The sequence below is a fragment of the Amycolatopsis sp. NPDC051371 genome, from assembly GCF_040682155.1.
Classification (GTDB): domain Bacteria; phylum Actinomycetota; class Actinomycetes; order Mycobacteriales; family Pseudonocardiaceae; genus Amycolatopsis.
The window spans coordinates 1-45,921 of the sequence record NZ_JBFBAG010000073.1; the positions used below are offsets into that span (position 1 = coordinate 1).

General features: G+C 69.6%; 53 protein-coding genes and 1 pseudogene. 30 read left to right on the forward strand and 24 right to left on the reverse strand.

Features of this window, described 5'->3' with window-relative positions:
- Positions 1-248: 248 nt before the first annotated feature.
- The 6 genes from AB0M59_RS49540 to AB0M59_RS49565 all read right to left on the reverse strand — a co-directional run bounded on the left by AB0M59_RS49540 (position 249) and on the right by AB0M59_RS49565 (position 5,623).
- Complete coding sequence (locus AB0M59_RS49540) at positions 249-626, reverse strand: carboxymuconolactone decarboxylase family protein (RefSeq protein WP_364630041.1); 378 nt, start codon at positions 624-626, stop codon at positions 249-251.
- A gap of 351 nt (positions 627-977) precedes the next feature.
- Positions 978-1,373, reverse strand: coding sequence for a nuclear transport factor 2 family protein (locus AB0M59_RS49545; RefSeq protein WP_364630044.1), 396 nt, complete (start codon positions 1,371-1,373; stop codon positions 978-980).
- A 176-nt stretch (positions 1,374-1,549) separates the two neighbouring features.
- The gene (locus tag AB0M59_RS49550; protein ID WP_364630183.1) at positions 1,550-2,266 is read right to left on the reverse strand and encodes a GntR family transcriptional regulator; all 717 of its coding nucleotides are present in this window, start codon (positions 2,264-2,266) and stop codon (positions 1,550-1,552) included.
- Positions 2,267-2,361: 95 nt separating this feature from the next.
- Entirely contained in the window at positions 2,362-2,976 is a 615-nt protein-coding gene (locus AB0M59_RS49555) for a hypothetical protein (protein ID WP_364630047.1), read from the reverse strand.
- Positions 2,977-3,035: 59 nt separating this feature from the next.
- Positions 3,036-4,493, reverse strand: a complete 1,458-nt coding sequence (locus AB0M59_RS49560; RefSeq protein ID WP_364630050.1) for an aldehyde dehydrogenase family protein — start codon at positions 4,491-4,493, stop codon at positions 3,036-3,038.
- Positions 4,493-5,623, reverse strand: coding sequence for an NAD(P)-dependent alcohol dehydrogenase (locus AB0M59_RS49565; protein ID WP_364630053.1), 1,131 nt, complete (start codon positions 5,621-5,623; stop codon positions 4,493-4,495). The genes AB0M59_RS49560 and AB0M59_RS49565 overlap by 1 nt, the downstream gene beginning before the upstream one ends.
- A gap of 333 nt (positions 5,624-5,956) precedes the next feature.
- On the opposite strand from AB0M59_RS49565, the gene AB0M59_RS49570 reads away from it, so the two are divergent.
- The 11 genes from AB0M59_RS49570 (at position 5,957) to AB0M59_RS49620 (ending at position 16,237) form a co-directional block, all read left to right on the forward strand.
- Positions 5,957-7,864 carry an FAD-dependent monooxygenase gene (locus AB0M59_RS49570; RefSeq protein WP_364630056.1) on the forward strand — a complete coding sequence of 636 codons (1,908 nt, stop codon included), beginning with the start codon at positions 5,957-5,959 and terminating at the stop codon, positions 7,862-7,864.
- A gap of 45 nt (positions 7,865-7,909) precedes the next feature.
- The gene (locus AB0M59_RS49575; RefSeq protein WP_364630059.1) at positions 7,910-9,091 is read left to right on the forward strand and encodes a cytochrome P450; all 1,182 of its coding nucleotides are present in this window, start codon (positions 7,910-7,912) and stop codon (positions 9,089-9,091) included.
- A gap of 65 nt (positions 9,092-9,156) precedes the next feature.
- A complete protein-coding gene (locus AB0M59_RS49580) occupies positions 9,157-9,357 on the forward strand; it encodes a ferredoxin (RefSeq protein ID WP_364630062.1) in 201 nt (66 codons plus the stop codon).
- A 253-nt stretch (positions 9,358-9,610) separates the two neighbouring features.
- Positions 9,611-10,375 carry a PDR/VanB family oxidoreductase gene (locus AB0M59_RS49585; protein WP_364630065.1) on the forward strand — a complete coding sequence of 255 codons (765 nt, stop codon included), beginning with the start codon at positions 9,611-9,613 and terminating at the stop codon, positions 10,373-10,375.
- A gap of 67 nt (positions 10,376-10,442) precedes the next feature.
- Positions 10,443-12,152: an AMP-binding protein gene (locus AB0M59_RS49590; RefSeq protein WP_364630068.1), complete on the forward strand. Its 1,710-nt coding sequence runs from the start codon at positions 10,443-10,445 to the stop codon at positions 12,150-12,152.
- Between the two features lie 55 nt (positions 12,153-12,207).
- Positions 12,208-12,879 carry an RraA family protein gene (locus AB0M59_RS49595; protein ID WP_364630071.1) on the forward strand — a complete coding sequence of 224 codons (672 nt, stop codon included), beginning with the start codon at positions 12,208-12,210 and terminating at the stop codon, positions 12,877-12,879.
- Between the two features lie 5 nt (positions 12,880-12,884).
- Positions 12,885-13,568, forward strand: coding sequence for an RraA family protein (locus AB0M59_RS49600; protein ID WP_364630074.1), 684 nt, complete (start codon positions 12,885-12,887; stop codon positions 13,566-13,568).
- The gene (locus tag AB0M59_RS49605; protein ID WP_360274011.1) at positions 13,565-13,960 is read left to right on the forward strand and encodes a RidA family protein; all 396 of its coding nucleotides are present in this window, start codon (positions 13,565-13,567) and stop codon (positions 13,958-13,960) included. Before AB0M59_RS49600 ends, AB0M59_RS49605 begins: the two co-directional genes overlap by 4 nt.
- Positions 13,957-14,970 (forward strand): amidohydrolase family protein, encoded by a 1,014-nt coding sequence (locus AB0M59_RS49610; protein WP_364630077.1) that lies wholly within the window; start codon positions 13,957-13,959, stop codon positions 14,968-14,970. The genes AB0M59_RS49605 and AB0M59_RS49610 overlap by 4 nt, the downstream gene beginning before the upstream one ends.
- 48 nt (positions 14,971-15,018) lie before the next feature.
- The gene (locus AB0M59_RS49615) at positions 15,019-15,399 is read left to right on the forward strand and encodes a protocatechuate 3,4-dioxygenase (protein WP_364630080.1); all 381 of its coding nucleotides are present in this window, start codon (positions 15,019-15,021) and stop codon (positions 15,397-15,399) included.
- Complete coding sequence (locus tag AB0M59_RS49620; RefSeq protein ID WP_364630083.1) at positions 15,392-16,237, forward strand: class III extradiol dioxygenase subunit beta; 846 nt, start codon at positions 15,392-15,394, stop codon at positions 16,235-16,237. The genes AB0M59_RS49615 and AB0M59_RS49620 overlap by 8 nt, the downstream gene beginning before the upstream one ends.
- 699 nt (positions 16,238-16,936) lie before the next feature.
- Here AB0M59_RS49620 and AB0M59_RS49625 read toward each other — a convergent pair.
- On the reverse strand, positions 16,937-17,560 hold the full coding sequence (locus AB0M59_RS49625) for a TetR/AcrR family transcriptional regulator (protein WP_364630086.1): 624 nt from the start codon (positions 17,558-17,560) through the stop codon (positions 16,937-16,939).
- A 182-nt stretch (positions 17,561-17,742) separates the two neighbouring features.
- Between AB0M59_RS49625 and AB0M59_RS49630 the strand changes: the two genes are divergently transcribed.
- The 3 genes from AB0M59_RS49630 (at position 17,743) to AB0M59_RS49640 (ending at position 20,652) form a co-directional block, all read left to right on the forward strand.
- Positions 17,743-18,756 carry an NAD(P)/FAD-dependent oxidoreductase gene (locus AB0M59_RS49630; protein WP_364630089.1) on the forward strand — a complete coding sequence of 338 codons (1,014 nt, stop codon included), beginning with the start codon at positions 17,743-17,745 and terminating at the stop codon, positions 18,754-18,756.
- A 41-nt stretch (positions 18,757-18,797) separates the two neighbouring features.
- Positions 18,798-19,700: an NmrA family NAD(P)-binding protein gene (locus AB0M59_RS49635; protein ID WP_364630092.1), complete on the forward strand. Its 903-nt coding sequence runs from the start codon at positions 18,798-18,800 to the stop codon at positions 19,698-19,700.
- Between the two features lie 139 nt (positions 19,701-19,839).
- Positions 19,840-20,652, forward strand: coding sequence for an oxidoreductase (locus AB0M59_RS49640; protein ID WP_364630095.1), 813 nt, complete (start codon positions 19,840-19,842; stop codon positions 20,650-20,652).
- On the opposite strand, the gene AB0M59_RS49645 is transcribed toward AB0M59_RS49640, so the two are convergent.
- The 3 genes from AB0M59_RS49645 to AB0M59_RS49655 form a co-directional block, all read right to left on the reverse strand.
- The gene (locus tag AB0M59_RS49645) at positions 20,563-20,949 is read right to left on the reverse strand and encodes an AAA family ATPase (protein WP_364630097.1); all 387 of its coding nucleotides are present in this window, start codon (positions 20,947-20,949) and stop codon (positions 20,563-20,565) included. The genes AB0M59_RS49640 and AB0M59_RS49645 overlap by 90 nt on opposite strands.
- Positions 20,950-21,040: 91 nt before the next feature.
- The gene (locus AB0M59_RS49650; RefSeq protein ID WP_364630100.1) at positions 21,041-21,409 is read right to left on the reverse strand and encodes an MmcQ/YjbR family DNA-binding protein; all 369 of its coding nucleotides are present in this window, start codon (positions 21,407-21,409) and stop codon (positions 21,041-21,043) included.
- The gene (locus tag AB0M59_RS49655) at positions 21,406-21,801 is read right to left on the reverse strand and encodes an MmcQ/YjbR family DNA-binding protein (protein ID WP_364630103.1); all 396 of its coding nucleotides are present in this window, start codon (positions 21,799-21,801) and stop codon (positions 21,406-21,408) included. The genes AB0M59_RS49650 and AB0M59_RS49655 overlap by 4 nt, the downstream gene beginning before the upstream one ends.
- A 191-nt stretch (positions 21,802-21,992) precedes the next feature.
- On the opposite strand from AB0M59_RS49655, the gene AB0M59_RS49660 reads away from it, so the two are divergent.
- Positions 21,993-22,820 carry an AraC family transcriptional regulator gene (locus tag AB0M59_RS49660; RefSeq protein ID WP_364630106.1) on the forward strand — a complete coding sequence of 276 codons (828 nt, stop codon included), beginning with the start codon at positions 21,993-21,995 and terminating at the stop codon, positions 22,818-22,820.
- A 96-nt stretch (positions 22,821-22,916) separates the two neighbouring features.
- On the opposite strand, the gene AB0M59_RS49665 is transcribed toward AB0M59_RS49660, so the two are convergent.
- From AB0M59_RS49665 to AB0M59_RS49680, 4 genes are all read right to left on the reverse strand, one after another.
- Complete coding sequence (locus tag AB0M59_RS49665; RefSeq protein ID WP_364630186.1) at positions 22,917-23,909, reverse strand: aldo/keto reductase; 993 nt, start codon at positions 23,907-23,909, stop codon at positions 22,917-22,919.
- Between the two features lie 175 nt (positions 23,910-24,084).
- The gene (locus AB0M59_RS49670; RefSeq protein WP_364630109.1) at positions 24,085-25,107 is read right to left on the reverse strand and encodes a zinc-binding dehydrogenase; all 1,023 of its coding nucleotides are present in this window, start codon (positions 25,105-25,107) and stop codon (positions 24,085-24,087) included.
- 79 nt (positions 25,108-25,186) lie between these two features.
- Positions 25,187-26,581, reverse strand: coding sequence for a carboxylesterase family protein (locus AB0M59_RS49675; protein ID WP_364630112.1), 1,395 nt, complete (start codon positions 26,579-26,581; stop codon positions 25,187-25,189).
- A gap of 507 nt (positions 26,582-27,088) precedes the next feature.
- On the reverse strand, positions 27,089-27,652 hold the full coding sequence (locus AB0M59_RS49680) for a helix-turn-helix domain-containing protein (RefSeq protein WP_364630115.1): 564 nt from the start codon (positions 27,650-27,652) through the stop codon (positions 27,089-27,091).
- A 69-nt stretch (positions 27,653-27,721) separates the two neighbouring features.
- Between AB0M59_RS49680 and AB0M59_RS49685 the strand changes: the two genes are divergently transcribed.
- Positions 27,722-28,615, forward strand: a complete 894-nt coding sequence (locus AB0M59_RS49685; RefSeq protein WP_364630118.1) for an NADP-dependent oxidoreductase — start codon at positions 27,722-27,724, stop codon at positions 28,613-28,615.
- A 629-nt stretch (positions 28,616-29,244) separates the two neighbouring features.
- On the opposite strand, the gene AB0M59_RS49690 is transcribed toward AB0M59_RS49685, so the two are convergent.
- The 3 genes from AB0M59_RS49690 to AB0M59_RS49700 are packed head-to-tail and all read right to left on the reverse strand — an operon-like array spanning position 29,245 to position 31,066.
- Positions 29,245-30,000, reverse strand: coding sequence for a glucose 1-dehydrogenase (locus tag AB0M59_RS49690; protein WP_364630121.1), 756 nt, complete (start codon positions 29,998-30,000; stop codon positions 29,245-29,247).
- Between the two features lie 35 nt (positions 30,001-30,035).
- Positions 30,036-30,794 carry an SDR family NAD(P)-dependent oxidoreductase gene (locus AB0M59_RS49695; RefSeq protein ID WP_364630124.1) on the reverse strand — a complete coding sequence of 253 codons (759 nt, stop codon included), beginning with the start codon at positions 30,792-30,794 and terminating at the stop codon, positions 30,036-30,038.
- A complete protein-coding gene (locus tag AB0M59_RS49700) occupies positions 30,791-31,066 on the reverse strand; it encodes an Atu4866 domain-containing protein (protein WP_364630127.1) in 276 nt (91 codons plus the stop codon). Before AB0M59_RS49700 ends, AB0M59_RS49695 begins: the two co-directional genes overlap by 4 nt.
- A gap of 102 nt (positions 31,067-31,168) precedes the next feature.
- On the opposite strand from AB0M59_RS49700, the gene AB0M59_RS49705 reads away from it, so the two are divergent.
- From AB0M59_RS49705 to AB0M59_RS49730, 6 genes and pseudogenes are all read left to right on the forward strand, one after another.
- The gene (locus AB0M59_RS49705; protein ID WP_364630130.1) at positions 31,169-32,011 is read left to right on the forward strand and encodes a helix-turn-helix transcriptional regulator; all 843 of its coding nucleotides are present in this window, start codon (positions 31,169-31,171) and stop codon (positions 32,009-32,011) included.
- Between the two features lie 35 nt (positions 32,012-32,046).
- Positions 32,047-32,454 (forward strand): transposase, encoded by a 408-nt coding sequence (locus AB0M59_RS49710; RefSeq protein WP_364630133.1) that lies wholly within the window; start codon positions 32,047-32,049, stop codon positions 32,452-32,454.
- Positions 32,455-32,494: 40 nt separating this feature from the next.
- Entirely contained in the window at positions 32,495-32,956 is a 462-nt protein-coding gene (locus AB0M59_RS49715) for a transposase (protein ID WP_364630136.1), read from the forward strand.
- Positions 32,957-33,310: 354 nt separating this feature from the next.
- Positions 33,311-33,643: a plasmid stabilization protein gene (locus AB0M59_RS49720; protein ID WP_364630139.1), complete on the forward strand. Its 333-nt coding sequence runs from the start codon at positions 33,311-33,313 to the stop codon at positions 33,641-33,643.
- Between the two features lie 32 nt (positions 33,644-33,675).
- Positions 33,676-33,750 (forward strand): annotated as a pseudogene (locus tag AB0M59_RS49725) (hypothetical protein); the annotation flags it as partial.
- Between the two features lie 178 nt (positions 33,751-33,928).
- Positions 33,929-34,687 (forward strand): SMP-30/gluconolactonase/LRE family protein, encoded by a 759-nt coding sequence (locus AB0M59_RS49730; RefSeq protein ID WP_364630142.1) that lies wholly within the window; start codon positions 33,929-33,931, stop codon positions 34,685-34,687.
- 63 nt (positions 34,688-34,750) lie between these two features.
- Here AB0M59_RS49730 and AB0M59_RS49735 read toward each other — a convergent pair whose 3' ends face one another.
- Both AB0M59_RS49735 and AB0M59_RS49740 read right to left on the reverse strand, forming a co-directional pair.
- Positions 34,751-35,041: a hypothetical protein gene (locus AB0M59_RS49735; protein ID WP_364630145.1), complete on the reverse strand. Its 291-nt coding sequence runs from the start codon at positions 35,039-35,041 to the stop codon at positions 34,751-34,753.
- A gap of 9 nt (positions 35,042-35,050) precedes the next feature.
- Positions 35,051-35,467, reverse strand: coding sequence for a CBS domain-containing protein (locus tag AB0M59_RS49740; protein ID WP_364630148.1), 417 nt, complete (start codon positions 35,465-35,467; stop codon positions 35,051-35,053).
- A 123-nt stretch (positions 35,468-35,590) separates the two neighbouring features.
- Between AB0M59_RS49740 and AB0M59_RS49745 the strand changes: the two genes are divergently transcribed.
- The gene (locus AB0M59_RS49745; RefSeq protein ID WP_364630151.1) at positions 35,591-35,932 is read left to right on the forward strand and encodes a DUF3140 domain-containing protein; all 342 of its coding nucleotides are present in this window, start codon (positions 35,591-35,593) and stop codon (positions 35,930-35,932) included.
- Positions 35,933-36,251: 319 nt separating this feature from the next.
- On the opposite strand, the gene AB0M59_RS49750 is transcribed toward AB0M59_RS49745, so the two are convergent.
- Positions 36,252-37,337: an acetate kinase gene (locus AB0M59_RS49750; protein ID WP_364630154.1), complete on the reverse strand. Its 1,086-nt coding sequence runs from the start codon at positions 37,335-37,337 to the stop codon at positions 36,252-36,254.
- Positions 37,325-39,619, reverse strand: coding sequence for a phosphoketolase family protein (locus AB0M59_RS49755; RefSeq protein ID WP_364630157.1), 2,295 nt, complete (start codon positions 39,617-39,619; stop codon positions 37,325-37,327). Before AB0M59_RS49755 ends, AB0M59_RS49750 begins: the two co-directional genes overlap by 13 nt.
- Positions 39,620-39,773: 154 nt before the next feature.
- On the opposite strand from AB0M59_RS49755, the gene AB0M59_RS49760 reads away from it, so the two are divergent.
- Positions 39,774-40,004 carry an aldehyde dehydrogenase family protein gene (locus AB0M59_RS49760; protein WP_364630189.1) on the forward strand — a complete coding sequence of 77 codons (231 nt, stop codon included), beginning with the start codon at positions 39,774-39,776 and terminating at the stop codon, positions 40,002-40,004.
- A 6-nt stretch (positions 40,005-40,010) separates the two neighbouring features.
- Here the strand turns inward: AB0M59_RS49760 and AB0M59_RS49765 are convergent, their stop codons facing one another.
- Positions 40,011-40,454, reverse strand: coding sequence for a hypothetical protein (locus AB0M59_RS49765; RefSeq protein ID WP_364630159.1), 444 nt, complete (start codon positions 40,452-40,454; stop codon positions 40,011-40,013).
- A gap of 104 nt (positions 40,455-40,558) precedes the next feature.
- Between AB0M59_RS49765 and AB0M59_RS49770 the strand changes: the two genes are divergently transcribed.
- The 6 genes from AB0M59_RS49770 (at position 40,559) to AB0M59_RS49795 (ending at position 43,991) form a co-directional block, all read left to right on the forward strand.
- Positions 40,559-40,861 (forward strand): DUF3040 domain-containing protein, encoded by a 303-nt coding sequence (locus tag AB0M59_RS49770; RefSeq protein WP_364630162.1) that lies wholly within the window; start codon positions 40,559-40,561, stop codon positions 40,859-40,861.
- Positions 40,862-40,924: 63 nt separating this feature from the next.
- The gene (locus AB0M59_RS49775; protein ID WP_364630165.1) at positions 40,925-42,394 is read left to right on the forward strand and encodes a cation:proton antiporter; all 1,470 of its coding nucleotides are present in this window, start codon (positions 40,925-40,927) and stop codon (positions 42,392-42,394) included.
- An 80-nt stretch (positions 42,395-42,474) separates the two neighbouring features.
- On the forward strand, positions 42,475-42,651 hold the full coding sequence (locus tag AB0M59_RS49780) for an ANTAR domain-containing protein (RefSeq protein WP_364630192.1): 177 nt from the start codon (positions 42,475-42,477) through the stop codon (positions 42,649-42,651).
- 81 nt (positions 42,652-42,732) lie between these two features.
- Complete coding sequence (locus AB0M59_RS49785) at positions 42,733-43,110, forward strand: DUF1330 domain-containing protein (protein ID WP_364630168.1); 378 nt, start codon at positions 42,733-42,735, stop codon at positions 43,108-43,110.
- A gap of 77 nt (positions 43,111-43,187) precedes the next feature.
- Complete coding sequence (locus AB0M59_RS49790; protein ID WP_364630171.1) at positions 43,188-43,418, forward strand: hypothetical protein; 231 nt, start codon at positions 43,188-43,190, stop codon at positions 43,416-43,418.
- A gap of 204 nt (positions 43,419-43,622) precedes the next feature.
- Positions 43,623-43,991, forward strand: a complete 369-nt coding sequence (locus tag AB0M59_RS49795) for a DUF5313 family protein (protein ID WP_364630174.1) — start codon at positions 43,623-43,625, stop codon at positions 43,989-43,991.
- A gap of 177 nt (positions 43,992-44,168) precedes the next feature.
- On the opposite strand, the gene AB0M59_RS49800 is transcribed toward AB0M59_RS49795, so the two are convergent.
- Both AB0M59_RS49800 and AB0M59_RS49805 read right to left on the reverse strand, forming a co-directional pair.
- On the reverse strand, positions 44,169-44,597 hold the full coding sequence (locus AB0M59_RS49800; RefSeq protein WP_364630177.1) for an SPW repeat protein: 429 nt from the start codon (positions 44,595-44,597) through the stop codon (positions 44,169-44,171).
- 110 nt (positions 44,598-44,707) lie between these two features.
- Positions 44,708-45,247, reverse strand: coding sequence for a cytochrome P450 (locus AB0M59_RS49805; protein WP_364630180.1), 540 nt, complete (start codon positions 45,245-45,247; stop codon positions 44,708-44,710).
- Between the last annotated feature and the right edge of the window lie 674 nt (positions 45,248-45,921).

The window sequence follows — 45,921 nt, forward strand, 5'->3', positions numbered from 1 at the left end:
GTCTGGATCAACCGCCCAGCCGACGACGCCAGCCAGGAGACCGAACCCGAAGCCGCCTAACACCCACTGGTCTCACTCACCTTGACAAATTCCGACCCGGGGTGAACCGGACAAGATTGAGTCGTGTCCGCGACGGTGCTTCACCCGCGTAGTAGGTGTTGAAGTACACGTCGCCGGTGAACCACTCGGCGGGCCCCTTCGCGGTGGGGGTCTTGGGCTGCTTCTGCGTGCTCATTGGAGTGTGCTCCCTACTCTGTCTTTTCTGCTGCGGCGAACGCCTCGCGCGCGACCTGGATCGCCGACATGGCCTTGGGCCAGCCGGCGTAGAAGGCGAGGTGCGTGATCGCCTCGATGATTTCGTCCTTCGTGAGACCGTTGCCGAGCCCGATGCGGATGTGGGAGGCGAGCTGCTCGAAAGCGCCGGTCACCATCAGCGTCGAAATGGTGAGCAGGGGTGGGCATCCGGCCGGAACGAGTTCTCGATCGGCTTGAGGTTCTTCCAGAACTCGTTGACCGCTTCTTCGGGCATCGCGCAATCCCTTCGTCGGAACGTACGCGCCAGTGAACCTCGCAGTGGACGGGGTGTCTTTCCCGAACGGGACCTCGTCGTTGCCTGTTGCGGACATCGTCGCGCCGCGGACCGTAGGCTCCGGGCTGCGTGTCGCCAGTCGCTAAGTCGCGTACTGGCTCGTGGCCGAGTCGTACGACGGCACCCGCGATGTCGCCGTATGACGGAGGGCTGCCGAGATAATTGGCGGGTCGCAGGGTTCGTCGATGCGGCTCTCGCCGAGCTGCGCGACGAGGTCGGGGCGCTGGCGCAGCTGCTGGCCGAACCCTGGAAACTACAAGGGCCCCGATGGGCTCGTACAGCGCGAGCACGCCGTCGGTGTCCCCGGCCTCGGCGCGCTCAAGCCACAGTCGGCCCAGATCCTCGGGCTTGTGCGCCTTTCGCGACCGTGGTCGGTGACCGCCGGCTTCTAGGCCTGCGCCGGGTTCTGGGAGAACATGTACTTGTGGATGCGCCACCCGTCCGGGGTGCGACGCAGCACGAACAGCTCGCGGAAGTAGGCCTGGGTGCGAGTGCCGTCGGCCACGGCAATCACCGTGACGGGCTGCTCGGATCGGACGATCGCGATCTCGTCGTAGACCTCGGTCGAGACCACCTCCACGTTGACCTCCATCCCGATGGCGGCGAAGGTGCTGGCGTAGAAGGACTCAACGGCGTCGCGGCCGCGCAGGCTGGGCCGGTTCTCGGGGATGATCTCGGCCTCGTCGGCGTAGAGCCGCAAGATCGTGTCAGTGTCCTTGATCTGCATTGCTTGCATGTACGCCTCGACTACGCCGATCGCGTCGGCGGTGCTGTTGTTCGTCATGTGGTGCTCCTCTGATATTTGGTTGGCAACCCACACCACACGTGCCGGTGACGTGCCAACTTTCCGTTTGTGTGAGCCGGTCAGTACGCGACGTGGACGAGGCGGCGGGTGAGCTCGCCCCGTCGGTCACCGGCAAGGTCGATATCGAACCGCAGGTCCGCGCTGTCACAGTCCTGTCAGCCGGCGGAACGCTGCTCCGCGACCTGCTCATCACGTCTGCTCACCGCGTTCAGGGCGGCTGCGAGCGTGGCACGGCGATGCTCGTTCAGCACCCGGATGCACAAGGCACGATCCTGTGCGGCCAGCGCGTCGATGAGCTGCTCGTGCTGGTCGCTGATCTCTTCCTCGGCGGTCGTGACCACGTGCAGGAGGCGCAGCGGCTCGGCCAGTGCCCAGTACCGTTCCGCCTCGGCGACGAACACCTTGAGCGGTGACAGCTGGAACACCGCGAAGTGGAAGAGCCGGTTCGCCTCGTTCGACGCGGCGGGATCGGACAACAATGCCGTCGTCGAGAGCCTCGCGTTGATCTCGCGCAGCTGCGCGATCTCCTCGTTCGTGGGCCAGCGCGCCGTGCGGATGAGCTCGGTCTCCAGGAACTCGAGCAGAGCCACGATCTGGCGGAACTCCTCCGTGCTCAGATCGGCGACGAAGTAGCCCTGGTGGAGCCGGTGGGTCAGCAGGCCCTCGGTCGACAAGACGCGGAGTGCCTCGCGCAGGGGAACCCGACTCACACCCAGCCTCGCGGCCATCTCGTCCTGGCGAATCTGGTCACCCGGCTTGAGTTCGCCCTTCACCACGAGGGCGCGGAGCTTTCGAAGGGCGGTACCCGCAGCGCCTCGCGCTGCTCCGTCGATCTTCGCTGACGTTTCCACCCCTGCCACTCGACCTCCCATCGGTGCGCCCCTCGGGCCGGCTGACCACGGAGGACGCCATGATACTTGGCGTGCACCGGTTGCCCGGTCCACGTCGAAATACCCGGCCCCGCCCGTCACGTCTCGAGGCCGTAGATCCGCAGGGTCGGCTCCCCGGCACGGACGCGGCCGATGATGGCTTCCTCGCGGGCATCGCGGTCGGTGGACGCGCGCAGCACGTCGTCCGCTTCGGCGGCCGGGATCACAACGACTCCGTCCGTGTCACCGACGACGACGTCTCCAGGCCGGATCGCGACCTCTCCGATCCGGATCGTCGTCGACAGGGAGATCGCCGAAGTGGCGTCCTTCACCGTGCCCCGGATGCAGATCCCGGCGGCGAACACCGGCAGCCCGGCCGCGCGGAGGCGTCCGACGTCGCGGACGCCCCCGTCGATGACGAGACCTGCCAGATCGCGGGCCATCGCCGCCTCGTTGAGGATCTCTCCCCAGTAGCCGTACTCCAGATGTCCCCCGGTGTCGGCGATCAGCACCTGGCCCGGCTCCGCCGCGAGGATCGCGCGGTGCAGGCCCAGGTTGTCACCGGGCGCGAGCCGGACCGTGAACGCGGGAGCGTTGACGTACATCCCCTCGGAGATCGGCTTGATGCGCGATGGGAGCGCACCGCGCCGGCCCGAGGCCTCGTGGACCGTGGCCGAAGAGACCCCGCTGGGCTGGAAGCCGGAATCCGGCATGGTGCAGTCCTCACTTTCTTCGGTGTCAATGCTGGGCGCGCATGCCCGCCCGGCCGAGCTCAGAACGGGTACTGCGGGAGATCTCCCCGGACCGTGACCCATTGGGTCTCGGTGAACGCTTCGAGGTTGGCAGCCGCGCCTCCGTGCCGAGAGCCGGTGCCGGAGTCGCCGAGCCCGCCGAACGGTGCGTTGGGCTCGTCGTTGACCGTCTGGTCGTTGATGTGGACCAGGCCGGTCGGGACGCGCTCGGCCAGCGCCAAGCCGGCCATGACGTCGCGGGTCAGGATCCCGAGGGACAGCCCGTAGGGGGTCGCCGTCGCGAGCCGGACGGCCTCGTCGAGGTCGTGGAAGACGGTGACCGGGGCGACCGGGCCGAAGATCTCCGAGGAGAACGCGGGTACGTCCGGGGTGACCGCGGCGAGGACGGTCGGCTGGTAGAAGAGGCCGTCGTAGGTCCCGCCGGTCACCAGTTCGGCGCCCGCCTCGACGCTGCCGGTGACGAGGGCGTGCACTCGGTCCCGCTGACCCGCGTCGATGATCGGTCCGAGGGCCACGGGGCCCGTCGGGTCACCGACGGGAAGCTTCTCCGCGTGCGCGGCGAGGGCGCGGACGTAGTCATCGGCTACGGCGTGGTGGACGAGATGCCGGCTGGTGGCCATGCAGATCTGCCCGGCGTGGTTGAAGGAGCCGAACGCTCCGGCGGAAACGGCGGTCTCGAGGTCGACGTCGTCGAGCACGATCAAGGCGGAGTTCCCGCCCAGCTCGAGATGGACCCGCTTCAGGTGCTTGGCGGCGAGCCCGGCGACGGCACGACCAGCGCCGGTGGATCCCGTGAAGGCGATCACCCGGATCTCCGGCGCCTCGACGACGGCCGCGCCCACGGCGGCGTCACCGGGCAGGACGTGCAGCACCCCGGCGGGCAACCCGGCCTCCTCGAACACGCGGGCGAAGACGACTCCCCCGCTGACGGCCGTCCGCGGATCGGGCTTGCAGACCACCGCGTTGCCGAGGGCCAGCGCTGGGGCGATCGCGCGGATGGCGAGAACGATGGGCGCGTTGAAGGGCGCGATCACCCCGGCGACCCCGACCGGCACGCGACGGGCCATCGACAACCGCGGCAACGCCGTGCGGAGCAGCTGCCCGTAAGGTTCCGCCGCCAGCGCCGCGGCCGCGAAGCACTCCTCAGCGGCGACCTGGGTCTGGAACTCGGCGAACGGCCGGACCGCACCGGACTCGCGCACGAGCCAGGCCGCGATCTCCTGGGCGTGTTCGATGAACAGCTGTCCCGCCCGTCGCAGGACCGCGGCCCGCGCGACGTAGGGCTGCGCCGCCCAGTCCCGCTGGGCGTTCGCGGCAAGGCGGGCTGCCCTGCTCACGTCGGAAGGCGCGGCGACGCCCACCCGGGCCAGTTCGGCTCCGGTCGCGGGTTCGACGACGGGGGCCTGCCCCGCGCTCCCTTCGACCCATCCATCGGAATGGATCAGTCCTTGCCAGGCAGCGAGTTCCAGCAGCGACATCAGCGTCGGCCTTTCGTGTCGTGAGCAGGTTCGGAGAGCTGGAGCACCGGCTTGACGACGTCGCCCGCCCTGGACGCCTCTAACGCCTCGTTGATTTCGGCGAGGGGGAAGTACTGGATCAGGTCGGTGAACGGGAAGCGGCCCTGGTCGTGCAGTGCCAGGAGCGCGGGCACCAGTCGCGGGCTCTGGCTTTCCCCGCCGAGCGTGCCCACGATGCGCTTACCCCAGAGGGTGCTCAGATGGTCGGCGCTGAATTCCGCGCCCGCCGGCGCGGCCCCGATCAGCACGGCCGTACCGAGCATTCCGACGCTGTCGATCGCCTGCCTGATGACGGCCGGGATGCCCGTGCAGTCCAGGGCCGCGTCCGCGGTACCCCCGCAGATCTCGTGGATCGCCGGAACGACGTCCACGCCGGCCGGGTCGAGGACCTCCGTCGCCCCGTGCTTCGACGCCAGCGCGCGGCGAGCCGCGTTCGGTTCGACGACGACGATCGTGGTCGCCGGGGTCAGCCGGGCCGCCATCACGGCGGCGAGACCGACCGCGCCGGCGCCGAAGACGACGAGGCTGTCGCCCGGACCGAGGCTCAAGGTGTTGAGCACGGCTCCCGCTCCGGTCGCGATCCCGCATGCCAGCACGCCGACGGCTTCCGTCGGTGCGGTGGTCGAGAACGGGACCAGGCTGCTCGGGCCGACGATCGCGTGCTGGGCGAACGAGGATTGGCCGAAGAAGTGGCTGTGCAGCGGGGTGCCATCGAGCCTGCGCAGCGACGTCGAACCGTCGGCCCGTCCGCCCCCGATGAGCAGCGGCGCTAGCTGCAGGCAATAACGGGGTTGCCCGGCGAGGCAGTTGCGGCACTGTCCACACCACGGCCACCCGAGCAGGACGGTGTCGCCGACCGCATGACCGGTGACGCCGTCGCCCAGCGCTTCGATCCGTCCGACGCCCTCGTGGCCGAGCACTCCGGGAACCGGGAACGGCAGGTCACCCTGCTGCGCGACGGCATCGGTGTGGCAGACGCCCGAGGCGACCAGGCGGACGAGTACCTCGCCCGCCCGAGGTTCGTCGATCTCGACCTCCTCGACCGTGAACCGTTCCGCTCGGCTGGCGAGGACAGCTGCTGTCGTGCGCATGGACCACTCCGTCCTGCTCGTGGGGTTGCGGCGGTAAGACCCGGGACTCCCGCGCCGCCACGAGTCAGGATCGTATAACCATCTTGGCTGGATTGCTAGACGGATCCGTCGGGCCTTCTCGCTTTCAGGCGGACCACGAGGCAAAGGTAAAGGCTTACGTCGGGCAAGTTGATCACTCGTAAACGGCCTCTGAGCTGGCCTTATTCAGCTGAGCAACTCGATCGACCTCTCCACCTGGCGCCACGCGCCGCCGGAACGGACTCAGCTTTAGGGCTTGCCACAGACGCAGGATTGGATAATATTCTGGGTCTGAACCGCAAGGAGGCGGCACCCATGCTGGACAGCGACGGCGGCACTCGTGAGCCGCTGCAGGTACCGGTCCTCGTCGTCGGCGGCGGGCCTGCCGGACTGACCATGGCCCTCGAGCTCGCTCGGCGAGGGATAGACGGCCTGCTCATCGAGCGGCGTGGTTTCACCAACCACTACCCGCGTGCCCATCTGCTCAACGTGCGCACCATGGAGACCTTCCACGACGTCGGCGTGGCCGAGGAGATCTACGCGCAGTCCCCGCCGGAGGACCAGTGGCATCGCGTCGCCTGGTACACCTCCCTCGCCGGGCCGACACCCCAGCACGGGCTCAAGATCGGGCACGTTCAGGCGTGGGGCGGCGGAACCGATCTCGGCAACTACCGGCTGGCCAGCCCGCGTCCGTTCGCGAACCTGCCCCAGATCCGGCTCGATCGGATCCTGTGGGAGCACGCCGACCGATCGTGGCCCGGCCGGGTGCGCGGCCACAGCGAACTGATCGCGCTCGAGCACGACGGATCGGGAGTGACGGCCACGATCCGCGACACGCAGCGCGAGGAGACCTACCAGGTGCGGGCCAGGTACGTCGTCGCCGCCGACGGCGGCCGGACGTGCGCCGACCTGCTCGGCGTCGAACTGCTCGGGCCGCGCGCGCTGCTCGATCTGGTCAACGTCTACTTCTCGGCGGACCTCGCGGCTCACGCCGACGAGGAAGCGCTGATCACCTACTTCGTCAACCCGGAGGGACAAGGCAGCTTCTCGGGGGCACTGCTCGGGCTCGGCCCCGGGCCGTGGGGCGCCCGGTGCCGGGAGTGGTCGATGACGATGGCGTTTCGCGTCGGCGACCCGGCCGGGGAGGACGAAGCCTCGCTGATCGGACGGGTGCGTCGCACTCTCGGTGTGCCGGATCTCGACATCGATCTGCACGCCATCAGCCACTGGCAGTTCGAGGGTGTCGTCGCCGAGCGCTTCCGCGTGAGCTCTGTCCTGCTGGTCGGCGACGCCGCGCACCGGCACCCGCCAACCGGCGGGCTGGGGCTCAACACGGCCATCGGCGACGTCGGCAACCTCGCGTGGAAGCTCGCCGCGGTTTTGGACGGCTACGCCGACGACTCGCTGCTCGACACCTACGAAGCAGAGCGAAAGCCCATCGCCGCCCGCAACATCGAGCACTCGCTTCGCAACGCCGGCCGCCACGGTCCGGTCGCTGCGTCGCTCGGTCTGCGTGCGGGCATCGGCGAGGACGAGGGGTGGCGCGAGATCGCCGTCTGGGCGAGCGACACCCCCGAAGGGGAGCGTCGCCGAGCCGCCAGTGCGCAGGCCGTCGCGGCGAACGCCGAGGACTACAGCCAGCTCAACATCGAGGCCGGGTTCGCCTACGAGTTCGGCGCGGTGGTTCCGGACGGAACCGCACCGCCGCCCCACCACCACACGGCCACCCTCTTCGAACCCAGTGCCCGGCCCGGCCACCACATCCCGAACTGCCGGCTCGAGCGCCGCGGTGAGACCGTGTCGACCGTCGATCTCGTCGCCCCGACCGGCTTCACCGTGTTCGCGCCGGTGGCCGCGGAAACGTCGTGGAACGACGCCGCGGACCAGGCCGCGGCCGCCACGGGCTGCCCCGTGACAGTCGTGACGATCGGCTTGGGCGGCGACGTCACCGACCCAGGTGGCGAGTGGCCCGCGGTGTCCGGTACCCGGCCAGGCGGATGTCTGCTGGTACGCCCGGATCGGCACGTCGCATGGCGCGCCGCGGACGGCCCGGCGGAGCCCGATGCCGAACTGACCAGGATCGTGCGGCTGCTGCTCGCGGGCGGCGGACGGGAGATCCGGCCCGGCGACGACCCGCTGGCCGGGATCACCGAAGCGGGCGAGGCCCTGCGCACCGGCGGGGCCCGCGAAGCCCGGATCTTCACCAGCACCACCCCGGCCTAGCCGGCCGATCGAACCGCAGCCGACAACCCGAGGAGTGAGTCAACGATGACGCAGACCTTGCCCAGCACCGATATCGATCTCTTTGCCGACGAAGTGATCGCCGACCCGCATCCGACGTACCGCGAGCTGCGCGATGCCGGTTCCGCGTTGTGGATGTCCCGCTACGACTGCTGGCTCCTCCCCCGCTACGCCGAAGTCTTCGCGGCGCTGCGCGACCACGAGCGTTTCTCCTCCGCCTCCGGCGTCGGCCTCAACGACGTGATGAACCAGGCCACCAAGGGCGGCAGCGTCCTGTGCACCGACCCGCCCGAGCACGACCACCTGCGGCGGATTCTCGGTTCCCGGCTGACCCCCCGGGCGCTGCGCGGACACAGCGAGGACTTCCTGCGGCGGGCTCACCTGCTGGTCGACGAGCTCATCGAGAAGGGCTCCTTCGACGCGGTCGCGGACTTCTCCTCGGCATTCCCGCTCTCCGTCGTGCCCGATCTGCTCGGCGTCCCCGAGGACGGCCGTGAGCACCTGCTGAAGTGGGCGTCAGCAGCGTTCCAGGCCGAGGGCCCGATGAACGAGCGGACCCAGTCCTCCCTGCCGGACCTGCAGGAGTTCCTCGGATACATCACCGGTGTCGCCGGCGAGCAGAAGCTGGCTTCCGGCAGCTGGGGACACCAGATGCTGCTCGAGGCCCGCGCGGGCGAGATCGACGAGAAGATGCTGCCCCCGCTGCTCCTCGACTACCTCGGCCCCTCGATCGACACCACCATCAGCGCCCTGTCCACCGCGATCTGGCAGTTCGCCCTCCATCCTGACCAATGGGATGCGCTGCGAAGCGACCGCACGCTGATCGCGAACGTGGTCAACGAGGCAGTCCGGCTCGAAGCACCGATCCGGGGCTTCGGCCGGCATCTCACCCATGACTTCGACGCCGACGGCGTCACCTTGGCCGCCGGCGACTGGGTCTTCGTCAGCTACGCCTCCGCGAACCGCGACGAGCGACGCTGGGAGAACCCCGGCCGTTTCGACATCCACCGCGACACCGCGGGCCACGTCGGCTTCGGCTCCGGCATCCACAGCTGCGTCGGGCAGGGACTCGCGAAGCTGGAAGCCACCGCGCTGTTCACCGCACTCGCCGACAAGGTCACGCGCTTCGAGCTGACCGGCGAGCCGGTCTGGAACGTCCACAACATCCTCCGCGGCATCGCCACGTTGCCCGTGACTGTCCGGGTGTGACGCGTTCGCGCGGTAATTCCCGGAGTTCGATCCCCTCCCATTCCGAACCGACCGGAAAGGCACCCATGTCCAGGATCGTCGTCGATACGTCCCGTTGTGAGGGCCACGGACTGTGCGAAGGAATCGCACCGGACGTCTTCGTGCTCCACGACGAGGGCGCCGTCGAGGTCTTGATCAAGGAATCCGTCGCGGGCGGCGCGATCGAGGCCGCGGGCACCGCGGCGGCCCTGGCGTGTCCCGTGGCAGCGATACATGTGACCGGCTAGGCGACGCAGAAGGCTTGCGGACGAAGACATCGAGGACAAGTGAGGCACTGCGATGAGCCACCTCGCAGCTGACACCCAGTTCGCTCTCACGGTGCACGATCGCCGTGAGGTGACGGCTGACATCGTCGTGCTCGAGCTACGCGCGGCCGACGAAGGACCGCTTCCGGAATGGGAGCCCGGCGCGCACGCCGACTTCCTCATCCCGGGGGGCGTGACACGCCAGTACTCGCTGTGCGGGGACCCGGCTGATCGCATGACGTGGCGGATCGCGGTGCTCCGGGAGGAGAACGGTCGCGGCGGGTCTCGTTACATCCACGAAGAAATCCGAGAGGGCGGACGGATTCTCGCGCGCGGCCCGCGCAACCATTTCCCCCTGCGGCCGGCGGCCGGCTACCACTTCGTCGCCGGAGGGATCGGCATCACCCCGCTCCTGCCCATGATGGCGCAGGCCACCCGCGACGGAGTCGACTGGCAGCTGACCTACGGCGGCCGAAGCAAGCAGTCCATGGCGTTCGCCGACGAACTCGGCCAGACCTACCCGGGAAAGGTCACGTATCACCCGCAGGACGTCTGTGGCCTCATCGATCTCGACGGGCTGCTCGCGCGGCTCCCGTCCGGCACCGACATCTACGCCTGCGGTCCCGGTCCGCTTCTCGACGCGCTCGCCCACCGCACAGCCGCGTGTCCCGAACAGCTCCACGTCGAGCGCTTCGCCCCCGTCGAGGCGGCGAATCCGTCCGAGAACAGGGCTTTCGACATCGAGCTGGCTTCGTCCGGTCGAGTCCTCGCGGTCTCGCCACAGGAGTCGATCCTCGATGTCCTGCTCGACAACGACGTCTACGTCGATTCCTCCTGCGAGGAAGGAACATGCGGGTCCTGTGAGACCCGCGTGCTCACCGGAGACGTCGATCATCGCGACGCCGTCCTCAGCGCGGCCGAACGAGAAAAAGGCGAATCGCTGATGGTGTGCGTCTCGCGAGCCGCAGCCACCTGCCCGCGACTGGTACTCGAGCTGTGACCCGCGCACCGATCCGGCGGGCGATCGGCCACTTCCGCCGGGGCCGACGAAAGGCGAAAGACGCGTCATGAACGACGACACCACACAGAAATATCGCGCTGCTCGCGATCTGCTGCAGAACCTGTCCACCGACTACGCACGAGCCGTGGCGGAGTTCGCCTGGCCGGATCTCGGTGATCGGTTCAACTGGTCGATCGACTGGTTCGACGCCGTGGCGCGAGGCGTCGACCGGACGGCGCTGTGGATCGTGGAGGAGGACGGGTCGCAGGCCCGCTACTCCTTCGACGAGATGGCGTGCCGCTCGGACCAGGTGGCCGCGCACCTGGCCCGCCACGGTGTGCGCCGCGGCGACCGGGTGCTGGTGATGCTGAACAACCAGGTCGAGCTGTGGGAGGCCATGCTCGCGGTGATGAAGCTCGGCGCGGTCGTCCTCCCGACGACCACTGCGCTGGGCCCGGCCGAGCTGACGGACCGCGTCAGCCGGGGCGGCGCGAAACACGTGCTGGTCAACGCGGCCGACACCGGCAAGTTCGACTCCGTGCCCGGCGACTACGCCCGCTTCGCCGTCGGCGAGACAGCCGAGGTTTCGGGGGAATGGGTGGCCTACCGGGACGCCTACGCGCTGGTCGTACCGCCGGCCGAGCATCCGGGGACGGCGCCGTCGGACCCCCAGCTGCTGTACTTCACCTCCGGCACCACCAGCCGGCCCAAGCTGGTCGAACACACCCAGGTGTCCTATCCCGTCGGGCACCTCGCGACGTCGTTCTGGGTCGGGGCCAAGCCGGGGGACGTGCACCTGAACATCTCCAGCCCCGGGTGGGCCAAACACGCGTGGTCGTGTTTCTTCGCCCCCTGGATCGCCGAGGCCACGATTTTCGTCTACAACTACTCCCGCTTCGACCCGGCCGCACTGCTCGACCGGATCCGCCGGGCCGGGGTGAACACCTTATGCGCCCCGCCGACGGTGTGGCGGATGCTGATCAAAGCCGACCTCTCCGGCGGCCCCGGCGCGTTGCGCCAGTTGATGTCGGCAGGCGAGCCGCTCAACCCCGAGGTGATGGACCAGATCGAGAAGGTGTGGGGGCTCACCATCCGCGACGGGTTCGGGCAGACCGAGCTCCCCTTGGCCATCGGCAACGTGCCCGGTATGCCGGTCAAACCCGGCTCCATGGGACTGCCGCTGCCCGGGGTGCCGATCGTGCTGGTCGACCCGCTCACCGGGCGCCCCGCCGACGAGGGCGAGATCTGCGTGGACCTCGCCCGCCGGCCGATGAGCCTGATGACCGGATACTCGGGCGACCCGGAGCGCAACGCCGAGGCGATGGCCGGCGGCTACTACCACACCGGTGACGTCGCCTCCCGGGACGCCGACGGCTACATCTTCTACATCGGCCGCACCGACGACGTGTTCAAGGCCAGCGACTACAAGATCTCCCCGTTCGAACTCGAGAGCGTGCTGATCGAGCACCCGGCGGTGGCCGAGGCCGCGGTCGTCCCCGCCCCGGACGAGGTGCGCCTCGCGGTGCCGAAGGCCTACGTCGCCCTGGCCGCCGGGTACGAGCCGAACGAGAAGACGGCGTTCGAGATCCTCCGGCACGCCCGCGAAAACCTGGCGCCGTACCAGCGCGTCCGGCGCCTCGAGTTCGCCGAACTGCCCAAGACCATCTCCGGCAAGATCCGCCGGGTCGAACTGCGCCGCCGGGAAGAACACGCAGCCAACGGCGAGATCGCCGTGACCGAATACCGCGATGACCAGTATCCCGAGCTCCGCCGGTGAGGTCCGCGTCCGGCAGCCCCATGGCCACTTCCGAAGCGATACGAAGGAGCAGTCCGTGAACCAACACCAGCCGGCCGGCGAAGACACGCTCCGACGTCTGGGGGTGCTCGACACCTGCGCGGTGTCCGATGCCCTCGACGCACTGGGTCTCCACGGCGCCGTGCTCGGCCTGCATTCGGTCACCGGACGGCACCGCCTGGCCGGTCGGGCGGTGACGATCGATCTCGTCGACGCGGGACAGGTCGAGAGCCCGCGGCACCTCGGAACCGCCGCGGTCGACGCCTCGGGCCCCGGAGATGTGCTCGTCGTCGCTCACCACGGCAGGACCACCGTGGCCGGCTGGGGCGGCGTGCTGAGTGCGGGCGCCCGGCAGGCCGGAATCGAGGGAGTGATCGTCGACGGCGCGGTCCGTGACGTCGACGAGGCGACCGATCTCGAGCTCCCGGTGTTCGCACGGACCGGGGTCCCGCGCACGGCCAGGGCGCGGGTGGTCGAGCGGGCCTGGAACGTCAAGGTCGAGCTGGCGGGTGTGCCGGTGCACCCGGGCGACTACGTGCTCGCCGACGGGAGCGGGGTGGTCGTGGTCCCCGCCGCCGAGATCGAGGCCGTGCTCGCCAAGGCCGAGGCCGTGGCGGCCAAGGAGCGCGCCATGGTCGCCAGCGTGCGCGAGGGCGTGCCGATGGTCGACGTGATGGGCGCCGACTACGAAAACCTGTTGAAGGGCTGATGAACATGAGTGAGACGCTTCCCGGGTCCGCCACGGACCCCGCGGTGCGGGAACTGGCGCTGCTGGACACCAGCCACGTCAGCGACGCACTGGACAAGCTCGGCATCAACGGGCAGATCGCCGGGCTGCTGCCGCTGCAGCGAACCTCGCGCCTGGCCGGGCGGGCGTTCACGGTCCGGTACGTCCCAATCACCGGCACCGGCGGCACCGTCGGCGACTACATCGACGACCTCGCCCCGGGCACCGTCGTGGTGATCGACAACGCCGGGCGGCTCGACACGACGGTATGGGGAGACCTGCTGACGGCGACCGCCGCTCGCCGGGGCATCTCCGGCACGGTCATCGACGGGGTCTGCCGCGACTCCGACCGCGCCGTCGAGCTGGACTACCCCCTCTACGCCCGGTCGCGCTGGATGCGCACGGGCAAGGACCGAGTCCGGGTCGAGAGCTACGACGTGCCGGTCACCCTCGGCGGTGTGTGCATCGAGGCGGCCGACTACCTCGTCGGCGACGGGGACGGCGTCGTCTGCGTGCCGGCTGCCCGGGTACACGAGGTGATCGACGTCGCCACCGGCATCCGCGAGGCCGAGGAGGCCATCCGCAAGGCGGTCGAGGCCGGTGCGTCACTGCGCGAGGCCCGGCAGGCCAACGGCTATCACGCCCTGCAGACCCGGAAGGACCGACCATGAGGTGGCGCAACTCGATCGACGTCGAGGGCCTGCACCACGGCGGCGCCCCGATCCCGCAGGCCAGCCTCGTCGGGTCACTGCTGCTCTCCAGCGGGATCAACGGGATGGACCCCGCGGACGGCTCCATCCCGGAGGAGCCCGAGCGACAGGCCGCCCTCGTTTTCGACAACATCCGGCGAATCGTGGAGGCCGCGGGCGGCGACCTCGGTGACATCGTCAAGTGCACGTTCTTCGTGCGCGACCGCTCCCTGAAATCCCTGATCGACGAGCACTGGGTCAAGGCGTTCCCCGACCCGGCCGGCCGGCCGGCGCGGCACACGCTGGTCCAGGAACTGACCGTGCAGGCCCTGCAGTGCGAAATCGTCGCCAACATCGAGAGGCTCGCGAAGTGATCATCGACTCCCACGCCCACCTCGTCGCCCCGGACGGCCTCTACGCCTACCGGGCCAACCTGATCGCCAACGGCGGCTACCACTTCGGCAAGCCGAAGATCGCCGACGAAGCCCTGGCCGCCTGCGCGCAGGCCAACGTCGCCGCGCTCGACGAGGTCGGCACGGACGTGCAGTTGCTGTCACCGCGGCCGTACCAGCAAGGTCACTCGATGACGCCGGCGTCGCTCGTCGAACCGTGGATCGCGGCCTGGAACGACACCATCGCCCGCACGGTGCAGCTGCATCCGACCCGGTTCGCGGGTGTCGCCGGGGTGCCGATCCTGCCGGGCGAACCCGTCGAGCGAGGGTTCCGCGAGCTGGAGCGCGCGGTCAACGACCTCGGCTTCGTGGGTGTCATCGTCAACCCCGACCCGTACGAAGGCACCGGCCAGGCGCCGACGCTCAACGAGCCGTACTGGTACCCGCTCTACGAGAAGCTCATCGAGCTCGACGTGCCGATGCAGATCCACTCCGCGGGCTGCTACTCGGGCCGGGAGTCCTACAGCGAGCACTTCATCACCGAGGAGTCCATCGCGATCCTGTCCCTGCTGCGCAGCGACGTTTTCGAACGCTACCCGGACCTGCGGATCATGGTCTCGCACGGCGGGGGTTCGGTGCCCTACCAGATCGGACGCTGGCAGGCCGAGCGGCTGCTCCCGCTGCTGGGCGGCAGCCCGGAGTCCGAACGGTTCGAGACCTCGCTGAAGCGGTTCTGGTTCGACAGCGTGCTGCACAGCCCGCCATCGCTGGAACTGCTGCTCCGGGTCGTCGGGCCGGAGCGGGTGCTGTTCGGCACCGAGCGCCCGGGCAGCGGCTCGGCGATGAACCCGGACACCGGCCACCACTTCGATGACATCAAACCGGTCATCGACAAGATCGGCTTCCTCTCGGACGCGGACCGGAAGGCGATCTACGAGGACAACGCCCGCGCCCTGTTCCCGCGGCTCGTGGCACGACTCGACAAGTCCTGATCGCAAGCCGACCCGTACCCCAGCGGGTGAAGGAAAGGAGCCCGGTCGATGGCAGACGACCCTACGGGACTGCCGGCGGACACCACGGAAATCCCCGGGACGATCGTCTTCGACGGACGGCGCTCGCGGGAGGGCCTGCCGTTGAACAATCTCGCGATCACCCTGAACAAGAAGGCCGAGCGCGACGCGTTCGTCGCGGACCCCGAGGCGTTCATGGAGCGGTTCGGGCTGTCCGCCGAGCAGAAGGAGGCCGTCCGCAACCGGGACTTCCACCGCATGATCGAGCTCGGCGGGAACATCTTCTTCATCTACAAGATAGGCATGGTCGACGGTCTCAAGGTGCCGGACATCGTCGCGACGATGGCGGGCATGAGCACCGAGGAGTTCGTCGAAATGATGCGCAACGGTGGAAGGAACCCTCATGGCTGAGGTCATCGCCGGCTTCGGGGTCTCACACATCCCCGCACTGGGCGTCGCGATGGAAGGCGACGGGACAGGTCCCGCGGCAGCGGTCTTCGAAAAGTTCGCGCCCGTCCGCGAGTGGGTGCGATCGCTCGAACTCGACACGGTCATCGTGATCTACAACGACCACGCGTCGTCCTTTTCGCTCGAGCTGCTCCCGACCTTCGCGATCGGCGCGGCCGAGGCATACGCGCCGGCGGACGAGGGCTACGGCGCCCGCAACGTGCCGGTCGCCCAGGGCGACGCCGACCTGTCGTGGCACCTGATCGAGTCGGTGATCCCCGAAGGCTTCGATCTGGCCGTCGCCCAGAAGCTCGACGTCGACCACGGGCTGACCGTGCCACTGACGGTGCTGTTCGGCGCGCCACCGGAGTGGCCGGTCAAGATCGTCCCCCTCGAGGTCAACGTGGTGCAGCAGCCCACACCGTCCGCGCAGCGCTGCCTCGACCTCGGCGCGGCGATCGGCCGGGCCATCGCGAGTTTCCCGGGCGGCACCCGGGTCGGGGTCGTCGGTACCGGAGGGATGTCACACCAGCTGCAGGGCAGAAGGGCCGGACACATCAACAGCGAGTTCGACAGGATGTTCCTCACCGACATCGTGGACAACCCCCGGCGGCTGGCGAAGTTGTCGAACACCGACCTCATCCAGGAGGCGGGATCCGAGGGCGCCGAACTGGTGATGTGGCTGGTCATGCGCGGCGCACTCGGCGACAACGTGACCGAGGTGCACTCGGCCTACCACGTACCGGTCTCGAACACCGCGGCCGGCCTCGTCGCCATCGACAACCGCACGGCGACACGCTGATCCGTCCGAAGCCGACGGCCCGTGCGGCACGCACCGGTCACCGAAGTGCGTGCCGCGCAGGGCCTGCTTGCCGATCGAAATCTCCGATGAACGGGGTCTCGTCGGCGATCTGTTCCGCCGGTGCTTCGCCGACAGCCGCACGCGGTCGGCGGCTCCTCAGCGATCAGCCGGACGAGGCGGGCGGCGTCGGACCGGTGCACAGCCGGCCAACGGTTGCCGCCTTAAGCCATCACTGGGAGATGAGCGGACACCAACGATCAAAGGCGGGCCGCCGCCATCCCCGCGGAGACGGCTACATCCTGCCCGTGCTGGTCGCTCGTGCAGGATGGCGACGATCGGGCCAGTCGCCGACTCGTCGACGCCCGGCGGGAGTCCGTACTACTGCCCGCATCCGTGGGGAAGGCACCCAGCTCTACGAGGGCACCGAGGCGGAGCACCTGCAAACGCGGTCCGAGTCGGCGGAGCGGGGGCCGAAGTACCACCGTCTGCTGGCGGCGAGGCGTTTGGCGACTGACCGTGCAGTTCAAGTCGGGCGACACCGCGCATGCGGTGGAGCAACTCGACCGGATGCGGGCGCAGGTCTTCGCCAATCGCCCAGACGGCCGCCCGGCGGCGCGTGAACCTACGGGTCGTCCTCCGCGGCCTCGAAGTGGGCCGACCGCATCAGATGCCTGTGCAACGAGGCCGGCCGTGCTCTTCTCAGCGGTGGCGCGGACGAGGCAACAATGCGAAAGCGCTCTCCGCAATCGAGGTCAGGCGGGCGGGACTGTGGCCGGCCGCGCCCACGACATCGATGCCGCGGATGATGGTCAGCAGAAGGTAGGCAAGGTCGTCGGGATCCGCGTCGGGGTCGATGTCGCCGTTGCGTTGCGCCGCTCGCACACACTCGGCCACCGCCGTCGCGATCGCGGAGAAGCAGGCTTTGGCGGTGCGTTCCACCTCGGGGTCGGAGGCGCCGATCTCCAGGGCCATTTTGGCGGCGAAGCAGGCCGCTGCCGCCCGGTCGGGGGCGGGGGGTACGTCGTCGGCGAGTGGCACCCCGTGGACGGCGCGGAGCAAGTACCTGCGCAGTCGTTCCAGGGCGCCCTCGTCCGGTCCGGCGAGCGCCTTGGGCGCAAACTGCCCCAGCCGGGCGAAGTACCCGGTCATCGCCTGCAGCAGCACGCCGTGCTTGCCGTCGAACGCGGCATAGAGGCTGCCGCGACCCAGGCCGGTGGCGGCGCTCAGGTCGTCGACGCTCGTGCCGTTGTAGCCCGAGGTGCGGAACTGCCGCTCGGCGGCATGGAGGACGTGGTCGCGGTCGAAGCTTCGTGGTCTTGCCATACCCAGAAGGTAGCGCCGACCTGCCGTAATTGACAACTCAGTACAGAACTCGGTAGATTTCTGACAGTTCGGTACACAACCACCCTGAGCTCGCCGGACAGGACAGGACCCCCTCCAACCACCCCAGAACTCGAAGGGTTGACCGAACCATGATTGATGAGGAAAGGCAGGAGGCCATCGCTGTGGCGACTCCTCCGTACGCGAGCGACGCACTGGCCGAGGGCATCGTCGATGCGGTGGTGATCGGCGGGGGCGCCGCGGGGCTGAACGGTGCACTGATCCTCGCCCGCTCCCGCCGCTCGGTCGTCGTGATCGACAGCGGCTCCCCGCGCAACGCACCCGCGGAGGCCGTGCACAGCTTCATCGTCTTGGACGGCATCCCGCCGTCCGAGATCCTTCGACGGGGCCGGGAACAGGTCCGCCAGTACGGCGGACGCGTCGTCCACGGCGAGGTGGTCGCGGCCGAGTCTGCCGCCCCGTCGGCGGACGGGGACCTGCGGTTCACCGTCACCCTGGCCGATGGCCGCAGCATCACCGCTCGCCGCATCCTGGTGGCCACCGGCCTCACGGATGTACTGCCGGAGGTGCCCGGGCTCGCCGAGCACTGGGGGCACAGTGTGGTGCACTGCCCGTACTGCCACGGCTGGGAGGTGCGCGATGAGCCCATCGGCATCCTCGCCACCGGTCCGGCCTCCATCGGCCACGCGTTTCTGTTCCGTCAGCTGACCGAGGACCTGACCTACTTCACCCACGACACCGACCTGGACCAGGACAACCGCGCCCGCTTCGCCGCCCGCGGCATCCGCGTCATCGACACCCCGGTCACCGAGGTCGTCAACGACGAGGACGGCGCCCTCGCCGGGGTGCGCCTGGCCGACGGCCAGGTCGTGGCCCACCGCGTCCTCGCGATCGCCGCGCCGATGCAGGCCCGCACCCAGGGCCTGGAAGGCCTGCGCCTGCCGATGCAGGACCCGCCGAACAAAGGCCGCGGATTCGCCTCCGGCACGGCCGGCACCACCGAGGTGCCGGGCGTGTGGGTGGCCGGCAACGCCACCGATCTGGTCGCCCAGGTCGGCGCCTCCGCAGCGGCCGGCGCACTGGCCGGCGCCGACATCAACAGGATGCTGGCCACCGCCGACACCGACGCGGCCCTCCAACGGATCGCCGAGGTAAGCCCAAAAAACGCCGCAGGATGATCTTGAAGCCCTAAGATCTCTATGTGAAAGAGGATCTTCCGATGGTTTCCGACAACCTAGTACTCATCCCCGGAGCCGGCGGTGTGGGCCGCACGATCTTCGAGCAGCTGCGGACGCAGCAGGTGCCTGCGCGGTTCATGGTCCGTCGCGAAGACGAGCGTGCGGCTGAGTTGCGAGCGCTCGGCGCCGAAGTGGTCATCGGTGACCTGACCAAGCCCGAGACGGTGGCGGCCGCGCTGCAGGGGGTGCCCAGGATGTACTTCGGAATGCAGGCATCGCCGGACCATCTGCTGGCCGCGACGGTCGTCGCCTCGGTTGCGAAGGAGTACGGGAAGCTGGCGGCCTTGGTCGACCTGTCACAGATGACAGTGTCACAGATGACCGCCACCAGCACCGAGGAGTCGCACCAGCAGCGGCTGCACTGGTTGGCGGAGCAGGTCTTCGACTGGTCGGAGCTGCCGGTGGTGCATATCCGGCCGACTGCCTTCCTGGACAGTCCACTGTTCACCACGATGCCGGCACAGTCGATTCGGGAGAGCGGCACGATCGCGCTGCCGTTCGGCTCCGGGCGTACTTCGCCGATTGCCGTCGAGGACGTCGCACGGGTCATCGCGACCGTGCTGAGTGACCCTGCTCCGCACATCGGGCAGGTGTACGAGCTGACTGGTCCGCGCTCAGTCGGCATGCCGGAACTGGCCGACGAGTTCTCTCGCGGTCTGGGGCGTCCGGTGTCCTACGTGGACTTGCCTCGGGAGGCGTGGACCGCCCAGCTCCCCAAGCTCGGGATACCGCCGCACGTCGAACAGCATCTCGCCACCATGGCCCAGCTCCACCGCGACAACCGTTACGACCGCACCGCCGCTGACGTCGAACGCGTAACGGGCATCAGCCCTCAGTCGATCGAGGAGTTCGTGGCCGCCAGAAAGGACTTCTACCTGGGCTGAGCCCCCGGTGCAGCAGTAACAGCCAGGGCCCGCGTCGGGCCGGGGTGTTCGCGGGCGCGGCTGGGTGCCGGAGTCGACAGACACGGCCTCCTCCCGAACTGACGCACACCACACCTACGAGGTTAGGAAACAAATTCGAATGACAACTTCACGACCGGTCGCACTCGTCACCGGCGCAAACTCCGGCCTTGGCAAGTACGCCGCCCGCGGCCTGATCGACGCGGGATTCGAGGTAGTGGGTACCAGCCGCAATACCGCGGGACTGGACGGCGGCCAGGGGGTGACGTTCATCGATCTCGACGTCACAAGTGACGAGTCCGTCGCGGCAGCGGTTGAGGCGGTGATCGCGCAGTTCGGGCGGGTCGACGTGCTGGTCAACAACGCCGGTATGGGACTGGCCGGAGCCAGCGAGGAGAACACGATCGTCCAGACGCAGAAACTCTTCGACATCAACGTGTTTGGCGTCATCCGGATGACGAATGCCGTCCTGCCGCACATGCGTAAGCAGGGCAGCGGACGCATCATCAACATCTCGTCGATCTTCGGGTTGATGCCGGCGCCATACATGGCTGCGTACAGTGCGACCAAGTACGCCGTCGAGGGTTATTCCGAGTCCGTGGACCACGAGGTACGAGAACACAACATCCGGGTACTTCTCGTCGAGCCCGGTCCCACCAGAACCGGTTTCGACGACAACACCGCAAAACCGGACAACGCGCTGGCGGCATACGAGCGCCAGCGGGAGCGCTCCAACCAGGCAGTGGGCGAACAGGTCAACAGCGGCGACGATCCCGTCGTCGTGGCGAAGGCCATCGTGGCCGCCGCGACGGACTCCACCCCGAAAGCGCGCTATCCCGCAGGCTCAGCCCGCCAACTCAGCGCGATGCGTCGCTTTGCTCCCCGCCGGATCTTCGACAAACAGTTGCGCAAGTCCCTCGGCGTCCGGGGGTGACGAGCCGATCTGGCGTCGTTTCCGCAGATCGGCCACGCCGGAGAAGGTGGCCGACACCGATTCGAAAACCAGGTTGCTGCCGTCCGCTAGGAGCCGGGCGATGGTCGTTTTCCCGACGCCGGGCGGCCCCCACAGGACGGCGGAGCCGAGGCGCTGCTGGGCGACCATGCGGCCAAGCGGGGCGTCCGGGGCCAGGAGGTGGTCCTGCCCGACGACCTCGTCCAGTTGCGTGGGGCGCAGGCGGTCGGCGAGTGGCCGGGCGGGCTCGTCGTCGAAGAGCGGCAGGGTCGGTTCCATCGGACTCTCGGGTCGCAGGGGGGACGTGTGCGGGCGTGACCAGCGTTGCACGGAACACTGACGAGCGAGGGCTCAGCCGGCGGGGAAGCGCTCAGGGAGCACCGGGGCGGTCGCGTCGCGGCAGCCGCTCGACGACCAGGTCGTAGGAGCTCTCGACCGCGTCGGTGACCAGTCGTTTGGTGATGCCGGGTCCCGGCCCCAGCGAGATCCAGTGGCGTTTGTCGAGATAGCGGCCCGGGGTGATCGAGGCGTAGCCGCGTTCTTGCGCGCGGGCGTGTTCGGGTTCGCACTTGACCGTGATGATCTGGTCATCCGGATCGTCGGTGACGATCAGGAACACCTTGCCCGCCACCTTGTACACGTCCAGGTGCTCGGTGAACGGGTAGCCGTGGTCCGTCCCGGGCAGCGCGAGGGACGCCGCGCGCGCGGCGTCTTGGAGCCGGTCACCGCCCGCGCTCACCGGGCCGTCCGCGCGCCGCTGCCGTAGGTGTGCGGGTCGACGGGCTGCTGGGCCTTGGGCAGGTGCGAGACCACGAGCAGGTAGGAGTCGGTGACGAGTTCCTCGACCAGCGTCTCGTCGACGTCTTCCCCTGCCTCCAGCGTGATCCAGTGCCTCTTATTCATGTGGTAGCCGGGGGTGATGTGGCTGTTCTGTTCCCGCAGGGCGAGGGCCTCGCCGGGGTCCGCCTTGAGGATCACGACGGGGCTTCCCAGAACCTCGGTCATCAGCATGAACACCTTGCCGCTGACCTTGAAGACTTCCCAGCCGGGGCCGACGGGATGCTCCAGCCGGGCTCCGGGAAGTTCCTCCGCGCAGTCGGCGGCGGTCTTCTGCAGGGTCGATCCGTTCATGGTGATGAGCCTTTTTCGGGTAGTGACGGGCTGTGGTGGCTGCACGTCTCATCCTTCCCTCGAAGCCGATCAAGAGGACGGTAGGCTGCGGACACGTGATGGTCGACAAGCGACACTCCAGGTCAAACGAGCCGGTCGCGGTTCCGTTGTACGGTTTCCAGCCACCGGTCGGGACTCCGTACGGCCTTGAGGTGATTACCGTCGAGGATTTCTTCGCTCAGCACGACGCCTGGCCGTGGGATCCACCTCGTCCGGGCCGCGCCACCTTCCACTACCTGATCCTGGTCACCGAGGGAGAGTTGCGGCACGACGTCGACCACGTCACGCGGACCGTCGCGCCCGGCCAGTGGCTGTGGGTGCGTCCCGGGCACGCACAGTGCTGGCATCCGCCCGGCACCGCCCGCGGCCCGTTCATCCTGTTCGAGCCGGACGTGCTGACGCCCGCCACCGCGCGCCTGCTGGCCCCGCTCACCGCGCACGAGGCGCCCGCCGTGCTGAGCCCGCACCCCGATGACACGCTCTGGCTCCAGCAGACGGCGTTCCAGCTCCTCGACGAACACCGGGCGCTCGGACGCCGCCCTCTCGATGTCCACCACGCCCTGCGCCGCAGCCTGCTCGAATCGCTGCTGCTGCGCCTGGCCAATTCCCTCGGCGTCGCTGCCCCCGACCCGACGGCCGGCGGAAGCCGAGGTGACACCTACGGACGGTTCGTGGACGCCCTGGAGCTGCACTTCCGCGAGCTGCACCTAGCCGCGGACTACGCCGAACTGCTCGGCTGTTCGGTCCGCACCCTCAGCCGCGCCGCCCAGGACGCGACCGGCCACGGGGTGCGTGAACTCATCAGCGAGCGGCGGCTGCTCGAAGCCCGGCGCCTGCTGGGAGGCGCCCAGTGGGACGCCCGGGCCGTGGCCGTCCATCTCGGCTTCACCGATCCCGCGAATTTCGGCCGCTTCTTCCGCGACCGCACCGGTCTCACCCCGGCCGCCTTCGCGGCCCGCGAAGCGACGACTCACCCGTGACCAGGGCGCCGCGCCGACCCCCGCACCCCTGACTGGTCCGGGCAACGGGGCGCCCAGCAGGCCTTCCGAGCGATTCGGAGGCCCGCTCGGGTCGGGTCAGACCCAGTTGGGGACATGCTCTTCGGCGTAGCGGGCGCCGAATCCGCCGGTCGGGAGGATCTCGCGGATCGCGGCGAGATCGCCCTCGGTGAGGGCGACGTCCGCCGCATGGGCGTTTTCCTCCACGCGGGCTGCGCTCCGGGTGCCCGGGATCGGGACGATGTGCTCGCCTTGGGCGAGTAGCCAGGCCAGGGCGAGCTGGGAGACGGTGATGCCCGTGGCGGTGGCCAGCCGGCCGAGTCGGTCCACGGCTTCGACGTTCTTCTCGAAGTTGCCGGGCTGCCAGCGCGGGTTAGCGTTGCGGAAGTCGGTGGCGTCGTACTCTGCCGCGGGCTTCGCGGTACCGGTGATGAAGCCGCGGCCGAGGGGCGAATAGGGGACGAAGCCGATGCCGAGCTCCTGAAGGACCGGTAAGAGCTGCTCGACATCGCGCTCGAACAGCGAGTACTCGGTCTGCAGGACCGACACCGGCTGGACGGCGTGCGCGCGACGGACGGTCTGCGGGCCCGCCTCACTGAGGCCGAAGTACTTCACCTTGCCCGCGTCGATCAGTTCCTTGACGGTGCCCGCGACGTCCTCGATCGGCACGTCCGGGTCGACGCGGTGCTGACAGAGGACGTCGATCTGGTCGACGCCCAGGTAGCGCAGGCTGTTGTCGGTGACTGTGCGGATGTTGTCCGGGCGGCTGTTGAGGCCCAGGCCCTGCTCGGTCTGCGCAAAGCCGAACTTGGTGGCCAGCACGACCTCCTCGCGGAAGTCGCTCACCGCCTTGCCGAGCAGAACCTCGTTGTTGCCCGTGCCCCAGCCGTAGAGCTCGGCGGTGTCGAAGAAGGTGACGCCCAGCTCGTGGGTGCGGCGGATGGCGGCGATGCCCGCATCCTCGTCACCGGGGCCGTAGCCCATGGTCAGGCCCATCGAGCCGTAGCCGATCGCCGAGACGGTCAGGCCCTGGGTGCCGGGTGTTTCTGTGCTGCACGTGGATCTCCTCAGTCAAACCAAACAGGTCAGTTTTGAAAACAGCGCCCCGTGCCTCCTCGCCGGGCGCGAGTTCCGGGTCCAACGGGGGCCGGGTGGTCAGGGCACCGAAAAGTCAGCTGCTGTCTGGTCTGTCATCTGTTCTCTCCTTCGGACACGACGGGAAAGCGGCGACGCTCGTTGCCCGGGTTCAGTCGTCCAGGACGACGACGTGCTTGCCCGGCATGGCGCCGGACTCGACATCGGCCTGGGCGGCACGGACCTGTTCCAGGCCGTGGTAGACCTTCGCGACCGGGACTTTGAGGCGCCCCGCGGCGATGGCCTGGAGCTGGTGAGCGAAGACGTCGGCCGGGAGGTCGGCGGCCTCACCGCCGTAGGAGGTCAGGTGCACCCCGGCGGGGACCATGAACGGGCTGAAATCGGGGATCGTCCACTGGCCCGCCAGCGCTCCGGTGAAGCAGACCGTGCCGTGCCGGCGGACGGCGCGGAGGGTGTCGGCGAGGACCGAGCAGCCCACCAGCTCCAGTGCAGCGTCGACGCCGTCCGGCACCAGCTCGCGCACCTGGTCGGCGATGGTGCGGCTGTCGACGAGGGGATGGTCGACGCCCGCGGCCCGCAGTTCCCCGGCCCGCTCCGGGCTGCGGGTGGTGGACAGCACAGTGGCTCCGAGGTCCTTCGCGATCGTGGCCGCGCTCAGCCCGACCGTGGAGGTGCCGCCGCGGATCAGCAGCGTCTGTCCCGCCTGCAGGCCGAGGCCGGTGATGAGGGAGCCGTAGGCGGTCTGGAACATCTCCGGCAGCGCACCGACGACCTCCCACGGCAGGCCGGTCTCGAACGGGATGACCTGCTCCGAGGGGACGGTCACGTACTGGGCGTACGCACCGTCGTAGGAGCGGCCCATGCCCCCCATCATCGTGGCCACCTGCTGTCCCGGCCGCAGCCCACTGTCCTCTTCGGACTCATCGACCACGCCGACGCCCTCGATGCCGGGGATGCGCGGGTAGGAGACATCGGAGCTCGACTCGCCCTTGCGGGTGGTGACCTCGGACTCGTTGATGCCGAAGGCTTTCACCTTGATCCGCACCCAGCCGGGCTTGCGTGCCGGCACCGGCACTTCCTTGATCTCCAGCGCGTCGAGGCCGCCGGGCCGGGTCACGACGACCGCCTGCATCGTCGCCGGTGCGGCGTCGCCGGCTGCTGTCGATGGGTTCATGCCGAGCTCCTTGCTCTGTTCGTCTGCCGGGATATGAAGGTGGAGCCGGGTTCTGGGCGCGGGTACGGCCCGGTGACCGTCAGGGGCGGTCGATGTTCTGCCAGAGGTCGAGGGCCGCCTGGTAGTGGGCACCGGCCTCGAAGGGCGGGTTGCCGACGCTTTCCGAGGTGGGCCGGTCGGTGACGGCGGGCCACAGACGGGTCTGCTCGCCGGTGACGAAGTCGAGCACGATGTCGCGGATACGCGTGTCACGTTCGGCCTGTTCGACGCTGCGGCCCGGCTGTTCCTGCCCGACCAGGGCGTACATCTCGGTGCCATGCACGGCGGGCGCGCCGTCGGCGGGCCCGATCAGGAGGAGATGGGCGTTGCCGCCCGCGGCGGCGTGGGTCAGCGCGCCGCGGGCGGCGGGGAGCGCGAAGAGGTAGTCCGCCATGACCGCGGCGCGGACCTCGGCCGGGGTGCGGCCGTCCTGGTCGTAGGCATCGACGATCTTCTTCGCGCGGGAGCGGGAAATACGCCACCCCGCGACTTCGTCGGTGACGCGGTCGAGCGTGTGCGGATCGAACCGGTCGAGGTCGTTGGCCACCCACCAGCCCATGTCGTCGCTGGCCATGCTCAGCAGTACGTCGATGTCCCGGTGCGAACCCGAGGCCAGGACGTCCATGGGGTGGGCGTGCACCACCGCGCCGGGCTGTCCGGCGTCCAAGACGACGCCGGTGGCCTGGTTGTCCACCCCGCCGCGGACTCCGAGGTCTGTCGGACAGACCGTGCGCAGGGCGGCCACCAGGGCGGCCGCGTCGAGGTCGATCAGCTTGTCGGGGTTGTCCGCGACGCCGAGTTCGGTGACGAACCGGTGTGCGAGCTCCTCGGCCCACCAGGCCGGGACGATCCGGGCGGGCCCACCGGAGAACCCCGCCAGCCGCCGGTACAGCCCGTCCGCGGAGGAGGCACCGAGCAGCCCGAAGGTGGAGTAGGCGCCGGCGCTGTGGCCGAAGACGGTGACGTTGTCGGGGTCGCCGCCGAAGTGGGCGATGTTCTGCTTGATCCACGTGAGCGCGGCGATGATGTCCTGCAGGCCGAGGTTGCTGGCCTCAGCCAGGGCGCCGCCGTACTGGGAGAGCGAGACCGCACCCAGCGCGCCGAGACGGTAGTTGACCGACACGCCCACAACGCGCCCTGACGCGGCGAGACCGGCGGCGTTCGAGGTGATCTGCGTGTTCGCGCCGTACTCGAACCCGCCGCCGTAGATGTACACGGCCACCGGGAGTGCCTTCCCCGCCGGCTGCTCGGGAGCCCACACGTTCAGGTTCAGGCAATCCTCGCCGGTCCCGCTGTCCGCTTCGAGCCAGTCGCCGGTGTCGGGCTGGACGGGGGCGACGCCCTTGATGGAGACCTGGATACCGGTCCAGGCGGACGGTGCTCCCTCGGACGCCGAACCCACCCTTGTCCGGCAGAGGACGATCGTGGAGATCATCGGTCCGTCCTGACGGCATCGACCGGACCTGTCGCCTCGGGCGGAGGCTCGCGGTCGTTCTGTCGACGACGAGTAGCGAGCCGGTGGGGTGCCGCGGGTGAGCAGTGCCTTGCGGCCGCGGGCACCGTGCTGCCCGAGCCGGCCGGCGAACCTGAACCTTGTTCTGCAACAGCACAGCAAGCCACCGAGTAGGTCGCGGGATACGCGATGTGCACCGTCTTGCCGGTTTCCACTCCGCCCCAGCACGATGAAGTTGCGGAGAATCGCATCGATTGGTGAGTCGAGCGGCGCGGCGCACACACGTCATCGACTCGTGTACGACCCTTGATCGGCGAAGCCGGAGGCTGAGACCGGTGTCCGGCCCGGCCGGCCGGGCCGCCTCATCGGCCCGACCCCGTCACTGCGCCCATTCAGGCCCTCGGTCGCGTCGACGTCCGGGATGCGGTGGCCGCACCGCCACCACCGGCGGTCGCCCCGGCGCCGGCTTGTCGGATCGGCTGTCTCGTCCTAGTCCAGTGCGTCCCAGGCCGCCCCGATCATCCGGAAGAGTTCGTCCAGTGCGGTCTCCGGGTCGGCCGCGTCGCGGGCGATCGCGTAGGCGTCGATGACGAAGCGCGCGATGGCCCGGCACGTGGTCGGGGTGCGGTCGGGGTCGGCGGCGATGGCCGTGGCCAAGGAATCGGCGTACCGCAGCAGCATGGAGTCCTCGTAGGTCCGCAGGGCGGGCGAGGAGCCGATCATGCGCTGGATGGGGGCCCGCTCGCGTGCCGCGCAGTGGCGGACCATGGCGCGGATTTCGCGGTGTAGCGCGGGGATGAGTGCCTCGCCCGTGCGGTCGGTGACCGCACGGGTGAGGCGGTGCTCGAAATCCTCGTCCTGCGCGAACACCAAGGCCTCTTTCGAGGCGAAGTGGGAGAAGACGGTGGTGACGGCGACGTCGGCCTCGGCGGCCACGTCGCGGATGCCCACCGGGTCGTATCCGCGGTCGAGGAACAGGCGCAGGGCGGTGTCGGCGATCTTTTGGCGGGTCGCGGCCTTCTTGCGCTCGCGACGCCCGGGGGGCGCGGTCACCGGCAGATGCTATCAGGTCCTAAAAGCTAACAGTGCTGAAAAGCTAACCGTTAGTGCTATGGTCGAGGCATGAAGATGATCAGCTTCGCCGAGTTCGGCGGTCCCGAGGTCCTGCGTCTGGTCGACGCCGAAGAACCCCACGTCGGTCCCGGGCAGGTGCGGATCGCGGTGCGGGCGGCGGGGGTGAATCCCGTAGACTGGCGGCTGCGGGAAGGCCAGGTCCTCGGTGCGCACCCGATCGAGTTGCCCGCCGGCGTCGGGTTGGACGCCGCGGGCGTGGTGGACGAGGTCGGCGAGGGAGTCGGCGGAGTCGAGGTCGGTGACTTCGTGTTCGGGGAAGGGACGAGCACGTACGCGGAGTTCGCGGTGTTGTCGGCGTGGGCGCGGATGCCCGCGGGGCTGACGTTCGAGGAGGCGGCCGGGTACCCGTCGGTGGTGGAGACCGCGGTGCGAGTCCTGCGCGAAGCCGGTGTGGCGGCGGGGCAGACGCTGCTGGTCAGCGGCGCGGCCGGCGGCGTAGGAACGGCGGTGCTGCAGCTCGCCCGCGTCCGCGGGATCCGGACGATCGGCACGGCCGGCGCGGCGAACCAGGACTACCTGCGCGGTATGGGCGCGGCGGCCACGACCTACGGTGCGGGCTGGGTCGAGCGGGTCCGGGATCTCGGCCGGGTGGACGCGGCTCTGGACCTGGCCGGCTCGGGCGTGCTCGGCGAACTTGTGGAGCTGACCGGGGATCCGGCGAAGGTGATCTCGATCGCCGACCTGGCCGCCCCGAAGTTCGGTGTCCGGTTTTCGGGTGTGGCCGGCAGCGTGCGGGACGCGCTCGTCGAGGCGGTCGACCTGATTTCCCGGGGAGAGTTCCGGATCCCGGTCGAGAAGGCGTACCCCCTCGCAGACGCGGCGACAGCGCACGTCGACAGCCAGGCGGGGCACTCCCGAGGACGTCGTGTGCTGATCGTCTGAACGGCGAGAGCCGGGCGATGACGGCGTCGCGCGGCTGCGGGAGCGGATTCCTTCGGTGTCGCCCGATGACGTTCAGCGGGCGGCGTCGTCGGTGGCCCGGAGGGCGAGGGCGTCGAACTCGAGGCGGAGACGGCACGCGGATACTGTCGGCGAATTCGCCGGACGGGAATACTTCGATCGGCTCGCGATAGGCCGCCGGGAACCTCAGCCAGCGGCCCCTGACGTCCTGCCAGCTGGCGAAGCAGAGCAGCTTCGTGAAGAAGGCAGCTCCGAGTCCGGTGAGCTTCGCGGTGGTCCGCCGAGTGCGGCTTCCGGCCGCTCGTCGGCCGGCTCCCGGGCCAGGATGCGGCCGGCCCGTACCCGCGGATCCCGTGGCCCCAGGCCAGCACGCCCGCCGCGAACTGCACGCTCGAGACGTCCCGGGTACGCCAAGTGTTCGGCGAGCGCGAAGACCTCGCTGCGCCAGACCTTCCCGGTCGAGGCGAAGCCCACCGGCCAGGCGCCGGGAGAGTACGTCGCCCACCGCGGCACCTCGACCGGGACCGGACCCGGCTCGCCGGGAAGCGCACCATGTGTCACGAGCACGAAGTGTGGACATTCGGCAATCGGCGTGGATCCAGAGCTTGTCATCAGTGTGCGGTGAGTCCGCCGTCGACAACGAACTCGGCTCCGGTGACGAACGAGGATTCGTCGCTGGCCAGGAAGAGCATCGCAGGAGCGATCTCGGCGGGGCTGCCTGCGCGGCGCATGGGGGTGCGCACGATGTCGGGTTGTTCCTCGCCCTGCTCGTCGAGCAGGTCCTGGATCATCGGGGTGGCGATGACTCCGGGGTGCACCGAGTTGACCCGGACTCCGCGGGTCGCGTATTCGACGGCGGCGGTCTTGGTCAGCAGGCGCACTGCTCCTTTGGTTGCCTGGTAGGCGGCGGCTGCTCCGCTGCCGACCAGGCCGAGCACCGAGGAGGTGTTGATGACGGAGGCGTTGCCGGAGGCACGCAGCAGGGGCAGGGCGGTCTTCATCCCGAGCCAGGTGCCGGTCTGGTTGACCGCGACCACCCGGTCCCAGCCGTCCTTTGTGGTCTCTTCGACACCGGGCCAGTCCACGACACCGGCAATGTTGACCAAGACGTCAAGGCGGCTGAAGCGCCGCCGGGCCAGCTCGATCGCTTCGCTCCAGTTCTCCGGCGAAGAGACGTCCAGCCGCACCGGCAGCACGTCGGCGCCCTCGGCTTCCAGCGACGCGGCGAGCCGTTCCACTGCGTCCTGGGCAATGTCGGTGACGATCAGGCTGGCTCCTTCGCGGGCGAACAGTTCCGCGGTGGCTTGTCCGATGCCGCCGGTCGCGCCCGTGATCAGCGCGACCTTGCCGGCGAGTCGTCCAGTCATGATGTGCTCTTTCTCTCGTTGTGTTTGCGGGGGTGTCAGGCTGTGGTGTAGCCGCCGTCGGCGGGGACGACCGCGCCGGTGATGAACCCGGACCGAGGCGAGGCCAGGAAACCGATCACCTCGGCGATCTCCTCGGGCTGCGCGACACGGCCCAAGGGGTGGGCGTCGCCGAAGGAGCGCAGATACTCCCGGCTGTCGGCCCGGAAGTTGTCGAGCATGTCGGTCTCGATCACACCGGGGGCGACGACGTTGGCGCGAATGCCATGCGGGCCGCCCTCCAGCGCGAGCACCTTGGTCAACTGCGCCAGCGCCCCCTTCGACGCGCTGTAGGCCGCCGCGTCGGCCAGGCCGACCGTGCAGGCGAACGAGCCGACGGTGACGACCGCACCCCCACCGCGTTCGCGCATCACCCGGAACGCCTCCCTGGCGTGCAGAAACGTTCCGCGGGCATTGACCGACATCAGCTCGTCCCAGTCGGCCGCGGTGGTCTCGGTGATCGGCTTGTTCACCGATCGACCGGCGTTGCCGACCAGGATGTCCATACCGCCGAACCGGTCGATCGCCGCGGCCACCGACCGCACCGCGATGTCCTCCCGGGACACATCACCCACCAGAGTGGACACCCGGTCGAATCGGGCGGCGAGATCAGCCACCTCGGGGCGGACGTCGGTGGCCAGCACTCGCGCGCCGCGGGCGTGCAACCAGGCGACCGTGGCCGCGCCGACCCCGCGGGCTGCCCCGGTGACCAGCGCCACTTTGCCCTCCAGCTCACGGTCGGAGCGAGGCCCGCTCATCGCGGTGCCTGCCCACGGCGATGAGCGGCGGCGGGCTCGCGATGGAGAACGAGATGCTCGTGGTGGAGGACACCACCGCGGATGTCGCCCGTCGCGGTGAAGCCGGTGTCGTCCACGTAGTCGAGGTGGCTCCCGGTCACCGTGTAACGACCGGTGTAGGCGCTGCGCCGCTCGCCGCGCGCTTCGTCGTAGCGCCCGTCCGCGCGCAACTCCTGCCGGATATACCCATCCGCGGTGGCCCACCTGCGGGCCACGTCGATATCACTTGTCATACCGACCAGCGTCGGCGACGGCGCAAAGCGACGGCAGGACGTGTGGTGGCTGGGTGTGCCACACCCACCCAACCGGGCAGAGCGCGACCTACCATGGTCGCCATGGGCAGTGGTGAGCTGGGTGCGTTCCTGCGAGCGCGCCGCGCGGGACGGTCTCCCGAAGACGCGGGCGTGCTCTATTCCGGGCGGCGCAAGGTGGCCGGGCTGCGCCGCGAAGAAGTCGCCGTGCTCGCCGGGGTGAACGCCGACTACTACACCCGCCTGGAACAGGGCCGCGAGACCCGCCCATCACCGCAGGTGCTCGACGCCCTCTCCCGCGCGCTGGATCTCGACCCCGACGCCCGCGGGCACCTGTACCGGCTGGCCGGGGCCACACCGGAGGACACACCCGCGCCGGCGCCCCAGACCGTGAGCCCCGAACTGCGGCAGCTCATGGAGGGCTACCCGCACACCCCCGCTTTCTTGCTCAACCACATGTTGGACGTACTGGCCACCAACACCCTCGCCGACGTGCTGTTCTCCCCCTTCCGCGCGGTGGACAACCTCGCCCGCATGACCTTCCTCGACCCCGCGGGACAACGGTTCTACGCACGCTGGGACTGGACCGCCCAGGCCACCGTGGCGAACCTGCGGGCAGCCGTGGGCTTCGACCCACACGACCCGGGTCTGCGGCAACTAGTGGCCGAACTCAGCGAGGGCAGCGCGCAGTTCCGCGCCTTGTGGGAGACCCACCAGGTGCGCGGCAAGACCCGCGAACCCAAGCACCTCGTGCACCCCGACGTCGGCCCGCTCACCCTCACCTACCAGGCATTCGACGTGCGCAGCGCGCCCGGCCAGCAACTGATCATCTACCACGCCGAACCCGCCACACCCAGCGCCGACGCCCTCGCGCTGCTGAGCAGCCTCCACGCCCCCGCCCGCCAAGCGCGCACGGTCGACACCTAGGGCGTGTCTGACAAAGATCACGGGTGGTGGCTGGGATGCTGCCGGATGTGTCGCGGTTTCAGTTGCTCTCAGACGCCCAGTGGGCCTTGATAGAGGACCTTCTTCCGGTCCGCACCGGTAAGCGGGGCCGCCCGTTTTCCGATGCCCGGGCGATGGTCGAGGGGATCATCTACCGGTATCGGTGTGGCATCGCGTGGCGGGATGTGCCGGCGGTGTTTGGTCCGTGGCAGACGATCTGGACCTGGCATCGCCGGATGGCCGGCGACGGAACCTGGGACACCGTGCTGCAACGCCTGCTCGCCGAAGCCGACGCTGCCGGCCTGGTGGTTTGGTCGGTGTCGGTGGACTCCACCATCGCGCGGGCGCATCAGCACGCCACCAGCATCACCCGCCCCACAGGGGGCTGGGTCGAATTACACGGATCTGCTGACCGAGCCGCCTGATCACGCGATCGGCCGTTCCCGCGGCGGCTGGAGCACGAAAGTGCACCATCTCGTGGACGGGAACGGCCGGCCGCTGGTGGCGTTGGTCGGTCCGGGGCAGGCCGGGGACGCGCCGATGTTCCCGCACCTCATGCGGCACCTGCAGGTCCGGCAAGTGGGGCGTGGTCCGGCCCGCACGAGGCCCGACCGCGTCCGGGGTGACAAGGCGTATTCATCGAGGGCGATCCGCGGGCATCTGCGCGACCGCGGCATCACCGCGGTGATCCCCGAGCCTGCCGATCAGGTTGGGCACCGCAAACGCCGCGGTTCCCGCGGCGGCCGCCCACCCGCGTTTGATCCGGTGGACTACCGCGGCCGCAACGTCGTCGAACGACGCTTCAACCTGCTCAAACAATGGCGTGGCCTGGCCACTCGCTACGACAAGCTCGTCATCGTCTATCGCGCCGCAGTCGTCCTGCATGCCGTGATCAGCTGGACCAGAGCATTGTCAGACACGCCCTAGTTGCCGGCGCCCCAGTCCAGGCCGTTGGTGACCAGATGGAGGCCGCGCAGCCGCTCGGGAACGTCGGTGAACGCGGCGTCCTCGAGCCGGTGCGGTGCCGCCTTCAGCGCGGCAGCCTCGTGTGCCGCGGCGACCGCTGGGGCGCGGCAGTGGTCCCTGACGGGTGTTGTCGTGCCAGACGCGGCCGTCGAACAGCCCGAACTGTGCGGCCACCTCGACCGTCGGCATTTCGGACACCTCCGTCGGACGCCGGAGACGTACCCGAATCGGCTGAGCTGCACGCTCCCTGTACGTGGCCGTACGTTTCGGGATGCCCCGGCACGGGTAAGCGCGAGTCACGACGAAGGAGGAGCCGTGCCTGAACAAAGCTGGAGCAAGAAGCGCGAACGTCAGTACGAGCACATCAAGTCGTCGGAAAAAGACCAAGGCGCCAGTACGCGACGAGCCGAAGAGATCGCGGCGCGTACGGTCAACAAGAACCGCGCTCAGTCCGGCGAATCCCGCACCGCCAGCAAGAGTTCCATCCAGGACATGTCCCCGCAGAAGCGCGGCGGCAAGCGATCCGGGAACCGGCAGGGCCCGGGTGGGCCCACCAAGGACCAGCTCTACAACGAGGCCAAGAAACGCAACATCAAGGGCCGGTCCGCCATGACCAAGAAGGAACTGCAGAACGCACTCGGACGCTGATCCCGCCCAGCGCGTGGCCGTCCACCATCCCGATCGACGGCCGCGGCCCCGAAGACATCGCCGTCCTGCCCGGCGGCGACCTCGTCACCGGGGTGGACGACGGACGGATCCTGCGGATCGGCGCCTCCGGGCAGCGGGTGGTCGCCGACACCGGCGGCCGCCCGCTCGGCATCGAACCGGCGCCCAGCGGCCATCTGATTGTGTGCGACGCCCGGTGCGGGCTCCTCCGGCTCGACCCCGCGACCGGCGAGCTGACGACGCTTGTGGCCACATCCGAAACCGTCTTTGCGACAACGCCGCGGTCGCCCCGACGGCACGATCTACTTCACGGACTCCTCCCGGCGGCACGACCTCGAGCACTACGCGATCGACGTGATCGAGAACGTCGGCACCGGACGCGACCTGCGCCGCGCACCCGATGGCCGGATCGATGTCCTGCACAGCGGCCTGCGCTTCGCAAACGGCGTCGCCCTCAGCCCCGGCGGCACGTACCTCGTCGTCGCCGAAAGTGGCGCACGCGTCCTCGTCCGTGTACCCGTCGACGGCGGCGAAGCCGGCATCTTCGCCGATGACTTGCCCGGGCACCCCGACAACGTGACCACGAGCCCTGACGGCACCTTCTGGGTGGCCTTGCCCCGGCCGCGCAGCCGCGCCCTGGACACGGTCCACCGGCTGCCCCGGCGCGCCCGCCAAGCGGTCGCTCACGCGGCCCGGCCGTGGGCCAGCGCCCCGGCCCGCCGATCCAGGGTGCTCGAACTGGGCCCCGCACGGCGAGATCGTCAGCGGTCTCACGGTCCCGCGGGCGCGGTACCGCTCGATCACCGGCGTGCGCGCGGACCGGCGGCGGCTCTACCTCGGCAGTCTCACCGAACCGTCGATCGCCGTACTCACTCCCGGCGGTCGCGGGGCCGATCGATCTCCGGGTGCCGGGTGGCGATCGGGTCCGCCGGTTCTGCACGTTTAACGTTGAGCCGCTGGGCAGCCCTGCGCAGCCGCTCGAACGCCTCGTCGGCGCCGATCCCCCCACCGCTGCATCAGGAATGATCTCCTGCCCGATGACGTCACGGCTGGTCACGGGCCGGTCGTCGTGCGGCTTGGTTCACCACGTCATTCCACACCGAACGCAGGATGCTCTCCGCCACCCGGCTTCAGGACCAGGGTCCGGCCGTCCACGACGTCGGCCGTCGCCTGGTCGGCGAACACGCGAGCGCCGGTATCGTCGTCCACGAAAACCGTGTCAGTATCGGTCGCGGTCGCCGATACCGACGTTGTCACACGGGGTTCCTGCGGGTTTGCACCGGCAAGGGCATGAATTCGCAGCCCACCTTCCGGGGCAGCGCCCGCCTCACGGACCATCGTGACAATGGTGCCGGCCGCGTCGGGGTCCATCGTCAGCATCGTGCCCGCCTACCCGAACGAGAGCGCTTCGACGAGTTCACCGGCCTGCGGGTTCGGCAGCGCCTTCGCCACGTCGGCCTGCGCCACCACCCCGACGAGGTCGTGACCGTCGATCACCGGCAGCCGACGGACTTGGTGCGCGGTCATCGTCCGCATGATCTCTTCGGCGTCGTCGTCCGCGCCGATGGTCACCGCTTCGCCTTGGGCCAGTTCGCCGACGTGCACCGCGCGGGGGTCCTTGCCCTCGGCCAGCACCTTCACCACGATGTCGCGGTCGGTCAGCATGCCCTTGAGCCGGTTGTCCTCACCGCAGATCGGCAGGGCACCGACGCCTTCCCTGGCCAGGGTCTGCGCGGCGTCATGCACCGTGTCGGATTCGCGGGCGCAGGTCGCGCCCGATGTCATGATGTCCCGGGCAGTCGTCATTTTGCTCTCCTCTGCTCTTTCGGTGCGGCTACCCGATGTGCCCGGCCCTACACACCCGCCGGCTCGTTTTCGTGCCGCTCGGACGGGTAATCGCACGGGAAGAACGTTCCGGAGGTGATCGGCATGGCCGCACAGGCAGCGGTGGACGACGAACTGTGGGATGAGTTCCACCGGGTGGTCAACATGACTTCCCGGGAACTGGCGGACTGGCTCCGCACCCGCGACGCGGGCCCCGAGACCGAAACTCTGCCCGACCAGGCGGGCACGCCGACCGGGCACGATGTCCTGAGCATCCTCCGGAAGCGCAGGTCCGATGTGGACACCCACGACGCCGAGGTGATGCAGAAGGTCGTCGACCGCGTCCACGCCCAGCGCCGCGACGACCTCGAGCCGACGGGCGGCGAGGACCACTGGCGGCGGCGTCTCATGTCGCTGGGCCACGACCCGCTGAAGCCTCCCTCGTAACGGGCCCGCCGCACCGGTTGCAGCCGGCCATGCCGGTCACCTATCCCGGTGTCAGCCGCCGGCCCGCGGTGCGTAACCAGCTGCACAATTCCTTGGTTCTGGCCGGCTACGCCGTGGAACTGCTCTTCGGCGCCTCCGGGCTCACCCCGCGGGCACGAAACACCCAACCGTGCTGGACCGCGGGATGTCCGGGAACTACACAACAGGGCTCAACGCCGCCTTCACGCTGCTCGCCGCGGTGCTGCTGGCCCGGCTCGTCCGCACCGTCGGCCTGCCGATACTCAAGATGATGAACGGCGGCCCCGCCGACCAGAATTGGTCACAGCACCGAGACCGCCGCAGCCGCGAGAGAAAGCTCTTCCCGCGACCGCACCGCGAGCACCGGGACGCGCGCTCCGGCCGGGCTGATCACCGCGTCACGCTCCCGGTTCCGGCTCAGCCCGCCGCGCACGCCGAGCACGCCGAGCCCACCGGCGACAGCTTCGGCGACCTCCGGCTGGTCCCACCCGATGTCACCGGTGAACACCAGCGCATCGACCCGGTCCAGGCTCACCGCGACCGCGGCCAGTTCGCGCCGGGCACGGTGCTCGAACACCGCCATCGCGAACCGCGCCTTGACGTCGCCGGCGCGGCTGTCACGGACCAGCTCGCGCGTGTCGTCCGACGTCCCGGACAGGCCGAGCAGCCCGGAGTGGCGGTACAGCCCGTCTTCCAGCTCGGCGACGTCGAGATGGCCTTCGCGCAGCAGCCACAGCAGCATCCCGGGATCCACCGTGCCGGAGCGCTTCGCCATCATCGTGCCCTCCAGCGGCGTGAAGCCCATGGAGGTGTCGACGCTGCGCCCACCGGCCACCGCGGCGACCGAACAGCCACCGGACAGGTGCGCCACCAGCAGGTTCAGCTCCGCGGCCGGGCGGTCCAGCAGTTCGGCGGCGCGACGCACGGCCCAGCCGAACGACAGCCCGTGGAACCCGAACCGCCGCAGGTCCCACCGGGCCCGCCACCGGGCCGGCAGCGGGTAGGTGCGGGCGATCTCAGGCAGGTCGCGGTGGAACGCGGTGTCCGGGCACACGACGTGCGGGACGTCCGGCAGCAGCTCGCCCAGCTGGTCCAGCAGCGCTTCGGTGTTCGGCACGTGCTGGGGCGCAAGAGACTTCGCCGCGGCGATCGCGGCGCGGACCCGGTCGTCGGCCACCGCCGGCTCGATGAGATCGGCGCCGCCGTGCACGAGACGGTGCGCGACCGCGTCCACACCCAGTCCGTCCACAAAGGATTTCACCTCGTCGGCGGCCTCGGCGGGCGGGCGGCCGATTTCCGCGGAGTCCGCCACATCGCCGTCCTCGACGACGTGCAGCCGCAGGCTGCTGGAACCGGGGTTGACGGTGAGCACCCTCATCCACGCCACCGCCAGCCGGTGATCTCTTCCGGATCCTGACCATCCTGATAGGACTGGACGAGCAGCGCGTCGCGGCGCTTGACCAGCTCGCGAGCGAGGTCGCCGCCGGCCGAGGCCCACCCCCGGGCGCGGGTGACGGCGTCGGCGGCGAGGTCGTGGCGGGTCATCCGGTTGCTGGCCAGCAGGTCGAACGGCGTGGTCGTGGTGCCCTCCTCGCGGTAGCCGTGCACGTGGAACCGGGCGGTGCCGGGCCGGCCGTGCAGGACCTCGTGGACCGCCGAGGGGTAGCCGTGGAAGGCGAACACCACCGGAAGGTCGTCGCCGAAGCAGGCGGCGAAGGATTCGGCGGACAGGCCGTGGGGGTGCCGGTCCGGCGGGCACAGCGACAGCAGGTCCACGACGTTGACCACCCGCACCCGCAGGTCCGGTGCGATCTCGCGCAGCAGGTCGGCGGCCGCGACCGTTTCCAGGGTCGGGGTGGTGCCGGCGCAGGCCAGCACGACGTCGGCGGCGCCCCGGGCGGTGCTCGCCCACTCCCACACCGACGCCCCGGCCCGGCAGTGTGCGCGGGCTTCCTCGGGCGAGAGCCACTGCGGAGAGCTCTGCTTGCCGGTGACGACGACGTTGATCAGGTCGGTCGAGGCCAGGCACCGGTGCATGACCTCCAGCAGCGAGTTCGCGTCCGGCGGCAGGTAGACCCGTGCGGTGGTGGCTTTCTTCGTGAGCATCTGGTTGATGAACCCGGGGCCCTGGTGACTGTAGCCATTGTGCTCCTGGCGCCAGCCGTCGCTGGAGAGCAAGTAGTTCAGGCTCGACACCGGCGCCCGCCACGGGACCTCGGCGGACATCTTCAGGAACTTGGCGTACTGATTCACCATGCTGTCCACAATGGACACGAACGCTTCGTAGCAGGGGAACAGGCCGTGCCGCCCGGTGAGCAGGTACCCCTGCAGCCAGCCCTGGCACAGGTGCTCCGACAGCACCTCCTGCACCCGGCCGCGCGGCGCGAGGTGCTCGGAGTAGCCGGGCACCTCGGCGTCGAACTGCCGCGACGTCGCGTCCAGCAACCCGCCGAGCTTGTTGGACTCCAGCTCGTCGGGGCAGACGACCCGGAACGTCTCCGGCGCCTGGCGGATGATCTCGGCCAGCCACTCCGCCAAGACTTCCGGGCCGCTCGCATCCGTGCCGCCGGGCGCGTCGACCGCAACCGCGTACTTGCCGACGTCCGGCAGTGGCAAGGGACGCCGCAGGTTACCGCCGTTGGCCTGCGGGACCCGGCCCAGCCGCAGCTGCGGGTCGGGCGGCACTGCGAGGAGGTCGGCCGCGGGTACGCCGTCGGCGCCGAACAGCTCTTCAGGCTGGTAGGAGCGCAGCCAGCGCTCGAGGGCCGCCAGTTCGTCCGGGTCCTCGGCCGCGGCGGGCAAGGGAACCTGATGGGCGTGGAACGTGCCTTCCAACGGAGTGCCGTCGGGTGAGGTGGCGGGCAGACCGAGCCCCTTGGTGCTGCGCAGCACGATCATCGGCGGCGGCCCGATCGTTCGCCCGTGTGCCTGGGTCAGGGCGTCGGCGAGCGGGGTGTCCGGGTCGTCGGTGTCGCGCACGTCGACCAGCAACGGCGTCCAGCCGCAGCCGGTGAAGTAGGCGGTCAGCTCGTCGTCGGACATCGCCTCCCAGATCGTCGGTGACGCGATCTTGTAGCCGTTGAGGTGCAGGATCGGCAGGACCCGCCCGTCACCCGGTCCGGTGAACTTCGGGCTGTGCCACGCGGCCGCGGTCGGTCCGGTCTCGGCCTCGCCGTCGCCGACGACGCACGCCACCAGCAGCCCGGGGTCGTCGAGCGCGGCTCCGAAGGCCGTGGCCAGTGCGTAGCCGAGTTCGCCGCCCTCGTGGATGACGCCCGGCACTTCCGTCGAGAGGTGGCTGGGGAAGCCGCCGGGCCAGGAGAAGCGCCGGACCAGCTCGGCGAGGCCGTGACCGTCGAGGGCCAACCGGTCGTCGTACTCGGCGTGGGTGCCCTCCAGCCACAGGTTGGCGTGGATGGCCGGCGCACCGTGGCCGGGGCCGGTGACCAGCAGTGTCCGCTGCCCGGTCTCGGCGACCAGCCGGTTCAACCCGGCGTAGATCAGCGTGAGGCCAGGACAGGTGCCCCAGTGGCCGAGCGGGCGCGGTTTGAGGTGCTCGGGCCGTAGTGGCTCGGTGAGCAGGACGTTGTCCTTGAGGTGGATCATCGCGGCGGCGAGGTAGTCGCACGCACGCCGGTAGCGGCGCAGGGTTTCGGGCCGGGCAGGCAACGGTCACTCCCTTCGCGGGGTCGGCTCGACGGGTACCCGGCCCGACGCCGGTCAACCGGCCGCCGCCGGAGCGCGAGCCCTACGGCCACCGCGAAGAGTTCTTCGGACCGGTCGCCTGATCTGGACCGCCCGCGACGTCGACGACGCGATCCGCATCGCCGACGACTCGACGTTCGGCCTCGGCGGCAGCGCGTGGACCCGCGACGAAGCCGAGCAGCAGCGGTTCGTCACCGAGATCGAAACCGGAATGATCTACATCAACAAGTTCACCGCGTCGACGCCCGAAGTACCCTTCGGCGGGACCAAGAACTCCGGCTACGGCCGCGAGCTGGCCGGCTTCGGCCCGCGCGTCTTCGTCAACGCCAAGACCGTGTGGATCGCCTGAGCGGGCCTACCGGCTTCCGCCCGTGGGCGGCGGCTCGATCTCGGTCACCCGGCGTCGGTCGGCCTCCGCGCCGGCACGGTGGCGGGCGGCTTTCCGCCGGTGCTCCGCGGCACCCGGCCCGCCGCCGTCGGCGGCCTTGTCGTGCTGGGCCGCGGCTCCCTCGCGAGCCGCGGCCGAGCGCAGCAGCGCGGCGCGGACCCGCAGGCAGGCCGCCGCCGCGCGCTGCCGGGCGTCGAGCAGGGATTCGGGTCCGGCAGCGCCCTCGGCCGGTGGCGGCCCACCGTGCTCGTCGGCGCGGAGCCCGCCGGGGTTCGAGGCCGCGGCCGCCAGCTCGGAGCGCCGCCACCGGGCGGTCTCCGGGCGGTCTCCGCGCGCTGACCGGCGCGACGAGCAGCTTCCGCCGCCGCCGCGCCAGGATCCTTCCCTGCGAGCACGTCTCCACGGTGGCACAAACCCTTGCCGCGGTGGAGTCGTCCATCCGGCCCGTCGGGGTTGACCGGCACCGCACCGGGTAGCCGAGACCGCATTGCCCGGATCGGCGCCGGAGGAGCAGCATGTTGCCTGAACACGAGAGCCGTGCCCTGCGCGGGATCGAGGAACGTCTCCGGGCCGAGGACCCCCGCTTCGCCGCGGTCGTCGACCGTTTCGGCCGGGTTCACGCCCTTCGCTGGTACGCGATGCTGGTCCTCGCCGAAATCACCGCCGCGGTGATGATCGTGACGGGCGTTTTCAGCGGCGACGGCTGGGTGTTCTTCTGGGGAGCAGCCGGCGCAGCCGTGCTGGCCCGGCTCCACGTCACGAGGTTCCGGACGTCCCGGCGGCTCCTGCGCCCGGGACGAACCGGGCAGACCCGGTGAGCGTCCCCGGTCCCTCGTGGCGGGCCCTGGTGTCCGTTCCCGACGCCGATTGAGGAGGATGACGTGGGCGGCATCGAGTCGTTCGGCCTGACGCTGCTGATCGCCTCACTGGTGGTCTCGGTGGCTCTGCTGTCCAACCGCATCAGCACCGCCCTCAAGGTACCCGCGCCCGCGTTCTTCCTGGTCGCCGCGGCCGCGGCGTCGGATCTGGTGCCTTCCCTGCGGCAGGTGTCGCTCGGCGTGGTCGAAAACGTCGTCACCGTCGCACTGGTGGTCATCCTCTTCGACGGCGGCATGACCATCGGCGTCCGCAAACTGCGGTCGGCCCTGGGTACCGTGCTGTCCACGGGGGTGCTCGGCACCTTCCTCACCGCCGGGGCGCTGGCGGTCGCCACCCACCTGCTGTTCGGCCTGCCGTGGCTGCTTTCCCTGCTGCTCGGCGCCGCACTCGCCCCCACCGACCCGGCCGTCGTGTTCTCCGTGCTCGGCAACCGGGAGATCACCGGGCGGGCGGGCACCGTGATCCAGGGCGAATCCGGGGCGAACGACCCGGTGGGCATCGCGCTGCTGCTGAGCCTGGCCGGTATCTCAGCGAGCGCCGGGTTCGGCGACGCCACGCTCGGTGTCCTCGGCCAGTTCGTGCTCGAGATGGGTGTCGGCGCGGCTGTCGGCCTGGTGGGCGGCTGGCTGCTGTTACAGGTGGTTCGCCGGGTCGAAATGCCGGCCGAAGGGCTCTACCCGCTGCGCACCCTCTCGGCGTCGTTCGTGCTCTACGGCGCCGCCACCATCGCGCACGGCTCCGGCTTCCTCGCGGTGTTCATCGCCGGCGTGCTCGTCGGCGACGCCGCGGCCCCGTTCAAGCGGGAGATCGAGCGGTTCCACTCCTCGCTCGCCAGCCTCGCCGAAATCGTCGCCTTCGTCGTCCTCGGCTTGACCGTTTCACTGTTCTCGCTGGTCACGACCGACGCGTGGTGGATCGGGCTGGTGCTGGCCGTGCTGCTCACCTTTGTGGTCCGGCCGCTGATGGTCGGGCCGTTGCTGGCCGCCACCCGCATGACTCGCGGTGAGCGGGCGTTCGTCGTGTGGTCCGGGCTCAAGGGCGCCGTCCCGATCCTGCTCGGCACCTACGTCCTCGCCTCCGGCCAGGGCCAGGACGTCCTGGCGTACGAGATCATCTTCGTCGTCGTGCTGTTCTCGGTCGTCGTCCAAGGCGGACTCATGCCCGCGGTCGCCGCCCGGTGCGGGATCGCCATGCGCGAACGCCCGCCGCGTCCCTGGGCGCTGGGAATCCGCACCGACCGGGAGCCGGAAGGCGCCCGGCGGTTCCGGATCACCGCGGGCGCGCCCGCGGCCGGGCGCACCGTCGAACAGCTCCACCTGGACGACGACCTCTGGATCAGCCTGGTCGTCCGCGGGGGCAAGCAGCTGCGGGTCCGGAGCGACCTCACCCTCGGCGAAGGCGACGAAGTCCTCGTGCTGACCGACCCGGACACCGACACGGACCCCGCGAAGCTCTTCATCGAACGGACTTAGCGAAACGGTGGGCTGGGCACCAGCGGGTCACTTGTTCCCGGGTTCGAAGCGTCGAGCTCGCCGAGCTGGAGCGTGTCCACCTGCGCCGGGCGATCGCCTCCCGCGACGTCATCGGGCAGGCCGCAGGCATCCTCCTGGCCCGGCAGGGTCTCGACGCCGACGCCGCGTTCGACCTCCTGCGCCGCACCTCCCAGGACTTCGACGTCAAGCTGGCCGACATCGCCGCCACCTTGGTCGCCAACTACACCGCGCTGTGACCCGCCAAAGATCGCTGAACCCGGGCCCCGTTCGCTACCATGAGCAAGCGCTCATTAACCACAGCTGATGCGGAGGCCCGGATGGCAGTCGACCCCCGTGGCGCGGACCTCAAGCGGTACCTGACCGAGGACCCCGGCGGTCCCGTGGTGATGCTGAACCTCCTGCGCTTCCGCGAAGGCGGCCGGGGCAGCTACGACCAGTACGCCGCTGCCCTCGAAGAGACCTTTCTGCCGCGGTACGGCGCGAAGGTGCTCTACGCGGGCAGCGGTTCGACGTCGCTGGTCGCAGAACCGGGACAGGACTGGGACGCGGTGCTGCTCGTGCAGTACCCGAGCCGCGAGGCGTTCAGCCGGATGGTCGCGGACCCGGAGTACCAACAGGTGACGCACCTGCGGACCGAAGCCCTCAGCGAAGCCGTCCTCCAGGCGACGACGCCGTGGCCGGACGCCGGGCGCTGACCTCCACCACCATCGGGCGACTCGGCGTTTGACCGCCGCGCGGCCGGTACGCCCGAGAAGTTCCGGTCACCCGCCGGGTGACCGGCTTCGCCCGGCGCGACGAAGCCCGCCACGTCGCCTTCGGCGTCGCCCACCTGCACCGCCTCGGTGCGCTTGACCCCGGCCTGCGGGCCGGCGCCGCGCGACCGTCGAACGCCGCACGACGCCCTGCTGGACACCAAGGACGGCGCCGCCGGCTCGTCCGCATCGGGTTTCCGGACGACGAAGCCACCGAGCTGTCCCGGTTGCACACCCGCAACTTCAGGTGAGCGCGGGCAGCATACGTACCACGCGGTCGGGGTTCGCGTGCGGACGCTGCCGATCACGCTCGACGCGCCAGCTTGCCGCCAGGTCAGGCAGTTCGGCAGCCGCCGCTTTCCGCCACGGCTGCTGTGCGGTCGTTCGGCGTACCGTTCACGGCCGGATCAACGCAGTCCGAGTTTCGGCCTCTCCCTGACGGGCACTCGATCGACATGGAGGTGCACCGGCCAGGCCCATTGCGGTGGCTTCGGTACGTGTACGGCCTTCGGCTGCCGGAGGAGTACCGCGGCTGGGTCCTGCACGACGCGACCGCACGCACCTGGCTGCTGCGGTTCGCGCTCCGGATCTGCGTCGAGGCCCTGCCGTGGCTGGCCGCGGCGTTCGCCGTCCTGGTGACGTTCACGCCGCTGCCGCTGTCCTTGGTGGTCCTGGCGCTGGTGCTCAGCCTGTTCCTCGGCTTGTTCTTCACGATGACCAGCGCCGACGAGCTCGCCGAAGTCCGCCTCGTCAAACACGGCTTCCCCTACGGCACCGGCAAGAAAGTCCGGGCCGAGCACGGCCGCTCAGCCACCTGGCCCTGATGGCCCCGAAAACCGGACGCGCCGGGCCCCGCGTCGATGCGATCGCAAGCACATTCCACCGCTCCGACGGTCGCCCTCATCGGAGCACAGCAGGCAGACCTGCGCAGCAACATCAAACTGCACGAGCTCGCGGTTTGGATCGTCGACCAGCGCCGGAAGCTTTGACCGACGCCGCCGTCAGGCCCGGGTGCGCTCGGCAGCCTTGCGGCGGGCGGCGACCGTGACCGCGATGACCGAGAAGATCGCCACCAGAATGCCCACGACCATGGCGTTCGTCTTGGCCGCGTCCCGGTGTCCCTCGGACGGGTAGCCCAGCGCGAACGGCGAGACGATCAGCCAGAACCCGAGCACCACGTTCACCAACCCCAGCCAGCCGGCCGCGCGCGGCGCGACCAGGCGCACCGCGGCCACCACGGCGATGACCACCCCACACAGGAGGATGTTCCAGAAGCCCGCCGTACCGGCCAGCGTCACCGAATAGCTGAACAGGAACGCAGCCACGACCAGCCACACCCCGGCGACGAACTCCGCGGCGATCGGGAGCCGGCCCTCCCGCATCTTCTGGTCCGGGGTGCTCTGCTTCGTCGAAGTTCCGATCTTCGCCATCCGACCTCCTCAGCCCACGCACAGTGGACACGCACCTGCGGAACACTTTCCGCAAGCTGGGCATCAAGTCCGGCGTCAGCTACGTGGAAACCCCGCTCTGGACGCCGACGTCACCAGGTGACCGGCAGGCTCCGCACGCCGTAGTTGGTGCCGTACACGTCCATCGGCACCTCCTCCACCGGCACCGCCAGCTTCAGGTCGGGGAAACGCCGGAACAGCTGCGGCAGGATCGTCTTCAGCTCGGCACGGGCGATGTTCTGGCCCAGGCACTGGTGAACGCCGTAGCCGAAGGCGAGGTGACGCGTCATCCGGCGGTCGAAGTCCGGGCTGTCGGGGGCGTCGAACGCCCGCGGGTCACGGTTCGCGGCGGGCATCGCGACGACGACCAGGTCCCCTGCGGCGATCTGCTGCCCTCCGAGTTCGAGATCCTCCTTCGCGACACGGCCGAGCCCGAACTGGACGATCGTCAGGTACCGCAACAGTTCCTCGACGGCCGGCCCGACCTTGGCCGGTTCGTCGAGGAGCTGAGAGCGCTGCTCGGGGTGCGTCAGCAGGGTCAACGCCGACAGCCCGATCATCGCCATCGTGGTGTCGTGCCCGGCGAACAGCAGCAGCAGTCCTGCAACAGAACCCAGACCTTCGGAAGTCATCGATAACACTCGCCCAAGCCGGTAGCCCGCACAGAAGCCGCCTCCACATCAGCGACAGGAAGCAGGGCAGACCCGCCGTCAGGCGCCGGAGTCGCGCCCAGCCATGAGTCAGCGATCGACGCTGGGCCGACACAGTGCGCACCGGCAGCAATACTGCACCGCGAAGCCGCGCCCGTGCAGCCCCGCCGACGACCACCAGAGCTGGCCGACAACGTCACCGGGACAGCAGCGGCAGCCGGGCAGACCACCATTTGGACGATCGTCAAGATAGACACTAAATCGCCCCTACTCAGGGGAAGCAAAAAAGCCCAGGTCTATGACCTGGGCTTTGCTCCCCCGCTTGGACTCGAACCAAGAACCCTCCGGTTTATTGGTTCGAACCGTTTCAAGTCGACGTCAGTCGATCTAGCTGGAATGTTTGCAATCGTGCATGCCCTCAGTCGACGTCAGTCGATCTCATTCGGCATGCAATTTCGCCCCTAAATCGCCCCTAGTTCGAATGTCACGGCGCCGCGTCCCTGCACAACCGTCACGTTGATGGCGCTAACTGATTCTCCCCAGTGTTGCTAGATCAACTTCCCCAGGTAGGTGTCCTACCGGCGTGTCGTTTGCGCTGGTCAGTGGCCTTCGGGCGACGGTTCTCGGTGTTGATCACTGTGGATCGTCGCTGGAGG

What these genes read in the sequence shown, in the direction of transcription:
- AB0M59_RS49540 (WP_364630041.1), bottom strand. Translation starts at nt 626, where the DNA reads ATGTCCGCAACAGGCAACGACGAGGTCCCGTTCGGGAAAGACACCCCG.
- AB0M59_RS49545 (WP_364630044.1), bottom strand. Translation starts at nt 1,373, where the DNA reads ATGACGAACAACAGCACCGCCGACGCGATCGGCGTAGTCGAGGCGTAC.
- AB0M59_RS49550 (WP_364630183.1), bottom strand. Translation starts at nt 2,266, where the DNA reads ATGGGAGGTCGAGTGGCAGGGGTGGAAACGTCAGCGAAGATCGACGGA.
- AB0M59_RS49555 (WP_364630047.1), bottom strand. Translation starts at nt 2,976, where the DNA reads ATGCCGGATTCCGGCTTCCAGCCCAGCGGGGTCTCTTCGGCCACGGTC.
- AB0M59_RS49560 (WP_364630050.1), bottom strand. Translation starts at nt 4,493, where the DNA reads ATGTCGCTGCTGGAACTCGCTGCCTGGCAAGGACTGATCCATTCCGAT.
- AB0M59_RS49565 (WP_364630053.1), bottom strand. Translation starts at nt 5,623, where the DNA reads ATGCGCACGACAGCAGCTGTCCTCGCCAGCCGAGCGGAACGGTTCACG.
- AB0M59_RS49570 (WP_364630056.1), top strand. Translation starts at nt 5,957, where the DNA reads ATGCTGGACAGCGACGGCGGCACTCGTGAGCCGCTGCAGGTACCGGTC.
- AB0M59_RS49575 (WP_364630059.1), top strand. Translation starts at nt 7,910, where the DNA reads ATGACGCAGACCTTGCCCAGCACCGATATCGATCTCTTTGCCGACGAA.
- AB0M59_RS49580 (WP_364630062.1), top strand. Translation starts at nt 9,157, where the DNA reads ATGTCCAGGATCGTCGTCGATACGTCCCGTTGTGAGGGCCACGGACTG.
- AB0M59_RS49585 (WP_364630065.1), top strand. Translation starts at nt 9,611, where the DNA reads ATGACGTGGCGGATCGCGGTGCTCCGGGAGGAGAACGGTCGCGGCGGG.
- AB0M59_RS49590 (WP_364630068.1), top strand. Translation starts at nt 10,443, where the DNA reads ATGAACGACGACACCACACAGAAATATCGCGCTGCTCGCGATCTGCTG.
- AB0M59_RS49600 (WP_364630074.1), top strand. Translation starts at nt 12,885, where the DNA reads ATGAGTGAGACGCTTCCCGGGTCCGCCACGGACCCCGCGGTGCGGGAA.
- AB0M59_RS49605 (WP_360274011.1), top strand. Translation starts at nt 13,565, where the DNA reads ATGAGGTGGCGCAACTCGATCGACGTCGAGGGCCTGCACCACGGCGGC.
- AB0M59_RS49615 (WP_364630080.1), top strand. Translation starts at nt 15,019, where the DNA reads ATGGCAGACGACCCTACGGGACTGCCGGCGGACACCACGGAAATCCCC.
- AB0M59_RS49620 (WP_364630083.1), top strand. Translation starts at nt 15,392, where the DNA reads ATGGCTGAGGTCATCGCCGGCTTCGGGGTCTCACACATCCCCGCACTG.
- AB0M59_RS49625 (WP_364630086.1), bottom strand. Translation starts at nt 17,560, where the DNA reads ATGGCAAGACCACGAAGCTTCGACCGCGACCACGTCCTCCATGCCGCC.
- AB0M59_RS49635 (WP_364630092.1), top strand. Translation starts at nt 18,798, where the DNA reads ATGGTTTCCGACAACCTAGTACTCATCCCCGGAGCCGGCGGTGTGGGC.
- AB0M59_RS49640 (WP_364630095.1), top strand. Translation starts at nt 19,840, where the DNA reads ATGACAACTTCACGACCGGTCGCACTCGTCACCGGCGCAAACTCCGGC.
- AB0M59_RS49645 (WP_364630097.1), bottom strand. Translation starts at nt 20,949, where the DNA reads ATGGAACCGACCCTGCCGCTCTTCGACGACGAGCCCGCCCGGCCACTC.
- AB0M59_RS49655 (WP_364630103.1), bottom strand. Translation starts at nt 21,801, where the DNA reads ATGAACGGATCGACCCTGCAGAAGACCGCCGCCGACTGCGCGGAGGAA.
- AB0M59_RS49670 (WP_364630109.1), bottom strand. Translation starts at nt 25,107, where the DNA reads ATGAACCCATCGACAGCAGCCGGCGACGCCGCACCGGCGACGATGCAG.
- AB0M59_RS49675 (WP_364630112.1), bottom strand. Translation starts at nt 26,581, where the DNA reads ATGATCTCCACGATCGTCCTCTGCCGGACAAGGGTGGGTTCGGCGTCC.
- AB0M59_RS49685 (WP_364630118.1), top strand. Translation starts at nt 27,722, where the DNA reads ATGAAGATGATCAGCTTCGCCGAGTTCGGCGGTCCCGAGGTCCTGCGT.
- AB0M59_RS49690 (WP_364630121.1), bottom strand. Translation starts at nt 30,000, where the DNA reads ATGACTGGACGACTCGCCGGCAAGGTCGCGCTGATCACGGGCGCGACC.
- AB0M59_RS49695 (WP_364630124.1), bottom strand. Translation starts at nt 30,794, where the DNA reads ATGAGCGGGCCTCGCTCCGACCGTGAGCTGGAGGGCAAAGTGGCGCTG.
- AB0M59_RS49700 (WP_364630127.1), bottom strand. Translation starts at nt 31,066, where the DNA reads ATGACAAGTGATATCGACGTGGCCCGCAGGTGGGCCACCGCGGATGGG.
- AB0M59_RS49705 (WP_364630130.1), top strand. Translation starts at nt 31,169, where the DNA reads ATGGGCAGTGGTGAGCTGGGTGCGTTCCTGCGAGCGCGCCGCGCGGGA.
- AB0M59_RS49710 (WP_364630133.1), top strand. Translation starts at nt 32,047, where the DNA reads ATGCTGCCGGATGTGTCGCGGTTTCAGTTGCTCTCAGACGCCCAGTGG.
- AB0M59_RS49735 (WP_364630145.1), bottom strand. Translation starts at nt 35,041, where the DNA reads ATGCTGACGATGGACCCCGACGCGGCCGGCACCATTGTCACGATGGTC.
- AB0M59_RS49740 (WP_364630148.1), bottom strand. Translation starts at nt 35,467, where the DNA reads ATGACGACTGCCCGGGACATCATGACATCGGGCGCGACCTGCGCCCGC.
- AB0M59_RS49745 (WP_364630151.1), top strand. Translation starts at nt 35,591, where the DNA reads ATGGCCGCACAGGCAGCGGTGGACGACGAACTGTGGGATGAGTTCCAC.
- AB0M59_RS49770 (WP_364630162.1), top strand. Translation starts at nt 40,559, where the DNA reads ATGTTGCCTGAACACGAGAGCCGTGCCCTGCGCGGGATCGAGGAACGT.
- AB0M59_RS49785 (WP_364630168.1), top strand. Translation starts at nt 42,733, where the DNA reads ATGGCAGTCGACCCCCGTGGCGCGGACCTCAAGCGGTACCTGACCGAG.
- AB0M59_RS49795 (WP_364630174.1), top strand. Translation starts at nt 43,623, where the DNA reads ATGGAGGTGCACCGGCCAGGCCCATTGCGGTGGCTTCGGTACGTGTAC.
- AB0M59_RS49800 (WP_364630177.1), bottom strand. Translation starts at nt 44,597, where the DNA reads ATGGCGAAGATCGGAACTTCGACGAAGCAGAGCACCCCGGACCAGAAG.
- AB0M59_RS49805 (WP_364630180.1), bottom strand. Translation starts at nt 45,247, where the DNA reads ATGACTTCCGAAGGTCTGGGTTCTGTTGCAGGACTGCTGCTGCTGTTC.